The 57,671-nt window shown below is 54.4% G+C and carries 49 protein-coding genes and 6 pseudogenes; 26 read left to right on the top strand and 29 right to left on the bottom strand.

Going from position 1 to position 57,671, the window contains the following annotated elements:
• Positions 1-162: 162 nt before the first annotated feature.
• A pseudogene (locus AAGW23_RS00275) lies at positions 163-501 on the top strand (three-Cys-motif partner protein TcmP); the annotation flags it as partial.
• A gap of 90 nt (positions 502-591) precedes the next feature.
• Here AAGW23_RS00275 and AAGW23_RS00270 read toward each other — a convergent pair.
• The gene (locus AAGW23_RS00270) at positions 592-1,272 is read right to left on the bottom strand and encodes a heavy metal response regulator transcription factor (protein WP_003292635.1); all 681 of its coding nucleotides are present in this window, start codon (positions 1,270-1,272) and stop codon (positions 592-594) included.
• A gap of 424 nt (positions 1,273-1,696) precedes the next feature.
• Here AAGW23_RS00270 and AAGW23_RS00265 point away from each other — a divergent pair, with 424 nt between their 5' ends.
• The 7 genes from AAGW23_RS00265 (at position 1,697) to AAGW23_RS00235 (ending at position 8,099) form a co-directional block, all read left to right on the top strand.
• Positions 1,697-1,906, top strand: a complete 210-nt coding sequence (locus AAGW23_RS00265) for a co-regulatory protein PtrA N-terminal domain-containing protein (RefSeq protein WP_015275566.1) — start codon at positions 1,697-1,699, stop codon at positions 1,904-1,906.
• A 317-nt stretch (positions 1,907-2,223) separates the two neighbouring features.
• Complete coding sequence (locus AAGW23_RS00260) at positions 2,224-4,065, top strand: copper resistance system multicopper oxidase (protein WP_003292636.1); 1,842 nt, start codon at positions 2,224-2,226, stop codon at positions 4,063-4,065.
• 12 nt (positions 4,066-4,077) lie between these two features.
• Complete coding sequence (locus AAGW23_RS00255; RefSeq protein ID WP_003292637.1) at positions 4,078-4,380, top strand: hypothetical protein; 303 nt, start codon at positions 4,078-4,080, stop codon at positions 4,378-4,380.
• On the top strand, positions 4,370-5,368 hold the full coding sequence (locus AAGW23_RS00250; RefSeq protein ID WP_015275567.1) for a copper resistance protein B: 999 nt from the start codon (positions 4,370-4,372) through the stop codon (positions 5,366-5,368). Before AAGW23_RS00255 ends, AAGW23_RS00250 begins: the two co-directional genes overlap by 11 nt.
• A 9-nt stretch (positions 5,369-5,377) precedes the next feature.
• The gene (locus tag AAGW23_RS00245; RefSeq protein WP_003292639.1) at positions 5,378-6,187 is read left to right on the top strand and encodes a c-type cytochrome; all 810 of its coding nucleotides are present in this window, start codon (positions 5,378-5,380) and stop codon (positions 6,185-6,187) included.
• A 478-nt stretch (positions 6,188-6,665) separates the two neighbouring features.
• Entirely contained in the window at positions 6,666-6,995 is a 330-nt protein-coding gene (locus AAGW23_RS00240; protein WP_015275568.1) for a four-helix bundle copper-binding protein, read from the top strand.
• Between the two features lie 378 nt (positions 6,996-7,373).
• Entirely contained in the window at positions 7,374-8,099 is a 726-nt protein-coding gene (locus AAGW23_RS00235; RefSeq protein WP_003292641.1) for an SDR family NAD(P)-dependent oxidoreductase, read from the top strand.
• Here AAGW23_RS00235 and AAGW23_RS00230 read toward each other — a convergent pair.
• The 10 genes from AAGW23_RS00230 to AAGW23_RS00185 form a co-directional block, all read right to left on the bottom strand.
• Entirely contained in the window at positions 8,074-8,529 is a 456-nt protein-coding gene (locus tag AAGW23_RS00230; protein WP_003292642.1) for a DUF305 domain-containing protein, read from the bottom strand. The genes AAGW23_RS00235 and AAGW23_RS00230 overlap by 26 nt on opposite strands.
• A gap of 544 nt (positions 8,530-9,073) precedes the next feature.
• Positions 9,074-10,741: a hypothetical protein gene (locus AAGW23_RS00225; RefSeq protein ID WP_015275569.1), complete on the bottom strand. Its 1,668-nt coding sequence runs from the start codon at positions 10,739-10,741 to the stop codon at positions 9,074-9,076.
• Between the two features lie 105 nt (positions 10,742-10,846).
• Positions 10,847-12,220 carry a heavy metal sensor histidine kinase gene (locus AAGW23_RS00220; protein WP_003292645.1) on the bottom strand — a complete coding sequence of 458 codons (1,374 nt, stop codon included), beginning with the start codon at positions 12,218-12,220 and terminating at the stop codon, positions 10,847-10,849.
• Positions 12,221-12,310: 90 nt separating this feature from the next.
• Positions 12,311-12,541, bottom strand: coding sequence for a hypothetical protein (locus AAGW23_RS00215; RefSeq protein WP_003292646.1), 231 nt, complete (start codon positions 12,539-12,541; stop codon positions 12,311-12,313).
• Between the two features lie 23 nt (positions 12,542-12,564).
• Positions 12,565-12,822, bottom strand: coding sequence for a DUF2933 domain-containing protein (locus AAGW23_RS00210; RefSeq protein WP_003292647.1), 258 nt, complete (start codon positions 12,820-12,822; stop codon positions 12,565-12,567).
• Between the two features lie 32 nt (positions 12,823-12,854).
• Positions 12,855-13,172 (bottom strand): co-regulatory protein PtrA N-terminal domain-containing protein, encoded by a 318-nt coding sequence (locus tag AAGW23_RS00205; protein ID WP_003292648.1) that lies wholly within the window; start codon positions 13,170-13,172, stop codon positions 12,855-12,857.
• A 142-nt stretch (positions 13,173-13,314) separates the two neighbouring features.
• On the bottom strand, positions 13,315-13,671 hold the full coding sequence (locus AAGW23_RS00200; protein ID WP_003298789.1) for a copper-binding protein: 357 nt from the start codon (positions 13,669-13,671) through the stop codon (positions 13,315-13,317).
• A complete protein-coding gene (locus AAGW23_RS00195) occupies positions 13,668-16,832 on the bottom strand; it encodes an efflux RND transporter permease subunit (protein ID WP_003292650.1) in 3,165 nt (1,054 codons plus the stop codon). The genes AAGW23_RS00200 and AAGW23_RS00195 overlap by 4 nt, the downstream gene beginning before the upstream one ends.
• On the bottom strand, positions 16,829-18,280 hold the full coding sequence (locus AAGW23_RS00190; protein WP_015275570.1) for an efflux RND transporter periplasmic adaptor subunit: 1,452 nt from the start codon (positions 18,278-18,280) through the stop codon (positions 16,829-16,831). The genes AAGW23_RS00195 and AAGW23_RS00190 overlap by 4 nt, the downstream gene beginning before the upstream one ends.
• Positions 18,277-19,530: a TolC family protein gene (locus AAGW23_RS00185; RefSeq protein WP_003292652.1), complete on the bottom strand. Its 1,254-nt coding sequence runs from the start codon at positions 19,528-19,530 to the stop codon at positions 18,277-18,279. The genes AAGW23_RS00190 and AAGW23_RS00185 overlap by 4 nt, the downstream gene beginning before the upstream one ends.
• A gap of 263 nt (positions 19,531-19,793) precedes the next feature.
• Here AAGW23_RS00185 and AAGW23_RS00180 point away from each other — a divergent pair, with 263 nt between their 5' ends.
• Positions 19,794-19,967, top strand: coding sequence for a hypothetical protein (locus tag AAGW23_RS00180; RefSeq protein WP_157372369.1), 174 nt, complete (start codon positions 19,794-19,796; stop codon positions 19,965-19,967).
• A 122-nt stretch (positions 19,968-20,089) separates the two neighbouring features.
• Here the strand turns inward: AAGW23_RS00180 and AAGW23_RS00175 are convergent, their stop codons facing one another.
• Positions 20,090-22,453, bottom strand: a complete 2,364-nt coding sequence (locus AAGW23_RS00175) for a heavy metal translocating P-type ATPase (protein WP_015275571.1) — start codon at positions 22,451-22,453, stop codon at positions 20,090-20,092.
• A 494-nt stretch (positions 22,454-22,947) separates the two neighbouring features.
• Positions 22,948-23,052: pseudogene (locus tag AAGW23_RS00170) on the bottom strand (integrase); the annotation flags it as partial.
• 198 nt (positions 23,053-23,250) lie between these two features.
• On the opposite strand from AAGW23_RS00170, the gene AAGW23_RS00165 reads away from it, so the two are divergent.
• Complete coding sequence (locus AAGW23_RS00165; protein WP_015275572.1) at positions 23,251-24,297, top strand: hypothetical protein; 1,047 nt, start codon at positions 23,251-23,253, stop codon at positions 24,295-24,297.
• 613 nt (positions 24,298-24,910) lie between these two features.
• Here AAGW23_RS00165 and AAGW23_RS00160 read toward each other — a convergent pair.
• A pseudogene (locus AAGW23_RS00160) lies at positions 24,911-25,216 on the bottom strand (tyrosine-type recombinase/integrase); the annotation flags it as partial.
• Between AAGW23_RS00160 and tcmP the strand changes: the two are divergent.
• Positions 25,214-26,017 (top strand): annotated as a pseudogene (gene tcmP / locus AAGW23_RS00155) (three-Cys-motif partner protein TcmP); the annotation flags it as partial. The pseudogenes AAGW23_RS00160 and tcmP sit on opposite strands and share 3 nt — an antisense overlap.
• Positions 26,018-26,074: 57 nt before the next feature.
• Positions 26,075-26,707 (top strand): HAD family hydrolase, encoded by a 633-nt coding sequence (locus tag AAGW23_RS00150; RefSeq protein WP_003292660.1) that lies wholly within the window; start codon positions 26,075-26,077, stop codon positions 26,705-26,707.
• Positions 26,708-26,793: 86 nt separating this feature from the next.
• Here AAGW23_RS00150 and AAGW23_RS00145 read toward each other — a convergent pair whose 3' ends face one another.
• The gene (locus tag AAGW23_RS00145) at positions 26,794-27,684 is read right to left on the bottom strand and encodes a cation transporter (protein WP_003292661.1); all 891 of its coding nucleotides are present in this window, start codon (positions 27,682-27,684) and stop codon (positions 26,794-26,796) included.
• A 92-nt stretch (positions 27,685-27,776) separates the two neighbouring features.
• Here AAGW23_RS00145 and cadR point away from each other — a divergent pair, with 92 nt between their 5' ends.
• Positions 27,777-28,181 (top strand): Cd(II)/Pb(II)-responsive transcriptional regulator, encoded by a 405-nt coding sequence (cadR, locus tag AAGW23_RS00140; RefSeq protein WP_003292662.1) that lies wholly within the window; start codon positions 27,777-27,779, stop codon positions 28,179-28,181.
• Between the two features lie 122 nt (positions 28,182-28,303).
• Here the strand turns inward: cadR and AAGW23_RS00135 are convergent, their stop codons facing one another.
• From AAGW23_RS00135 to AAGW23_RS00125, 3 genes are all read right to left on the bottom strand, one after another.
• Positions 28,304-29,677, bottom strand: coding sequence for a heavy metal sensor histidine kinase (locus AAGW23_RS00135; RefSeq protein ID WP_342404325.1), 1,374 nt, complete (start codon positions 29,675-29,677; stop codon positions 28,304-28,306).
• Positions 29,674-30,348, bottom strand: coding sequence for a heavy metal response regulator transcription factor (locus tag AAGW23_RS00130; protein WP_021210270.1), 675 nt, complete (start codon positions 30,346-30,348; stop codon positions 29,674-29,676). Before AAGW23_RS00130 ends, AAGW23_RS00135 begins: the two co-directional genes overlap by 4 nt.
• A gap of 308 nt (positions 30,349-30,656) precedes the next feature.
• Positions 30,657-31,976: an OprD family porin gene (locus tag AAGW23_RS00125; RefSeq protein ID WP_021210271.1), complete on the bottom strand. Its 1,320-nt coding sequence runs from the start codon at positions 31,974-31,976 to the stop codon at positions 30,657-30,659.
• A gap of 388 nt (positions 31,977-32,364) precedes the next feature.
• Here AAGW23_RS00125 and AAGW23_RS00120 point away from each other — a divergent pair, with 388 nt between their 5' ends.
• The 5 genes and pseudogenes from AAGW23_RS00120 to AAGW23_RS00100 form a co-directional block, all read left to right on the top strand.
• Positions 32,365-32,754: a hypothetical protein gene (locus AAGW23_RS00120; protein WP_128119964.1), complete on the top strand. Its 390-nt coding sequence runs from the start codon at positions 32,365-32,367 to the stop codon at positions 32,752-32,754.
• Positions 32,755-32,812: 58 nt separating this feature from the next.
• Entirely contained in the window at positions 32,813-34,120 is a 1,308-nt protein-coding gene (locus AAGW23_RS00115) for a TolC family protein (RefSeq protein WP_014822256.1), read from the top strand.
• A gap of 9 nt (positions 34,121-34,129) precedes the next feature.
• Entirely contained in the window at positions 34,130-35,476 is a 1,347-nt protein-coding gene (locus AAGW23_RS00110) for an efflux RND transporter periplasmic adaptor subunit (RefSeq protein WP_021210272.1), read from the top strand.
• Between the two features lie 16 nt (positions 35,477-35,492).
• The gene (locus AAGW23_RS00105) at positions 35,493-38,663 is read left to right on the top strand and encodes an efflux RND transporter permease subunit (RefSeq protein ID WP_014822258.1); all 3,171 of its coding nucleotides are present in this window, start codon (positions 35,493-35,495) and stop codon (positions 38,661-38,663) included.
• Positions 38,664-38,932: 269 nt separating this feature from the next.
• Positions 38,933-39,138 (top strand): annotated as a pseudogene (locus tag AAGW23_RS00100) (IS3 family transposase); the annotation flags it as partial.
• 168 nt (positions 39,139-39,306) lie between these two features.
• Here AAGW23_RS00100 and AAGW23_RS00095 read toward each other — a convergent pair.
• Positions 39,307-39,636 (bottom strand): hypothetical protein, encoded by a 330-nt coding sequence (locus tag AAGW23_RS00095; protein ID WP_080583081.1) that lies wholly within the window; start codon positions 39,634-39,636, stop codon positions 39,307-39,309.
• 395 nt (positions 39,637-40,031) lie between these two features.
• Between AAGW23_RS00095 and AAGW23_RS00090 the strand changes: the two genes are divergently transcribed.
• On the top strand, positions 40,032-40,952 hold the full coding sequence (locus AAGW23_RS00090; protein WP_014822259.1) for a cation diffusion facilitator family transporter: 921 nt from the start codon (positions 40,032-40,034) through the stop codon (positions 40,950-40,952).
• Between the two features lie 212 nt (positions 40,953-41,164).
• Here the strand turns inward: AAGW23_RS00090 and AAGW23_RS00085 are convergent, their stop codons facing one another.
• Genes AAGW23_RS00085 through AAGW23_RS00075 form a run of 3 tightly spaced genes read right to left on the bottom strand, consistent with a single transcriptional unit; the run spans position 41,165 to position 42,742 of the window.
• Positions 41,165-41,626 (bottom strand): methyltransferase family protein, encoded by a 462-nt coding sequence (locus tag AAGW23_RS00085; RefSeq protein ID WP_014822260.1) that lies wholly within the window; start codon positions 41,624-41,626, stop codon positions 41,165-41,167.
• Between the two features lie 4 nt (positions 41,627-41,630).
• Positions 41,631-42,311, bottom strand: coding sequence for a DsbA family protein (locus tag AAGW23_RS00080; protein ID WP_074858845.1), 681 nt, complete (start codon positions 42,309-42,311; stop codon positions 41,631-41,633).
• On the bottom strand, positions 42,308-42,742 hold the full coding sequence (locus AAGW23_RS00075) for a disulfide bond formation protein B (RefSeq protein WP_181689983.1): 435 nt from the start codon (positions 42,740-42,742) through the stop codon (positions 42,308-42,310). The genes AAGW23_RS00080 and AAGW23_RS00075 overlap by 4 nt, the downstream gene beginning before the upstream one ends.
• A gap of 209 nt (positions 42,743-42,951) precedes the next feature.
• Between AAGW23_RS00075 and AAGW23_RS00070 the strand changes: the two genes are divergently transcribed.
• Positions 42,952-43,911, top strand: coding sequence for an arsenic resistance protein (locus AAGW23_RS00070; RefSeq protein WP_003292675.1), 960 nt, complete (start codon positions 42,952-42,954; stop codon positions 43,909-43,911).
• A 25-nt stretch (positions 43,912-43,936) separates the two neighbouring features.
• On the opposite strand, the gene tnpC is transcribed toward AAGW23_RS00070, so the two are convergent.
• Together tnpC and AAGW23_RS00060 are read right to left on the bottom strand one after the other, a co-directional pair.
• The gene (gene tnpC, locus AAGW23_RS00065; protein WP_003292676.1) at positions 43,937-44,299 is read right to left on the bottom strand and encodes a Tn3 family transposase post-transcriptional regulator TnpC; all 363 of its coding nucleotides are present in this window, start codon (positions 44,297-44,299) and stop codon (positions 43,937-43,939) included.
• Positions 44,296-44,472, bottom strand: a complete 177-nt coding sequence (locus AAGW23_RS00060; RefSeq protein ID WP_003292677.1) for a hypothetical protein — start codon at positions 44,470-44,472, stop codon at positions 44,296-44,298. The genes tnpC and AAGW23_RS00060 overlap by 4 nt, the downstream gene beginning before the upstream one ends.
• 63 nt (positions 44,473-44,535) lie before the next feature.
• Here AAGW23_RS00060 and AAGW23_RS00055 point away from each other — a divergent pair, with 63 nt between their 5' ends.
• The 6 genes and pseudogenes from AAGW23_RS00055 to AAGW23_RS00030 all read left to right on the top strand — a co-directional run.
• Positions 44,536-44,784, top strand: a complete 249-nt coding sequence (locus tag AAGW23_RS00055) for a hypothetical protein (RefSeq protein ID WP_101153433.1) — start codon at positions 44,536-44,538, stop codon at positions 44,782-44,784.
• A 478-nt stretch (positions 44,785-45,262) separates the two neighbouring features.
• Positions 45,263-46,921 carry an ATP-dependent nuclease gene (locus tag AAGW23_RS00050; protein ID WP_015275579.1) on the top strand — a complete coding sequence of 553 codons (1,659 nt, stop codon included), beginning with the start codon at positions 45,263-45,265 and terminating at the stop codon, positions 46,919-46,921.
• The gene (locus AAGW23_RS00045; protein ID WP_003292679.1) at positions 46,914-48,098 is read left to right on the top strand and encodes a UvrD-helicase domain-containing protein; all 1,185 of its coding nucleotides are present in this window, start codon (positions 46,914-46,916) and stop codon (positions 48,096-48,098) included. The genes AAGW23_RS00050 and AAGW23_RS00045 overlap by 8 nt, the downstream gene beginning before the upstream one ends.
• Before the next feature lie 73 nt (positions 48,099-48,171).
• On the top strand, positions 48,172-48,450 hold the full coding sequence (locus AAGW23_RS00040; RefSeq protein ID WP_015275580.1) for a BPSL0761 family protein: 279 nt from the start codon (positions 48,172-48,174) through the stop codon (positions 48,448-48,450).
• A 212-nt stretch (positions 48,451-48,662) separates the two neighbouring features.
• Positions 48,663-51,188: an ATP-dependent helicase HrpB gene (gene hrpB, locus AAGW23_RS00035; protein WP_003292681.1), complete on the top strand. Its 2,526-nt coding sequence runs from the start codon at positions 48,663-48,665 to the stop codon at positions 51,186-51,188.
• 224 nt (positions 51,189-51,412) lie between these two features.
• Positions 51,413-51,616 (top strand): annotated as a pseudogene (locus AAGW23_RS00030) (chemotaxis protein); the annotation flags it as partial.
• A gap of 78 nt (positions 51,617-51,694) precedes the next feature.
• Here AAGW23_RS00030 and AAGW23_RS00025 read toward each other — a convergent pair.
• The 5 genes from AAGW23_RS00025 to AAGW23_RS00005 all read right to left on the bottom strand — a co-directional run bounded on the left by AAGW23_RS00025 (position 51,695) and on the right by AAGW23_RS00005 (position 57,602).
• A complete protein-coding gene (locus AAGW23_RS00025; protein WP_063613243.1) occupies positions 51,695-53,164 on the bottom strand; it encodes a tyrosine-type recombinase/integrase in 1,470 nt (489 codons plus the stop codon).
• Positions 53,161-53,769, bottom strand: coding sequence for a hypothetical protein (locus tag AAGW23_RS00020; RefSeq protein ID WP_015275582.1), 609 nt, complete (start codon positions 53,767-53,769; stop codon positions 53,161-53,163). Before AAGW23_RS00020 ends, AAGW23_RS00025 begins: the two co-directional genes overlap by 4 nt.
• Entirely contained in the window at positions 53,770-55,866 is a 2,097-nt protein-coding gene (locus AAGW23_RS00015; protein ID WP_015275583.1) for a phage integrase, read from the bottom strand. It lies immediately after the preceding gene.
• The gene (locus AAGW23_RS00010) at positions 55,856-56,383 is read right to left on the bottom strand and encodes a hypothetical protein (protein ID WP_003292684.1); all 528 of its coding nucleotides are present in this window, start codon (positions 56,381-56,383) and stop codon (positions 55,856-55,858) included. The genes AAGW23_RS00015 and AAGW23_RS00010 overlap by 11 nt, the downstream gene beginning before the upstream one ends.
• A gap of 223 nt (positions 56,384-56,606) precedes the next feature.
• Positions 56,607-57,602 (bottom strand): IS5-like element ISPsp6 family transposase, encoded by a 996-nt coding sequence (locus tag AAGW23_RS00005; protein WP_003282265.1) that lies wholly within the window; start codon positions 57,600-57,602, stop codon positions 56,607-56,609.
• Between the last annotated feature and the right edge of the window lie 69 nt (positions 57,603-57,671).

The following is a 57,671-nucleotide window of genomic DNA, read 5'->3' as shown; positions in this document are numbered from 1 at the left end:
CAGAATTCGCTCCGCTGCACAAGGCCGAACTCATCGCCAGTCCTATCGGGATTCTCGTCGAACATGGTGTTGACCATACGCTCGCGGCGGAGACCACTCAGCGCTCGGAAAAAGCAGGCCTCACAGAGATGCACCTCATAACGCTCGCCATCATGCAAACACGATTTGCTGTTGGATGAGCATCACTTCGACGATGCCACCGATGACCGCGTCCGAGGAGAACTTTCAGAGCTCTTGCCCAACCAGGTCTACGAGGTAGAACGGCAACCTTTTTTGGGCCTGATGAGCGGATTGACCAACTACACCATGGCTGACGAGTTTCGCGTAAAGCAGGCGCTCGATATCGCTGTTGCGACCGGTGATTTGCTGGCGGTCGGTAAGGATGGCAAGACCAGGCGTCGCAAGGGCACTAGCATCAAATCCAGTGATATTCTGATAGCTCCCCCGCAGAGACCCATCTTCTTCGTGCCACAGCTGAAGAAATCCAGCTCGGAGAACTGAGGTTCGGCACCGCTCCTTGCTCGGTGGCTCGCCTTAACCGCATCGGTACCGGTAGCTTGGCCCATCGCGTGAAATGCCGAGCATTTCGCTCTAGGGGTCTGGCGCGTCGATCAAATAGCCCATCCCACGCGCGGTTTGTATGAGCTTAGGTTCGAACTCATCATCGATTTTTGCTCTCAGCCGTCGTACCGCCACCTCAATCACATTGGTATCGCTGTCGAAATTCATGTCCCATACTTGGGAGGCGATAAGGGACTTTGAGAGCACTTCCCCGCGACGCCGAAGTAATAGCTCAAGAAGTGCGAATTCCTTTGCAGTTAGGTCTATTCGTTTCCCCGATCGCGTAACTCGACGCCTGAGCAGATCGACCTCAAGGTCGAGGAGTTTGAGTATTGTTTGGTTGGGGACATTATTGCCGCGGCGAAGCAACGTACGGATCCTGGCTAGCAATTCGGAGAAGGCGAACGGCTTGATGAGATAATCATCAGCGCCCAACTCCAATCCCTTTACTCGATCCTGAACCCCGTCTCGGGCGGTGAGAAAGAGCACGGGAACCTCATTACCAGCAGCGCGGACTTTCTGTAAAACCTGCCACCCATCCAGGCCAGGCATCATCACGTCTAAGATGAGCAAGTCGTATGTGGTATGAAGCGCGTGCTGAGCAGCATCGGTCCCGTTTTCAACTCTATCGACTGTGAAGCCTGCCTCTGAAAGCCCCTGCTGTAGGTAGGTGCCTGTTTTCGGCTCGTCTTCAGCAACAAGAAGCTTCATGAAAGTATTCCCTCCGGCATTTGGAGCAGTGTGCCGATTGTCAGGGCGTGCAGCCAGTACCTTACAGAAACGTAATGCTCGCATCATCTGTCTGACAGCTTGTAGCGTTAACGTCTACATCAGCAGTTGCTCCCACACTCTGCTTTTTGGCCTTTTCCATGCTCCTTTGGCCTATCGGCGCCTAGATGGCGCCCTTTTTTTGCCCGCTGGAAACAAGACCTATTTGCCTGAACGAAAAGGCACCATGCACGCTACCTGCGCTTTCGCTTGGGCTCACTGCTTTTATGCATTACTGACGAAACCGTAATGTCTAAATCAGGCTTCTGACAGGAACGCTCGGTTAGCTTAGACACAGGACCAAGCCAAAGCCCCTATTTATGGAGCTGCGCTGGGTCTCCCATGTCTTCGAACGAGGTAACAAGTAATGAAATTCTTCAGATCCGTTTCTGTACTGCTCGCCATCGCAGCAAGCTCTTCCTATGCAATGGCAGAAGGTGGTGGTGATCGTACCTTTGCTCGTATGGAGCAGGCTCGCCAAATAGCGATCGCTAGTTATCAGGCTGACCAGAAGGACCAAGCCCAGGAGGTAGCCTCAAAAGCAACTTCAGCGAAGCACGCCCACGCTAATTGCTGAAGCGAAACCTTACGCAACTGTGACCATGCACCTTGAGTATCGTTGCAACCGGATCCTTGCACGGAAATCAAAAGCCATTGCGCAGCTTCCACCTGGAGATTGACATGCTCACAGGCGATTTTTTGGGCGATTTCTGAAGCGCTTTAAGCTTACAAAAATGTAATCCCGCGTCTTTCTTAGGCATGCCATATTTACGATTAAAGGCGAGTCGCTTGATAAGACAGACCGTGCGCGAGTTTCTAAGATCAATTAACGCTGGCAACACCAACCTTACGGCTGGTTTCGGCTTGGCTCCTTAGTTTGATTGGAACCTACACATGCAACGTAAAACCTCTAGGCGAACCTTTGTTAAAGGCTTGACTGCCGCAGGCATCCTTGGCGGTCTTGGCTTGTGGCGAGCTCCGGTCTGGGCAGTGACTAGCCCAGGCCAGCCCAGCGTACTAAGTGGCACGGAGTTCGATCTGCTGATTGGGGAGACGCCGGTCAATATCACCGGCGCGGCCCGGACAGCGATGACTATCAATGGGACCATCCCAGGGCCGCTTCTACGTTGGCGTGAAGGGGATACCGTCACGCTGCGAGTCAGAAATAAGTTGAGCGAAGATACATCGATTCACTGGCACGGCATGATCCTGCCGGCCAACATGGATGGCGTGCCTGGATTGAGCTTCCACGGCATCGCTCCCGATGGCATGTATGTCTACAAGTTTCAGGTTAAACAGAACGGTACCTATTGGTACCACAGTCATTCAGGCCTACAAGAGCAGCTTGGTGTCTATGGTCCCTTGGTCATCGATGCGAAGGATCCCGAACCGTTCAGCTATGACCGCGACTATGTGGTGATGTTGACTGATTGGTCCGATGAGGATCCCGCTCGAATCCTTTCTAAGCTCAAGAAGCAGTCCGATTATTACAACTTCCACAAGCGCACTGTCGGAGACTTCATTAACGATGTGAGCGAAGACGGCTGGGCCGCTACGATTGCGAATCGGAAAATGTGGGCTCAGATGAAAATGAGTCCCACCGACCTCGCCGACGTAAGCGGCTACACCTATACCTATCTAATGAACGGCCAAGCACCCGACGGGAACTGGACCGGCATCTTTAAGCCCGGCGAGAAGCTTCGTCTGCGGTTCATCAACGGCTCGGCCATGAGCTATTTCGATGTCCGCATTCCAGGGCTGAAGATGACTGTAGTCGCAGCCGATGGCCAATACGTCAACCCAGTTAGCGTCGACGAATTCCGCATTGCCGTGGCAGAAACCTACGATGTGATTGTCGAGCCTGCGACCGAGGAGGCTTACACGATCTTCGCCCAATCGATGGATCGCACAGGATACGCCCGTGGCACGCTAGCGGTTGCCGAAGGGCTGAGCGCTCCTGTTCCAGAAACCGATCCTCGACCACTAATCACCATGGACGACATGGGGATGGATCACGGCAGCATGGGCGGTATGGCGGGCATGGACCATGGCGGCGACATGGGCGCGATGGACCATAGCAACATGTCCGGCATGAACCACGGTGACATGCAAGGGATGGGCGACATGGGCGCAATGGCCGGCATGGATCACAGCAAAATGGGTGGGATGTCCGGGATGGACCACTCTGGAATGGCTGGGATGAGCGCAGGTATGCAATCGCACCCGCCCTCAGAGTCCAATAACCCACTGGTGGACATGCAGACCATGAGCCCAACTCATAGGCTGAACGATCCCGGTATTGGCTTACGAGACAACGGCCGCCGAGTCCTGACCTATAGCGACTTGAGAAGCACTTTCCCCGATCCGGACGGCCGTGAGCCCAGTCGGACGATCGAACTCCATCTCACCGGCCACATGGAGAAGTTCTCCTGGTCATTTGACGGTATAGAGTTCTCTGATTCGGAGCCCCTGCGGCTCAAATATGGCGAGCGGGTACGCATCACTTTGGTCAACGACACCATGATGACCCATCCGATTCATCTGCATGGTATGTGGAGCGATCTTGAAGATGAGAATGGAAAGTTCATGGTTCGCAAGCACACGATCGACATGCCTCCAGGTTCGAAGCGCAGCTACCGCGTGACAGCCGATGCGCTCGGGCGTTGGGCTTATCACTGTCACCTACTGCTTCACATGGAAATGGGCATGTTTCGTGAAGTCCGAGTGGACGAGTAAGAGGAACTTTATATGGGAAATTTTACGAAGCGTAAAACTCTTATCGGCAGCGCGTTAATGTTCAGTCTGCTGGGCGTAATGAATATGTCAGCTGCGTTTGCAGAGCAAAAGCATGATCAGCACAAGCAATCATCGGCTTCATCGCAGAATCCAGGCAACAAGCCGGCATCTCAGACACAAGGCACCTCTAACTCAAAAATGAACCACGACGACATGGATCATGGCTCGATGGACCATGGAGAAATGGAGCACGGCAAGATGGATCATGACCCCAAGGCCACTGATACTGAGGTGGATTCGCACCATGACCACTAGACCTTCTCGCTTTGCTCTGATTGCGCTCGGAGTTTCGTTGAGCGCAGCGGCTGGAGGGACAGCCAACGCTGCCGAGATGATGGATCATTCGATGCATCAAACCCCTCCTGCTGAGGCAGCTCAAGCCCCTGCATCTTCAGCGAAGCCCGCAGCTAAGAATCATGGCTCCGGTGGGCAAACGGACCATTCTGCGATGGGTCATGGTGCGATGGACCATAGCACGATGAACCATGGCCAAATGAAGCATGACGATACGCTCGAAATGCCCGGCATGGTTCATCCCTCGTTCATTCCAGTATTGACCGATGCGGATAGAGAAGCGGCTTTCCCTGGTCTTCAAGGTCATACAGTCCATGACAAGTATCTGGCCTGGTTCCTTCTGCTAGATCAACTTGAGTACCAGAACGCAAATGAAGGTAGCACCCTCAGTTGGGAAGCTACTGCCTGGGTTGGTGGCGATATCAATCGGTTCTGGTTTCGCTCGGAAGGTGAGCGAACGAATGGCGTTACTGAAGATGCGGAAATTCAGGCGCTCTACGGGCGTGCCATCAGCCCCTGGTGGGATGTGGTAGCAGGTGTTCGCCAGGACTTTAAGCCCGAGTCGCCGCAGACGTGGGCGGCTTTAGGCGTCCAGGGGATGGCTCTGTATAACTTTGAGGCGGAAGCCACCGCCTTCGTCGGTGAAGGTGGGCAGACAGCAGCACGTTTTGAAGGCGAGTACGACATTCTCCTCACTAACCGGCTGATCCTCCAACCGACTGCCGAGCTCAATTTCTATGGCAAGGACGATCCTGCGCGCGGAGTAGGCGCTGGTCTCGCAAACACAGAGGTGGGGCTCCGCCTCCGATACGAAATCGTTCGTGAGTTCGCACCGTACATCGGCGTCACGTGGAGCCGGGCATACGGTAATACCGCCGATATGGCGAGAGATGAAGGCGAAGACGTAGATGAGGCGCGGTTCGTTGCTGGCATCAGGCTTTGGTTTTAAGGACCCTAGATGAAAAGAATAATTATTAGCTTCGCTGCCTTCTGCGCACTAGGCCTGTTGGTGGTGGCCGGTGTTGTTTTCTCGGGACTAATAAACGTTGCCGCGGATGATCCTCATACGGGAGTCGTGCACGCATTCCTGGAAACTGCTCGCAATCGCTCGATTGAGGTTCGCTCCGAAGACATAGTCGTGCCATCTCTCGACGATGAAGACCAAATCCGCGCCGGGGCGGGGAACTACGACTCGATGTGTGTGGGTTGTCATTTGGCGCCAGGCATGGCTGAGACCGAGCTAAGCAATGGCCTTTATCCCGCTCCACCCAGCCTGGCTGAAGCGGGGCCATACGATGACCCAGCAAAAACATTTTGGGTCATCAAGCATGGCATTAAGGCCACTGGGATGCCCGCGTGGGGTAAAAGCATGGCTGACCCGTACATCTGGGGAATGGTGGCTTTTCTGCAGAAGCTTCCTGAGTTAGATGAAGGAGCGTATCGAGCACTCGTTGCGTCTAGCGGTGGTCACCAGCATGGTGGTGGGGAGACCCCAGCTGGGCATAGTGAGCAACACGGCGAGATGGCCTCGGGCGACCACCATCAGGGCGACAGTGGCGGCTCGGATCACCATGGCTCCAGCAGCACAGGTGGAGCATCCGGCCAATCAGGCTCCGGTCATCATGGTAATAACGAAAGCGATGACCATCATGCGTCCGAGGAGCCCCAGGCGGTTGAGCACAGCAATGGCAGTGACAGTGCCGATGCGGAAGGCAAATCCCCTTCAAAAAACCATGTGCACGCAGACGGGAAGCAACACGAGCACTAACATCCGGTATATGTGTGCCTATGCGGTTCTGATCGAGGCTCTAAGAAAGGCGGTTCAGCAAGCAGAGGATCGGCCCTAGGCCATCCTAGTCGACGCAACGGTACCGGAGGGCTTTGCAATTGCTTCCTTCCTAAAAGTTAGGCCGCAAGGCCAGTAACTTACCTAGTTAAGCGGCTTGCGCTCCGGCCGTTCCCCAACGAATGCTCCCAGTCGTGGCGACAGGGAGCTCCCTCATTTTCAACTCAATCATCTCGAACAGACTAGCGAAGCCGTACAGGCAATCTGACGGCCACATCGTCACCAACTGCGCCCGCAGATCCCCGGTGCGGTTGGACTTACCTTACAACATTGTAATGAGGTTTTTCGAAACGGGCTCGGTAGGAGCGTGTCGTAATTCAGTGTCTGCTAACAGGCTGATGAGCCATATCGGCCAGTAACCAAACGACGAAATACAACTATCGAACCCTGGAGAACGTAAATGACAAACTCAATGTTCGCATCCTGTATCCAAGCTTGTTCGAACTGTGCCCTAGTGTGCGAAATGTGCGCCTCTGCTTGCCTACGCGAGGATGATGTAAAAATGATGGCTCGCTGCATCGAGCTTGACCGCGACTGCGCGGACATTTGCAGGTTGGCTGCCACACTGATGAGCCGCGAAAGTGAATATGCTAAGAAGTTCTGCGCCCTTTGCGCCAAGATCTGCCGTGCATGCGGAGAGGAATGCGCGAAGCATGAAATGGATCATTGCCAAGAGTGTGCGAAGGCGTGCATGAACTGCGCTGAGGAATGTGAGCGTATGGCAGGATAACATCCGTAACTCACTGCTCTGGCACTACTAAATTGGGAGTGTCAGAGCCCCTCGAAGAATAAGAAAAGCCATGGTGCGCTTAATGTTCGCGCCTCCATGACATATCGAAAAAGTGCGTACGATACCCGCAACTGCCAAGAGCGAATCAATCCCTGTCCAGCAGCATTTCATTCCAAAGCGAAATACGATAGTTACGCGCTAGCAACTCTTACTTAGCCACCGATGATCGCCACCGTAACGGTCTATTCTCTTGCCACTGTCTCCCGATTGAGCGCTGAAAACTAATTGAGTGAATTAGCATGAAAGCTCCTGGCAAAAAGGCGGTCCAACAACAACCAAGCGGGCCATGCGACCTTATTTTGCTGGGAGAAAACGAAAATGGTTTTGCGAATATTCCCATCGCAGCGATTGGCTTTGCTGCTAGTACTGCTCGCCGTTCTGCAACTCAGTGGCTGCGCCGTTTCCCCGCGCCTGAAACCAAGCGACCAGCCAAGCGTTGCTCGCAAAACCTTTGTCATCACTGGTGCCTCCAGTGGCTTCGGCCGCGGCGTGGCGCTCAAGCTTGCCGCTCTGCAAGGCGACGTGGTGCTAGCGGCCCGCCGGACCGACGTGCTCGAAGAACTGGCCGCGCAGATACGCATGGCTGGAGGATCGGCACTGGTGGTGACCACCGACGTGAGCAACCCGAACGAGATGCAGGACTTGGCACGAGCCGCCATCGAGCGTTTCGGCAGGATCGACGTTTGGATTAACAACGCTGCGGTCGGAGCGCTGGGTCGTTTCGAGGACGTTCCCGTCGAGGACCATGCGCGGATCGTGGATGTCAATCTTAAGGGCATGATCTATGGCAGCCACGCAGCCATGCGCCAGTTCAGAGCTCAAGGCTTCGGCACGCTTGTCAACGTGGGCTCAGTCGAGAGCGAGATACCGCTGGCTTATCATGCCTCCTCCGCAGCGACCAAAGGTGGCGTCATAAATCTCGGCGCGGCAATCGCTGAGGAGATTCGCCTGAGCGGTAGCGAGACCATCAATGTCGCCACCGTCATGCCCTGGGCTGTGGACACACCGTTTCTGGGAATCAATTTGCCCTTTCTAGTTCATTGATCAGGGACTTCATTTCTGCGATTTCTCGGCGCTGAGCGTCGATGATTTCGTCAGCTAACTTGCGGACGCGAGGATCTGAAATCTGAGCTCGTTCACTTGTTAGGATTGCTATGGAATGGTGGGGGATCATGGCCTTCATGTAGTCCGTGTCGTCTACCGTCGCTTGCCCACGTACAAGCCATAGTGCAATGGTAAAAGCTACTGCACTTCCTGCCAATATCGCTAGGTTTACTGACTTACGCTTATACATGTTGAGCATGAATGCGAGCATGACTACTGCCATTACCGCGCCCATCACTAATGCCATCCAAGCGCGAGTCTCGCTCCAAAAAACATGCTCGAACGAGTAAGTATTTAAGTACATCACGCCATACATAATGATCGTAGACGTGGCTACCATCGCTGCAAAGCGCCAGTAAGACATTTGCATAGTTAGACCTCTTTAATGATTGCTGCTGGATCGGCGACTCAACGTGTTCGCGCAGCCCTGCTTAGAAGTGGCTTTCGAATGCTCTCCTAAAAACGGACAAGCCGAAGATGATGAGGTTTCGATTTTTTGAGAAGCTTACAAAAATGTAATCATCGACCGCTTTAAGACCGGCTTAAAGCGCTGCCAGCGCTGTACTACGCGTAATGTTCCCCTGAACTAATCAATCGCTAATAGCTTATAAGCAGACAATACCAACGTCGCGCTATGGACCACTGCGCGAAAGAGCGGGCCCACTAAGATGGCCTTCAAGCCTTGAGACCCGACTACTCGGCTTAGCAAGCCCAAAGAGTTATCGTGAGCAATAGAACACTCGGAGAGAACAATTCAGCACCCAGCATATGCCACGTTCTTGTCGAGTGTGACCGCAGGGTTAGTATTCGCACATTAGATGTGTGGCGGCTAAGACGGCTGGGTGTAGCTGGCTCCAAAACTGAGCGGCGAGGTTATTCTGTCCCAAGCCGCGCCTTTCGTGGCGCGCGGGACCTCACTCACTTTGAAACAACAGACCTTCGATTCGATCATGTTCTTCCGGTGTTGGCAGGGCAGATGAGTCAACATTGCCAATACTATTTGGCTGACCATTTTCTGGTGGGCCAACTTCAGGGTGGTAGGCGCCATCTGCGTCGAAAGCAACCCAGCCGTACAATTCTCGGATGACTTCGGAAGGATGGCCATCTTCCATTGCCACATACCAGTCCGCCAATCGGAAACGCTTACCGGCAAGCTTAGAAGTAGCCATTTCGGCTCGAACCAGCGCCAGATATAGCGGGTGCGGCAGTTCCTCTACGGCGCCGGTTTCGTCGAGCAAGAACATGAACGAGGCGTGCGACCGTTGCTCTGTAGAACCGGCTCGCTCCTCTTCCTCGCCTAAGGTAAAAACGGGAGCAAAACCGCCCCCCTCTGTTCTGAAGTTGGTCGTCTGGCCTTGGTAGACCCTGGCAGCGTTCCACTGCACCTCGCCAGCATAAGCGTAAGCGCGCAGATCAAACTTCATCGATCGTACCTGAGGGTCGGCGACGATTCTACGCTCGCCAGGAGCTACAAGGGACTGGGCCACGTAGTTTCCGCCAACGATTTCTTCCCAAACGCGCTTGGTGAGCTTGTCTCCTCGGTATGCACCGCGACTACCATACCCGCTGACAGGCTTGAAAAAGAGGCTACGGCGGTTTTGCCACAGGTGCTCTGCATTACCATGCCCGACAGGAACGGTAAGCGGGACGTATTGGGCCAATACGGTTCGGATTTGCTGATCAACGCCAATCTCTTCCAAAAAACGTGCGTTGGTTAGGTCAACCAACCTGCGTTTGTCGGCGTAAAGGGCATAGGCCTGAGGGTGTGGCGTTACCGTCACGACATCAGCCAAATAAGCGCTGCGCAGCGCGCTGCAATTGTCGCCTTCCAGATAGAAATCGGTGAGTCGGTTGTAGACGAGATCCACAGGCTTTCCGTCGACCAAGAGGGACTCGTTGTGAAAGGCCAGATCGGCTGGGTCTGCGATTAGGCAGTCGATTCCTGCTGACTCGAATAACCGCTGAAAAAGAAGGAACTCCGGATACAGGTATTGGGCTTGTGGGCTTTCATCCAAGATCACCACGCGCGTGAGCGGACGTGGCTCGCCGCTCGTAGACCATTCCTGGGCGAACATATCCAGAATCGAACGCTCGAAGCCGCCGGGTCCTTCCTGACCTGGCGAAAGCCCGACTACGCCGCTGCAACAACTACGCTGCGCGCGGGCGAGCAATACGTTTAGCATCGCTCCGCCCGCATTTGTGTTTATTTCGATGAGCCCAAGCTTGTCATCATCCAGATGGAAGTCGTAGCCAAAGAAGACGCCGCGCGCGCCCCGAGGATCGTGTCGGGCAATAGGAGGTGCAGAATCCAGAGCATGCTCACGCCAACCGGGCGAGCTCACGGTCTGCTCGATGGCCTGAATAACCTCATTAACCTGGCGCAGCCGCAAGGATGAAACAAAGACCGGTCGTGCTGCAAACACATGAGGGCAACGTGACTTCAATAGCTCCGACAGCTCTGAATTCCCAAGCTGTTCGGTCAATGAGTTTACGAGCGCAGCTTGATCTAGGCTTACGCAGAAGCACGCTTCGTTGAGCGCTGCGGCTGTCGTACCGCATTTTCTCGATGAGGACGCTTGCACGGGAACCTCCAGAACCAAACATACAGCTTCGAAAGTCTCGGCCTCTTTCGGTTCAGCCTGGCGTTTCTATGAGCGTAGGTCAGGGTCGTTGCTGGCACTCTGCCATTAACTAGACATAAGCTTTGGAAGCGTCATTGTGAAAGTCGTATGCCCCTCAGCTGATTCGCAAGCGATGCGCCCTTTGTGCGCTTCGACTATCGAACGAGTGATAGCCATGCCGAGGCCCGCATTCATGGTGGTTCCTTCGCGCCTTGCGGTGTCGACCCTATAGAATCGATCAAACACTCGGGCCTGAAGCTCGGCTGGAATCGTTGTGCCTCGGTTGGATATGGCTGTGCAAACCGAGCCACCGCTCTCGCTTATTTCAACGCTGATGGTGCTGCCTTCCTCTGCATATCGAACTGCGTTAGAGACTATGTTTGAGACGGCCCGTCTCAGCATCGATTTATCGCCATGTACCGATCCATCGCCTGAAAGCGCGATTTCTACCTTTTTGTCCTCGGCTGCAAGCTCGTAATATTCGATAACGCTCGCGGTAATCTCAGCCATGCTGGCATCTTCGGCATTGGGCGTAATCTTCCCGTTGTCCGCCTTGGCGAGGAATAGCATGTCATCGACCATCTTTGACATGCGCCTAAGTTCTTCGAGGGCGGAATACAAAATGTCTTTGTAGTCGGTATTCTCGCGGTCGCGCAAGAGCGCGACCTCCATTTGGGTAAGCATGCTGTTCAGCGGCGTTCTTAGCTCATGCGCGATATCCGCTGAGAAACCTGACAATCTGAGAAAAGAGTCGTCCAAGCGCGAAAGCATTTCGTTGAAGTTGTCTACGAGTTCATGCAGCTCGCCTGGCACCGACTCGGTTGGAATTCTGGTATCTAAGCAGTGGGCGGTTACTGTAGAAGAAGTCTTGGACAGTTCGTCTATTGGTTTTAAGCCTTTCCTGATCAGAACAACACCTAACGCGCCACTCAGAAGTGCACTAACGACAAGCGTATAAGCAAACCACTGCTGAATCATATCGAAGAAGTGGATTCGGTGCGTTACATCCAAAGCCAAATAGATAACAGTGTCCTGCCCTTCTACCCACCGATTTACTTTTCTGGTAATTCCGCTGTACTGGTGGCCACCGAAACTTACCGTCCAGCGTTCCTCTTGGATGTCTGTGACAAGAGGTAGCAAGCTCTCAGACAGATTGTGATGGGAGTAAACCGTCTTACCGTCTACTACAACCGCAGTCGCGAAGCCAAAGGAGTGCTCAATAACGGCATCGATCCTTGAAGCGGTCTCAGGCCCGAATGCTGAGCTGTTGAGTAGCGTACGCTCTACTGCAGCGGCCTTTTCATTAAGCACTTGTGCATCTTTGCGTTCGAAATGGAGCTGACAAAAATAATTAAAGCTGATTGCGGCCGCCAGCAGCACAACCGTAACCACGAGCATGAAAGCTATCGCCATTCTGCTCGTCAGTGACACTTTTCCCATCAGTACGGTCCTGGTTAGGCCATCAAGCACAAAAAAGCAGGTGGGGCACCCCCCACCTGCTTCGATCATTGTTACTCACACCCTCATATCCTATGCTGCGTCTGGATTTTCGCCATTTTGCGAGTGGTCGGCTTTGGCGGCCCCCATCATCTCACGACACTCTTTCATCATTCCACGCATGTCACCCATCATTTCCATATGCTTGTCGCCGCTCATCATGCCGGTTTCTGAATGGCTTTGGTCCGCTTTATCTGCCGCTGCGAAACTCAGTCCGCTCGCCAAGGTGATTGCGATTGCTGTAACGGTGATGGCCTTTCGCATGTTAAATCTCTAAGTTCAGTGGGTTATTCGCTTTTGCTTAACAAGGTGTTTTCGCCAACGTTGGGCTCCTTGGGCTTGTCGCACTTACCGCTAGACATATGCTTCATGCATACGACCATCATCAACAAGCAGGGCAAGAGAAAGAGCAGGCTTGGCAGCGTTGTTGCCAACGCCGCAGTGCTTTGGTTCAGTAGCATGTAGCCAACCACAGCTGCGGTTAACCCCGTTACGACCGGATTGCGCTGCAGTACGCTTTTAATCTTGGATATTATGCTGCTCATCTAACTATCCCTCGGATATTAAGCTTGGCAGATTAGCCATTGTTCACGCCAACTGGGGTGCTCAGGAACTCTACCGTATGGATCTTCCCGTCGGGGGTCTTGACCTTCATCTCATACGTCTGGACTTGGGCACTAGTTCTATAGTTTTGAATCATTCGAGTCGTGCCGGTCGCCCCTGCAGGTGCGATGCTCAGCACTTGACCCTCTTTGACAAGCTCCTTAAGGGTGGGCTTTGCTCCTGCCGAGTCATTTAAGCGATTCAGCGTACGTTCGCTTCCGCCTTCGGCCATTGCAAGCGAGGAAGCAACGGTCAGAATAAAAGGAACGATTACTTTGGTTATGCGGTTCATGGTTTGCACCTCTTGGTTAGTTGATGCCTGTAGATTAAAGGCTTGCTACTTACAAGAAGCTGTTGCCAAGGTTACAAAGCGGTAATCGCTTCATTCTCGTGTTGGTACGACCGCCGCGCCTGCGGCGGTCGCTTTCTGCTCTTTACTGCTTTTCGATGCGCGTAATGGTGGAATCCATACCTTTCGAGGAGAACTCGAATTCGACCTGGTCCCCTTCTTTCAGCGTTTGGAGCTGATCAGGCTTTGCTTTGAAGCCCATCGTCATCGACGGCCAGCCCAACGCTTCGACCGGGCCGTGGGCAATGGTGACGGTTCCGCTCTCGGTGTTTACTTTCTTGACCGTACCTGTGGCTGTAGCGGTCTGTCCCGCCGACTTCTGGTCCATTGGCATGTTCATGCCTTTGTGATCCATCGGCATGCCGTCCATTGGCTCCTTGTCGGCGGCATAGGCGACTGGCACCAGGAAGAGTGAGGCAAGGGTGATGTGCTTAATGTTCATGGATGTTCTCCAGTGGGGTTGGTTGCTTGCTGGGTGGTAACTCGCAATTGCCGGCGGCGCATCAGCAGGTAAGCTGCCGGCAGAACGAACAGGGAGAGCAAAGGGGCGGTGATCATCCCGCCCACCATGGGCGCGGCGATGCGGCTCATGATTTCGCTGCCGGTTCCGCTACCCCAGAGGATGGGCAGCAGACCGGCGATAATCACTGCTACGGTCATGGCCTTGGGGCGCACCCGCTGCACAGCGCCTTCGCGGATTGCGTCGAGCAGTACGCCTTCGCCATGGGCTCCAGCGTTAACCCGATCTGTCCATGCGTTCTTCAAATACAGCAGCATAATGACGCCGAACTCAGCAGAAACGCCTGCCAGTGCGATGAAACCGATTCCTGTCGCTACGGATAGGTTGTACCCGAGCAAATAGAGGAACCAGACGCCACCGGTTAGGGCGAATGGCAGCGTGGCCATGATCAGCAACGCCTCCCCAAAGCGCCCAAACGTGAGGTAGAGCAAGACAAAAATGATGAGCAAGGTAGCCGGCACGACGAGCTTCAGCTTCGCGTTAGCTCGCTCCATGAATTCGAATTGGCCGGAATAGCTGATGCTCATGCCGGATTCGAGCTGGACCCCTTTGCTGATCTTTTCCCTCAGATCGCCCACCACAGCCGCCATGTCGCGGCCACGAACATCGACGTAAACCCAGCCCGACAGCCTTGCGTTTTCGCTTTTAAGCATGGGCGGTCCGTCTGTCACCTGTACTTTGGCCACGGTCCCCAACGTGATCTGGCTGCCTTGCGGCGTGTAGATCGGTAGGTTGCGCAGATCGGATATCGAGTCGCGCCACTCGCGGCCATAGCGGAGGTTGATCGGATACCTGGCGAGCCCTTCCACGGTTTCACCAATGGTTTGACCACCGATGGCACCGGCCACGATCGATTGCACGTCCGCGATATTCAGGCCGTAGCGTGCGGCGGCGACACGATCGATATCCACATCGATATACCTGCCGCCGGTCAGTCTCTCAGCAAGTGCCGAACTGACCCCAGGCACCGTTTTGGCGATTTTTTCCACTGCCTGGGTGGCTTTGTCGATCTGTGCCAAGTCAGTGCCATACACTTTCACCCCGATCGGGCTCTTGATACCCGTCGCCAGCATATCGATACGGTTTCGAATCGGCGGGATCCACAGATTGGCTAATCCAGGTACCTGTACGGTGCGATCCAACTCCTCAACCAGCTTGTCAGGCGTCATCCCAGGGCGCCATTGATCCTTCGGCTTGAACTGAATGGTCGTCTCGAACATTTCCAGCGGGGCGGGATCTGTAGCGGTGTCGGCTCGACCAGCCTTACCGAACACGTGTGCAACTTCTGGAACCGTTTTTATGAGCCGGTCCGTCTGCTGCAGTAGCTCAGAAGCCTTCTGAGCGGAGAGGCCTGGAAGCGCAGTGGGCATATAAAGGAGGTCACCTTCATCCAGCGGGGGCAAGAACTCCCCACCAAGGCGAGAGGCCGGCCACAAGCCTGTCAGGAAGACCAGAACAGCCACCAGCAGAGTCATCTTGGGCCAGCGCAGTACCGCGTCCAGGGCCGGCTTGTAGATCCAGATGAGGCCACGGTTGAGTGGATTACGGTGTTCGTCAGGGATTTTGCCCCTGATCCAATACCCCATGAGCACCGGAACCAGCGTGACAGACAGGCCCGCGGCGGCTGCCATTGCATAGGTTTTGGTGAACGCCAGTGGACCGAACAGCCGGCCTTCCTGCGCCTCCAGGGTGAACACTGGTATGAACGACAGCGTGATGATCAGCAGGCTGAAGAACAGTGCCGGCCCCACTTCAACAGCCGCGTCAGTAATGACCTTCCAGTGCTCCTGGCCCTTCAAGGTGGAGTCAGGATGCCGCTTGTGCCAGGCCTCAATGTGCTTGTGGGCGTTTTCGATCATGACGATTGCTGCATCGACCATCGCTCCGATGGCGATCGCGATGCCACCCAACGACATGATGTTGGCGTTGATGCCTTGCCGCTGCATGATCACAAAAGCAATCAGGATGCCGATCGGCAACGACACGATGGCGACCAACGACGAGCGCAGATGCCACAGAAAAATCGCGCAAACCAACGCAACGACAATGAACTCCTCGATGAGCTTGTGCGTGAGGTTTTCAACGGCACTGTCGATCAGCTTGCTACGGTCGTACGTCGTGACGATTTCGACGCCTTGGGGCAGGCTCGCTTTCAGCTCATCCAGTTTGGTCTGAACGGCAGCGATGGTTTCCCGAGCGTTCTTGCCGCTCCGCAGGATCACCACGCCGCCGACTACCTCACCTTCACCGTCAAGCTCGCTGATGCCCCGGCGCATTTCCGGGCCGAGCTGGATATGCGCAACGTCCCCTAGCGTCACAGGCACGCCGCCGTCGAGACGCAAAGGAATGGCTCGAAAGTCTTTGAGTGTCTTGAGATACCCGGTCGCACGGACCATGAACTCGGTTTCTGCGAGTTCCAGAACACTCCCGCCGGTTTCACGGTTGGCTTCATCGATCGCCTTTGCAATCTGCTGCTGCGTCACGCCCCTGCTTGCCATGCGCACGGGATCCAGTACGACCTGATACTGCTTGACCATCCCGCCTATGGGCGCGACTTCCGCCACGTTGGGCAGTGTCTTGAGCTCATAGCGCAGGAACCAATCTTGCAAAGAGCGCAGCTGCGAGAGGTCATGTTTGCCCGTTCGGTCTACCAAAGCATATTGGTAGATCCAGCCGACACCTGTGGCGTCAGGGCCCAAAGCGGGTTTGGCGGCGGCGGGAAGCCGACTCTGCACCTGACTCAGGTACTCCAGCACCCGAGAACGGGCCCAATAGAGGTCGGTGCCGTCCTCAAACAGGACGTACACGTAGCTATCCCCGAAGAAGGAGTAGCCGCGGACCGTCTTTGCGCCGGGGACAGACAGCATGGTCGTCGTCAGTGGGTAGGTGACCTGATTCTCAACGATCCGGGGCGCCTGCCCGGGGTATGGCGTGCGGATGATGACCTGAACGTCGGAAAGGTCTGGCAATGCATCAACAGCGGTGTTTTTGACCGACCAGACACCCCAAGCCACCGCGAACACAGTAGCCAGCAGGATCAGAAAGCGGTTGGCCACTGACCAGCGAATTATGGCTGCGATCATCGCTGGCCCCCCAGCTTCTCGATGTGCTCAATGACCAGGCCCTCTTCGCTTTCACGCGCGCCGACACGGACGTGATCGCCGGTCTGCAACTTTGTTAGGAGCGATTGATCTGCAACCGGAAAGGACATTGTCATCCCAGGCATGTTCAGCGTCTTGAACGGCCCATGCGACAGGCCAACCATGCCATCTTCCAGGCTGACGATCGTACCTTCAGCCTCGTGCAGCGCAGGTTCTGTAGAAGTTGCAGGCTCCTCCAAACCCTGAGCGGTCAGCCCGCGTAGGCTCGCCTCTGAATCCAGGAGAAACTGACCGGACGCCACGACCTTCTGACCGGCTTCCAGCCCTTCAAGCACCTCTGTCTGGTCATCGAATTCCCGGCCTGTGCGAACCTCAATCGGGCGGTAACGGCCTTGATCCTCGGCCAGCATCACCAATGCGCGCCGACCGGTGCGAATGACCGCCTCGGACGGGATGACCAAGACATCTTCGACGTTGCGACTCAACGTCACCTCGGCCGTCATGCCGGGACGAAGCCGTTGTTGCGGATTAGGCAGTTCAACCCGGACGCGCACAGTACGGCTATCCAAGTTGGCTTGTGGTAGTACGGCCTGGATCGTCCCTTCCAGAACTTCACCTGCAAAGGCCGGGAGGCGCGCGTTGACCAGCTGCCCAGGCGCCACATTTGCAACCTGCGCCTCAGGCACCGCAACCTCTAACCATACCTTTTCCAGCCCATTAACACGTGCCAGAGACGCACCAGTGGATACGGTCATGCCCTCGCGAACGTCGAGGCTGTTCAGCACGCCGCCTATTGGACTCCTCACTGTCCAAACAGGGCGCGCTTTACCAGTTCGTTCTAGCTGCACTATGACTTCTGGCGGCATGCCAGCAAGGCGCAACCGCTGGCGAGCCGCTGCGAGCAGCTGGGGTTCGCCAATCCCTTTGAGCGCCAGGTACTCTTCCTGTGCGGCAACCCATTCGGGAACCAGCAGATCGGCTAACGGCGCGCCTTTTTCGATGACATCCTCCGGTGCTCGGTCGTAAACGCGCTCGACAAAGCCACCGGCACGCGCCTGCACAACCGCCACGTCTCGCTCGTCGAACATCAATGCGCCTGTCGCTTCGAGCGACTGGCTGATCGATTCACGCGTTACGGTTGCAAAGCGCACGCCGAGATTCTGCGTCACGCTCGGGTCGATACTGATCGATGCCCCGTCGCTTCCCTCATCTGCATAGCGTGGAATCAATTCCATATCCATGAATGGCGACTTGCCCGGCTTATCGAACTTTTGCTGGGGGACCATAGGGTCATACCAATAGAGCACTTCCTTGTCTTCTTCTGCAGGCGATTGTCCGAAGGCTGCGGTAGGCAGACCGATTAGCGCTGCAGCGCTAATCATCAGAGGCAGACTGAAGGCGAGTACCAGCCGCTTGTGTTGGAATGTCATGGTCGGGTATCTCCAAAGGCGAAATGCAGGCGGGCATTGCTCAACGATCGATCGCGGGCGACGTCAATACGCCGTAGCCGGGTCTCCACAAGCTGTCGTCGCGCTTCGATCACAGCGGTCAGCTCACCGCTTCCGGAGCGGTAATCGGCCATGGCAAGGCGGACCTTCTCTTCAGCGAGGGGTAGTAAGGTTTTGTCGAGGCGGATGAGTGCGCGGTCCAGACGCTGATACTCAGCGAGGTCAGTACTCAGCTCTTGGTTGTACAGGCGCAAGGTCGCTTGGCGCTGAGCCTCGATCTGGGCAAGGCGAGCTCGTTCGGCCGCGATCTTCGGATCCTGCCGAGAGCTGGTAAACAGCGGCAGGTCGAAGCTGACGCTGAGGTTCACCATGTCGCCGTACTCACGGCCACGTCGCAGGTAGTCGATCCCCCAACTCCAATCCGGTGTTTTCTCTGCGATGGCCTGGTGAACCTTTGCCTCCGCTTCACGAGTCATCGGGTCGAAGGCGAGTAACGCCGGGTGCCGGTTCAGGTTGTGCTGATAGTTATCAACGGCGGCAAGCCATTGCGGCCAGTCACCTGTAAGCGGCTGGCCTGCTAGCTCGCCTATCCAGCGCCGGAGGCCGGCCCGCGCAACAGCCTGGTTACGCAGCAGCTCATCCTCTTGTTCAGCCAGCAATGCTGCCTCTTGCCTCGGAAGTACGCTGTCTGCGGTTTGTCCGCTGCCGCCAGCAATGCGGGCCTGAACAGCCCGCGAAAGGAGCTGATTCTCGCTGTAAAGCTGCTTGAAAAGGCTTAGCTTCTGCTCGACCGCGAAGCTAGCGATCCATGCCTCGGCGGTTGCTTGGCGCACACCGAGACGTTCAACCGTTTGCTGGGCGTTTGCGAGCGCAACACTAGCCTGCGCGGCCTCGACACGAGCGCGCCTTTTCGCTCGGTTTGGCACATCTTGCATGACCCCAACCATTTGCATGGTCATGGCCTCTTGCTCCAACTGCCAGCGAGCGTCACCTTCGATGGGCACGCTTTGCAGTCCAAGCTTAAGTTTAGGGTCAGGAAGCTCGCCGGCAGGGATTGCAGCGCTGCGTGCGGCCACCAGGTTGGCGGCTTGCGCATGCAGCGAAGGCGCGTCTTGCTCGGCCACGCTCAGAGCTTGTTCTAAGGTCAAAGCGGACGCTAACCCTGGAAACGAGAGCGCGCCCATGATCAAGGCGGCCACGTACGGCGGCGCCCAATAAATACGGGGTTTCATTTGCGAAGGATTCCTGATCTTTCATGCGAGCCAAAGGCGCGCAGTAGCCGGCCCGAATGCTCACTCGGGCGGTTCCTATAATTTGATCGGAATTAGACGCGGGGTGGACGCCAGACGGCGTCTAAAAGGCTAGAGGGGATCAGGCCGTTATAGGGAGTGGTCACGGGTTTAGCAGCAGGCATCAGCTGGGCTTTTATTGAGACAAGCTGAAGGATACTTGCAGTTTTGCATTCTTGGCCCGTCTTGCAGACGGTCGCCGTTCCATGCTCATTCGCTTCACAGCACTCGTGTTCAGCACCGTCATCGGCGCCAACCATCGAAGCGTGGTCGGTCGTCATGGCGCCCACACCTTCCATATCGGACATCATGTGATGCCCGGACGATCCAACCGTCATGAGCATTTCCGCTATCCCATTGATCTGAAGCGCAAGCACTAGCAGCAGGATAAGGAAGGAGCGCATGTAGGACGTCATATTTCCAGCTTACGGGGCAATTCATGAGCAATCAATGAGGCAATCGGTCGCTTCGCAACCGAAGCCTAAGCCTAAGCCGACAGGCTTCAAACTACACGCGTTTGACGGAGCCGGAGTGCGTTGAACACAACCGATGCTGAGCTGAGGCTCATGGCCAGGGCAGCAATCATCGGAGACAGCAACAGTCCGAAGAACGGATAGAGCAGACCTGCGGCAATCGGGATGCTCAACCCGTTGTACATAAAGGCAAACAGAAGGTTCTGACGCATATTGCGAACCGTCGCCACCGAAAGCGTGCGCGCGCGCAGTATCCCCATCAGGTCACCTTTAACGAGCGTAACTTGGGCGCTGTTCATGGCGACGTCAGTGCCCGTGCCCATCGCTATGCCGACATCAGCCCTGGCGAGCGCCGGCGCATCATTTATTCCGTCGCCTGCCATGGCGACTACTTTACCTAGGGCTTGTAGCTTAACCACCAGCGCCTCCTTGTCCTGCGGCTTCACTTCGCCATGCACCTCATCGAGCGATAGCTCACGAGCCACCGCGCGGGCAGTGGTAAGCCCGTCGCCGGTGGCCATGATGACTTGCACGCCCTCCGCTTGGAGCCGCGCTACAGCTTCCTTGGAAGTCGGTTTGATTGGGTCCGATACGGCCAGCAAGCCGGCAAGTGCCCCATCAACAGCCAGGTACACAATGCTGGTACCGCTCTCGCGCATTTTTTCTGCCTGATATTTCAACGGCTCGACGCTCACACCCGCATCTTCCATAAGCGCGGTGTTGCCTAGCTGTAGCTGCTTGCCTTCCACCAGACCACGGACTCCGATCCCTGACCCTGACTCGAAGGTCTCTGGCTTCGCCAGCTGGAGACCTTCGCTTCTGGCATGGTCTACGATCGCGTGGGCTAGGGGATGCTCACTACCTTGATCCAAGCTGGCAGACAAACGGATGACTTCCTGCGAGTCAAACGGCGTGACGCCTATGGCCCGATCGAAGACAGGTCGGCCCTCGGTCAAGGTTCCTGTTTTATCGACAATCAGCGTGTCTACCTTACGGACATTTTCGATGGCGCCTGCGTCTCTGAAAAGCACTCCACTTCCAGCCGCTTTGCCTGTGGCAACCATGATCGACATAGGCGTTGCCAGGCCAAGTGCGCAAGGGCAAGCAATGATCAAAACCGCAACTGCATTGATCAGGCCGAATACCCAGCCCTGGTCAGGCCCGAACAGGCCCCATGCAAAGAATGTCAGCAAGGCGATACCGATGACCGTCAGCACGAAATAACCTGCAACCGTGTCTGCCATTCGCTGCATGGGTGCTTTGGAGCGTTGTGCATTCGCAACCATCTGGACGATTTGTGAAAGCATAGTCCCGGAGCCAACCCTGGTGGCTCGCATGACAAGCGAGCCGCTCGTGTTCATCGTCGCGCCGATAAGCGAATCGCCTGTCCGCTTCGTCACCGGAACCGGCTCGCCCGTTAGCATGGATTCATCGACGGCGCTCTCGCCCTCCAATACCTCTCCATCAACGGGTACCTTTTCACCAGGACGAACGCGCAGATGGTCGCCCTCATGAACATGTGTGAGCGGGATGTCCTCCTCTGAACCATCTTTGGCGATACGGCGAGCGGTTTTAGGTGATAAGCCAAGCAGGGACTTAATTGCCGAGGACGTCTGCGAGCGGGCCTTCAATTCCAGCAACTGGCCCAGCAGAGTCAATGAAATGATCACCGCGGCGGCTTCGTAATAAACGCCTATCCGGCCGCCTACTGTGAATGACTCTGGAAACATGCTCGGTAAGAGGGTTGCTACGACGCTGTAAATATAGGCAGCCCCCGTGCCAAGCCCGATCAAGGTCCACATGTTTGGGCTGCGATGTTTGACCGAGGCGAGACCGCGCGCGAAAAATGGCCAGCCTGCCCACAAGACAACCGGGGTCGTGAGGGCCAGTTCAACCCAGTTCTGGCTAGCCCCGTGAAACAGCGGTATCGCATGTCCCGCCATTGCCAACAGGGTTACTGCTACGGTCAGGGGCAGAGACCACCAGAATCGCTTCGAGAAGTCCTTGAGTTCGGGATTCTCCTCCTCGTCGAGTTCAGGGATCAGAGGTTCCAATGACATCCCACAGATAGGGCAATCACCTGGACCCATTTGGCGGATCTCAGGGTGCATCGGGCAGGTGTACTCTGTCGTTGCATCACCGGCGGGTGGTTTCTGTGCGGGTGGGGTAGATGCCCGAGAGGAGGTTCCATGAGCCTGCGGTGCAGCGAGATATCGAGCAGGGTCGGAACGAAACTTGGTCTGGCAACCCTGGCTGCAGAAGCGGTAAGTGCTTCCCTGATAATGCTCTTGATGCTCGCTATCCTCTTCCACCTTCATCCCGCAGACGGGGTCTGTGAGTGCTGCAGTACCTTTCGTTTGGTCGGGCTGGTGATGGCACTGCTGAGAGGACATACGGGGCACCTTATGGATTGGTTAGCGACGAACTTGGCCTATTGCAGGGACATTTGCGGTTTTTCAATGCTTGCAGCGTCTGACAGCCAATATATGCAAAGCGTCCTGACCAAAGGCTGAAGTAACCATTACATTTCTGTCAGGTTCTCTGGTATGTCAGGTCGTATGTATGTTGAAGCGAGCTGCTGGAAAAGTAGCTCGCGCAGATACCGCCTGCTGGCCTAGCCTATGCCTCCATTGTTCGATGCTCGGCCGCTTCATTTTGATGAATACCGAACCGTGCAAAAGCCTAAGCGCAGGTACTCTGCTTTTGAATACGCCTTTGGCAGAGTGGGATACGCCGTACGCTCTAATGAAGCCATAGGAACTCCTTTTCTGAGGAGTCAGAAAAGATAGTCCACGATCAGAGGCTGTGCGGTCGATTTGGTAAATTCTCTTGGCATCAACACGTTACGTGCGAAGTGAGTGAATTTTACTTATATCTCGGCATGACCCCTTACTCGGATCGCCCAGATATCTCTCAGTCGGAGCGGGATTTTCTGCCCGACCAATTTCCCTTTGTTCCAGGGCTGACGGCTCCAGGTAGCGATGATGTTCATGGCAAGTCCTCCACGTGTGGGAGGACAAGGATGGCTAGCCAGAGCAATGGTCGCTAACCGGCCAGAAGCTGACGTTCAAATTCGTCTAATAATTGCGTGTCAGTCATTACCGCCGGGCTGCGCCGGCAGATGGTTTGCGTGGCTAGGTGTTGTCAGGTAGGTTCGATCGAATCAGTGGGTCGAATAACAAGGGCAGCTATGGACTTCGCTAAGGCTTACAAGCAGTGCAGAAAATCGATGGCGCTGGGGCGAGGAATAAAAGCAGTAGAAGCTTGCTTACATCGAGGGAAGCATGAGTTTGATAGTTTGCAGGAAGCGAAGCTGAGCTGTTTTCGGGATATTCGCGGATATAAAATTGTTTCATCTGGTGAGTGTGCATTTTTTCCAAGAGATCTTTCGGAAATCAAAGTGGGCTCTGGGCTAGCTTGGTACAGAGATACGTTTGCGACTACTGAGATAGTACTCCCCCCATATCATAGCTTTGGATTTCTATCTGAATACGGCGGAAAAATCTCGAAAAGCAACAGTGAAGAGGAAAGGTACGCTCACGCGAATAATATGCTGTTGGAAATGTACACGCCCCCACGAATGGCCGACCTGATTTGTGGGGCATGGTCTCAGCGCATCACTTTTGCTCAGTATCAAGAACAGCTGATTGAGGCTGTAAAGGCATACTGTCTGGGTCTGTACGGCGTGGCAATTGTTGGAATTCTGCCTTGCATAGAAGGGTTCCTAAGAGAGCTTGGAAAGCACGTCTCTCTTCCAGTTAAGGATGCCGTGAATATAGAGACGCTTCTAAAGGTTTTTCATCGAATAAAGCAAGGTGAGTTGAAACGACTGGTCGCAGGTTATGATTGGTATCCAGACAAGGAATTAACGATAAACTATTTAAGTCGATATCATGAGCGAGTGCAGATGCTGGAGAGCATGGAAATGTACTTCCGTGGGTGTTTTTACGGTCATACAGAGTCGTTACCATCGCACTTTGTTTTAAATCGGCATGGGATTGCGCATGGATTCTTTAAAGGCTACGCAACACCGAGTAATTTCTTGCGGCTTTTTAATTTAATTAGCTTATTGTCGTTTGCAGCCATTCTTGTCGAAGGGCGCGGTAGCATGTTACAGCCGGGAGTTACCACTGATTCCGAAGCATTGGCATTGAATTTTACTAAATGCCTATTATCCCGACGATACGTTCAGCCGAATGCTCAATCGATTCTTCCATCCCCTATTATTTTGGGCTAGCCCTATACTCCACGGCACGCCCGCCGGCCGCGCATCGGGCAAGGATTCGGCCGGGCAAGGTGGTATTCAGATTTGCAGTCAGGTAGCGTCGCGCTCTTCCAAGGGAGGGGCGAGCGATGTGGACAAAGCATTACCGAGTGATGCGATCTGAGTTGGCCAAGTGCGAAAAAGCCAGGTCCGAACTGGAGAAGATGCACCCGCCCCACACCGTCCAACCGGAACAGGATGGACAGCTTCAGGACTATATTCAGAAGTCGGACAGTCTGTACGAATGGCGGCTGCTGATCTTGACCGAGTACTGGATGATAGAGGCAGACCGCCTCGGTGTCCCACTGCCTGATCGCGATGACAGGACTTTCTGGGGGCGAGTCGAATTTGATAGCGACCCGCGGGAGCCCAGGTATCTCACAGATGCTGGCATTCGCATTGTCAGGGCAGACATCCGCGAGGAGCGTAGGCAGCGCCGCGAGCCGGTAACCTTCTGGAGTAGCATCATGATTGGGGTAGTCGGCGCCCTGACCGGCCTAGCATCTGTCATACCGAACTGGTGGGCAGACTAGGGCGGCTATTGGCCGGTTAGCGACGGCCTGGCTTCGACCGTCGCTATGCATGGTCAAACCTCGGTCTGTTCCGCCATCTCTAGGGCATCATCGACCTCAATCCCCAGATATCGAACGGTGCTCTCCAGCTTCGTATGGCCGAGCAACAGTTGAACTGCCCGCAGGTTCTTCGTCCTGCGATAGATCAGCGATGCCTTCGTACGTCTTATTGTGTGAATGCCATACAGGGCTGGATCAGGGCCAATGGCTTTCACCCAACCTTTGACGATACGAGCGTATTGACGAGTGGATAGATGGTCTGAGATATGCAGCCGGCTCGGAAAAAGGCAATCCTCGCTGCGGGGCTGGGCATGATGTATGGCGATGTGCCGTTCCCTAAGATCAAATGGATTTTCCAGAATCTCAACAAAGCCGAGGTCCTGCTGACCTTCAATGTCGATTTTTTGGTTACGTATCTAGCCGACCGCCAAGCGAACCGGAAAGCCATTGCAAATATCGGCTTGGATCAGCATGTGCCATGGGACATGCTTAAACAGCTGAAGGCGCATCAGCCACGGAGCTGGCAATACCTGATCCAGCGCTATCTGTCCGAGGGGATCAAGCAGGAAAGCGGTGCCCAGTACATGACCGTCTTCTTCATTCGTCCGGCCGGCAGCAACCCGATGGCCTATTGGTTTATCCATCTGGCGAACAACTACCGCGCTAACGATGTGATGAAGAAGATCCACTGGAAATACGGCAACAACTTTTCCCATATGCTGTCGCCTTCCAGCTTTTTCAGCTACGACGCCAATCGGGATATCGCCGTGACAGGTCAGCACGATTTGCTGTTGGATGAGCATTATTTCGACGATGCTACCAATGACCGCATCCGAGGAGAACTTTCGGAGCTCTTGCCCAAACAGGTCTACGAGGTAGAACGGCAACCTTTTTTGGGCCTGATGAGCGGATTGACCAACTACACCATGGCTGACGAGCTTCGCGTAAAGCAGGCACTCGACATTGCTGTCGCGACCGGTGATCTGCTGGCGGTCGACAAGAACGGCAAAACAAGGCGTCGAAAAGGCACAAGCATCAAGTCGACAGATATCCTGATAGCGCCCCCGCAAAGACCCATCTTCTTCGTGCCACCTCTGAAGAAATCCAGTTCAGAAAACTGAGAGGGGCGGCATCGCTCTTCGGGTGGGCGGTTCGCCTCCAACGGTAGAGGTACCGGCATGATACAAGCAGTAGTTTTCGATGTGTTTGGCACGCTTCTCCAGATAGGTGAGCGCCGCCATCCTTTCCGCCAACTGATGCAGAACCTGCGGCTTCAGGGCAAAACACCAAGGCCGGATGACGCACGGACTCTGATGACTCGAAATCTGGGCTTGGCTGGAGCTGCCGATTATTTCGGTGCGCAGTTGAGCAACTCTGAGTTAGCTAGCCTTGAAAGCGACCTTTTCACCGAGCTGGCCAGCGTTCGCCTTTTCGATGATGCGTTGGAGTCGCTAAATCAGCTAAAGGACGCCGGCCTGAATCTCGCGTTGTGCTCCAATCTCGCAGCCCCATATGCGATTCCGGCCAAACTGTTACTGCCGTCGTTCGATGTTTACGGATGGAGCTTTGAGGTTGGGACAATAAAGCCTGAGCCCGCAATCTATCGTCAGATGATCGAACAGCTTGGCTGCGAAGCCTCCGCTATCGCAATGATCGGTGACACGTTGCAAGCCGATATGCTTGGTCCAATTGGGCAAGGCATGCGGGGCTACCACCTACAGCGTGAAGGAAAAGCCGATCAGTGCGGCTTCGTCTCGCTGATGGACTTTGCAGCCCACGTTCTGCAATACCCACCATCCGCCAACGGCTAAAGCGGCGTCGCCAGTTTTAGCTGACGCCGCTAGACCCGGATGGCTTACAGGCATGAAGACACCCTTTTTCTGTAACGGGAGCTCCTTCAACCCTTGAGCGCCAGAATACGCCGAGCGCCGTTGAGAACGATGAATCCCACGACGGTACCGATAATCAGGTCTGGGTAGTTGGACCCAGTCCAAGCGACGAGCGCTCCGGCGACTATGACGCCCATGTTGATGACCACATCATTGGCGGAGAATATCCAGCTCGCTTTCATGTGAGCACCACCTTCCCGGTGTTTGGAAATCAGCAGCAAACAACCCGTGTTGGCGAGCAATGCCAGGAACGCGACGGCCATCATTATCAGCGACTCGGGCTCGCTGCCGAATATAAAGCGTCTGATCACCTCTACGAGCACGCCGAGGGCCAAAATCAGCTGGAGCACACCAGCAAGGTGTGCAGCACGCACCTGCAGATTGACGCTGCGCCCAACCGCATAAAGGGCCAGGCCGTACACTGCCGCGTCAGCGAACATGTCGAGCGAATCGGCAATCAGACCCGCGGACCTGGCAATCAGGCCAGCAGTCATCTCTACCACGAACATGAAGGCGTTGATGCCTAACAGTAAACGTAGGGAGCGGGATTCCTGTGTAGAGTTCGCCGGATTCTCGGCGGCTTTGATCATCTCAGGGTCTGCCGCGACAGTTTTCTGAAGAGTGGCGCCTAGCCCTAACGTCGCCAGCTTTTTGGTTATGGGCTCAACGGCACTGTCATGCATGACATCTAACCGACGGTCCGACAGATCAAAAGTCAGCTTCCGAACTCCGTCCAAACCATTCAGCGCCAAGCGGATCATTCGCTCTTCTGATGGACAATCCATCTTGGGCACGGCGTAAACACTGACCCATTGCCCCGTCGTATCGGAAGGGTTTTGCATATCGGCATCAGCGGCTGGTGTCGCATCGCAGCCGCAGGGACCATCGGACTTGCTCATGATACGGCTCCACTTGAAATCGAAGATGGGATCATTAAAAGCCTTATAGCTACTATAAGGTCAATAACGCAGAGCCGATGAGGATTCACACGATGCGCATTGGTCAGTTAGCAAGGCTAATAGGGATTGATACACAGACGATCCGCTTCTATGAGCAGCAGGGCTTGTTGCCACCGCCTGATCGCCAGGCGAACGGCTATCGTGTCTACACCGAGAAGCATGGCGAGCGGCTAGCTTTCATCCGGCGCTGCCGAATCTTGAATCTGTCACTTCCAGAGATTCACGCACTCCAAAGCTACCAGGATGACCCTCGCCAGCCTTGTACGGCCGTCAATGCCTTACTCGATGATCACATTTCTCAAGTCAGATCCCAGATAACCGCTCTGCAATCACTCGAACGACAACTCGTTTCACTGCGGGCTAATTGCAACGATGGGCGGGAAGTTGAGGCTTGCGGCATTCTCGCCGGAATTAGCGAGGACGCATGCATTAAATGAACGGCGTTGGGGCTTGCGGGCCTGGTTACCCGGCCAACGCGCATGCCCTCGAAATGGTTGTTTGTCCCTGTGGTTTTTGCCCCTTCGTAGTGATGGCTGTCTCCGTGCGGTATCACTTTGAGTCAGGCCTGCCGAGGAAACGTGAGTTCAAACGTGGTCCGGCCGTCTTTGCTGTCGACGGCCACGTGGCCTTTGTGGAGGTGCATTACTGAACGGACAATCGCTAGCCCCAATCCTGCCCCGCGAGTTTGTATGCCGTTAACGCGATAAAAGCGGTCGAACAGGTGTGGGAGATGATCCGATTCGATAGTCGCGCCATGATTGGTGACAGCCAGCGAGACGATGTCTGCGTCCCCCTCAAGGATCTTAAGCTCGACCGTGCTGCCAGTATTCGAATGCCGCAATGCGTTGGATAACAGGTTGGAAATGGCCCGTTGAACCATAAGTCGATTTCCCAAAATCATGGCATCGCCCGTTACTGTCGTAGCGACTCCCGCTTCTTCGGCTAGGACTTCGAAGTATTCACATACGCGCCTCGCCTCGCTTCCCAAGGATAATGGTTCGAGCTTCAGTGCTGGGCTGGCGTGGCTGGCCTGGGCAAGAAACAGCATGTCTGACACGATTCGATCCATGCGTTCGAGTTCTTCAACCGACGACTCGATCACTTCACGATACTGCTCCTTGCTTCGCTCACGCACCAAAGTCACCTGCGCCTTGCCTATCAGGTTGTTCAGCGGAGTTTTCAACTCATGAGCGACATCGTCCGAGAATTGAGACAGTTGCTGAACGCCGTCATCGAGTCTACGAAGCATTACGTTGAGGCTGTGCGCCAATGCTTGGAGCTCTTGCGGAAGCCGATCGGGGCGGATTCGAGGTGATAGATCCTGTGTCGATACCTTAGTCGCCAAGGCCCGGAACTTGCGAAGCGGTCGCAAGCCATTATTTGCAACCAGCCATCCAGCCAACCCGATCAATATCAGCAGCATCGGCACGGTCACTAAGGCCGAGCGCAGAAATGCAGCCACCAGCCGTTGATCGGCACTGCGATCTTGCGAAAGTAAAAGCGTCATTGGGCCCAGTCCCGGAACCTGGATCTGCTTGCGCCCGGTTAGCATCTGCACGCCATTTCTCGTTGTCCAGCCAAGGTATTCACCGTCTCTGTTCACGAGACCCAGCTGCTCCGGGGCATTGGCGAACCGGCCGATACTGAAAATCGGTGATTTCTCCGTATCGCCGATGACGGTTATCGAAAGGTTGTCATGGCCCAGCACCGTATCGCTCAGCGCATGTTGCCACGATCGGCCCATGCGGGCTTCGGTATCCTCTGCAAGTCCATGATCAATCTGTGCGAGTTTGTCCGTCACTTCCTCCTCGGCGCGCGACTCTAGTTGGCTTACCAGTACCCAGTAACTCATCCCTATCAACAGCGCAACCAAAGCGGCGCCGGTCAGCGTGATCTGTAACGCGAGACGCGATGCTAGACTAAGTGGTTTCAAGGCCGCGCCTCCAGCACGTAGCCCACACCCCGGATAGTGTGTATCAGGCGATCGCCAAAGGGTTCGTCCACCTTCATCCGCAGGCGGCGAATCGCGACATCTACCACGTTGGTATCGCAGTCGAAATTTATATCCCAGACCAAGGTAGTGATTTCGGTGCGTGTCAGAACCTCGCCAGTTCGGCGCATGAGCAGATGCAGTAGAGCGAACTCTTTGCTAGTGAGATCGATACGTTGGCCGTTCCGATAGGCGCGATGCCGGCTCGGGTCCAGTTCGAGGTTGGCAACACACAGGTTACTCGGAAGTGAGATCGGCTCGCCTCGCCGCAGCAATGTTCGAATACGAGCGAGCAACTCGGGGAACTGGAACGGCTTAACCATATAGTCGTCAGCGCCAAGTTCCAGACCGCGGACCTTTTCGTCCAAGCGGCCATTCGCTGTCAGCATGATCACGCGAGTCTGCTTACGCCGTCTGATGAGCTCGAGCACCTCCCACCCATCCATGGTTGGCAAATTCACATCAAGTAGCACGAGGTCATAATCGTTCTGCAGCGCCAGATGAAACCCATCGAGACCATCATCCGCTCGATCTATGTGGTAACCAGATTCGGCAAGACCCTGCTGCAGATATTCCGCAGTTTTTACTTCGTCCTCTACAACCAAAATGCGCATATTTTGAGGTAACTCTAGTTGACGGGGCGCCAAAAAAACATCCATCAAGTGGCTACAAAGTCAAGACGGAGCGACTTGGTCGGAACTGTTCTAAAGAATCTGACATATGCCGCCGTAGGCCGGGGTGGGAACAGTCTAGCGCGGCAGGAGCGCTGGGAAGCTGCCTTACAAATTTTGTAACCTGCCAGTCATCTGGCTCGCTGCGTAAGCAGTACTTACGCAAAAAAAGGCGCCCTGATGGGCGCCTGAAACACATCTTCAAACCAAGGGAGCAAAACTAAAGAAGATGTGGTGTTGCTCATGGTGTTTCACAAGATCGAGAGCGGGTACTCGGCTATGAATCGGACCTCATCGAGGTCGGACTCGAAAGCAGTCGCCCGCGTGGTAGCCTGGCGCACCCGCAGAGACAAATCCTTGAGAGAGCCAGTCTGTACAACGTAGCGGGCTTCGACGTCGCGTTCCCAGCGGTTCTGTCCCGTCAGCGGCGCACCGTTATCGTCTTGGCGCATGTACACCTCGTTCGCATTGCTGTAATCGGCGCCCCAACCGCGGGCGTAGCGGGTCATGAAAGTAAGCCCGGGTATGCCGTATTCCGCCATGTTCAGGTCGTAGCGCAGCATCCAGGACTGCTCTTTAGGTGAGTTGAAATCACTGTACTGGATGGAATTGTTCAGGTAGATCGAGTCCGCCTGGCGCAAGTAGTCAAAGTCGTTGTTACCGTTGTTTCGCTGATACGACGCCGTGACAGTGTGCGCGCCGAAGGCGACACCCAGGCTTGAGCTCCAGATGTTGTTGTCGAACTCGCCCAGTAATTCGCGGCCTTCGTCGGTTGCCTTGTAGTAGTTGAAACTGCCCAGCAACGCGACGACATCGGAAAGCGGATAGGTGGCCGATAGACCGAAGTAATGTTGGTTCCAGGCATCCTTGAGGCGGCTGGTATACAGGCTAAAACTGAGATTTTCGTTTACGCTATAGTCACCGCCTGCGTAGCCGAGCCAAGGGGCGTCGACGGCACCGCCATAAAACGTGACGAAGTCATCGTTCGTGTTGCTGGTATTGGGCTGGCTCATCGCGTGCAGGCGGCCGCCCTGGAGGGTGAGGTCGTCCAGCGAGTTGTTCACAACGGTGACACCCTTGAAAGACTCCGGCAGCAGCCGTGCGTCACCAAAGTGCACGACGGGAGTAGCGGGAAATACATCGCCTGCCTTGATCTCGGTGTCCAGCAAGCGTGCTTTCACCGCGCCCCCCACCCGTGTGAAGTCATCCTCAGGATCGCCGGCGCTGTCGTGGGGAAGCAGGTCGATGCTGCCGCCCGCACCGGAGCGCCCCGAACCGGAGTCGAGTTTGAGTCCGAGCATGGCGAAGGCGTCGACGCCAATCCCTACCGAGCCTTGGGTATATCCGGACTCGAAGAAGGCCATCAATCCGTGGGCCCATTCCTCGGAGTAGCCATTGCCGGTGGCACTCTCACCGTCGCGAAAATCTCGATTGAAATAATAGTTGCGATTTATCAGCGATAGCGTGCTGCCTTCGATGAAGCCGTCCGCTGTTTCCGATTGGGCTAAGACCGGGGCGCTGCCCAATGCCAGTGAAAGGGCTGTCAGTGAAAAAACGGCCTTTTTGCTCATGATGATGCTCCTTGTGTACGGCAGATCAGTGCTTGAATGACGCCTTTCGCCTTTTTGTTTTTTAGCGCTTGGCCATGTTCTCCCCCCCCGGATGACAGCAGGATTAGCGGTAAATGACTATTTTGTAATCTGAGGAATGGCATCGCTCACTCTCTCGATTACAGATTTGTAATGTTTCGGTCACTCGATCGTTATCCACTCTTCTATAAAGTCACCACCCCATAGCGTCAGCTATCTTGCCGGCTTGGCAAGGCTGATAAAAAACGCTTATGTGTATTTGTTTAAACCTAAGGCGAATCACTATCGGAGTAGAGGCGCATGTGTTTAGCGTCTTGGCGGGGGTAGTTCTTATGATGGGATTCGACATCTAAACCAGGAAGTCATCGTTTTGTCTTGGATGAGAAAAATAGTTTTGCTGATGTTGCTAGCCTTGTTTCCATTGCAATCATCATGGGCAGTTGTTAGCACGAGCTGCAGTCATGAGGATGGTTCGGCAGCAAATCATTTTGGACATCACGAACATCCGCACGAGTCTCTGGGTACTGACGAGGAAGGATCGTCAAAAGCCGCAAAAAAAATCAGTTTGGATGGAGACTGTGTCTTTCATGGCGACCATATCAAGCCGCTTATAACGAAAGGGATTTCTCCTGGTTCGGTATTATCAATAAGCTTGAAACCGTTTTTTTCTGCTAGCTACGCATCGGCTGAAGCCGGGCGTCCTGAAAAACCTAATTGGCGCATCGGTGCAAAGCCGGTGAGACGCCAGATTAACCAGTAGGACGCCATTTATCTGTATCTGAGGTCTCACCGAACCTTCCCTTTTCTAGGAGATTTCGGTGCGAAAAGTTATTTTACCGCTGGGGTTGACGATGTTGTCGTGCAACCTCGCCTTTGCGCAGCCTTTAGAGTTGCCGACCTTCACACAGACCTTACCTGCCAGTGTGGCAAATACCTTCCCCGTTGAGTCTGTCGACTCCATAAGCTTTCTACGCGCCTTGGAGCTCGCTAGCTCTGCAAGCCCTGAATTGGCTGCTGCAAGACGTGAGCTGGCTGCTTCTCGCGCATTGATTAGCCAAGCCGGAGCGCGTCCGAATCCAATATTGTCCGCTAGCCAGGAGGGAATCCGAGGTGATGCCCCCGAGACGACGCTTGAGCTGAGCCAAGAAATAGAGCTGGGTGGTAAACGTTCGGCTCGTATTGAGGCAGCGCAACGCGCCATGGACGTAGCGGCCGCCGACCTACAGGACGCTCAAGCTCGACTGAGGGGGGCAGTGATGGGCGCATACTACGATGTGCTTACTGCTCAAGAACGGCTGGAGCTCGCTCAGGCTGCTTCAAAGCTTGCGAAGCAAGCAGTGAACGTGGCCAATCGGCGTGTGAGGGCCGGCATGGTTTCTCCCGTAGAGGAAACCCGGGCGCGGGTTGCGGCTACTGGAGTGCAAGTGGAGCTTGCCCAGGCCACAGCTGAACTCGAAGCTGCGCGCACTCGTCTGGCGGCCAACTGGGGAAACCCACAGCCACGCTTTGAGCGAGTACTAGAGCCGGCAGAGGCAGTACCTCCGCTTCCCGAACTAGCTGAGCTTTATAGCCGCTTGAGCGATTCCGCTCAACTAACCCGCGCGCGTCGGGAAGCAGAAAGACGTCGGGCTGCGTTGGAGCTGGAAAGGACGAATCGCTTTTCTAACGTGACGGTTAGCGTAGGTGCCCAACGCTCAGATGAATATAACGGCACGCTGGGACTGGTGAGTATCTCGATGCCCCTGCCGTTGTTTGATCGAAACCAAGGCAACATCGGAGCAGCGCAGGAACGGGCCTACCAGGCGCAGGACGAGCTCAACGCCGTCCATATACGCCTGAAAAGCGAACTTTCCCAAGCGCACATGCGGCTGCGCACTGCCCGCCAGCAGTTTGAACTGTTGCGCAACGACATGCTCCCCAGTGCCCAAAGCGCTTATGAAGCTGCCAGCAAGGGGTTCGAACTTGGAAAGTTCACGTTCCTTGACGTACTGGATGCTCAACGCACGCTTTTCCAAGCCCGATCTCAGTATCTGTCTGCGCTATCACAAGCTAACCAGGCGGCGGCAGAAATCTCGCGAATTGTCGGCGATGGGTCGGCCGTTATCACCTCGGCCACTCAGCCATAAGGAATCCATATGACAAGTAAATCGAACACATCTTCCTTGGCTGTTCACAAAAAACAGATTTTTTGGATCGTCGTCATATTAGGCGTGGCACTGGTGCTTGGTGGATTACTTCTTAGCAGTAGTCCTGCCGTGCCCAATGCGAGCGACGCGCATGGCGAGCATGGTGGCGCTTCGGAGCATGAAGATGAAGGGCATTCGGATGAGAATACCGAAGCCGAAGGAGGTCATGGCCATGATGAAGAAGGCGCCGATAGCGATCACGAGGTCGGTGCGGCAGAGAAAGATGAGCATGACGATGGCCCTGAGGGAGCGGCGCACGCTGAAGCAGCAGAGGTTGAACTCTCTGAGACCCAAATCCTAGCCGCGGGCATCTCGCTAGCAACCGCTCAGCCTGCGCAGATAAAAAGCGCAATCGAGCTGCCTGGCGAAATTACATTCAACCAAGACCGCACAGCGCAAGTTGTGCCTCGTCTCTCAGGTGTCGTTGAAGCGGTCAAAGTCGATTTGGGCGAACAGGTGAAACAGGGGCAAGTGCTTGCTGTGATCGCGAGTACCGACCTGTCGGAACGTAGAAGCGAGTTCTACGCGGCACAAAAACGTCTTGCATTGGCTCAGAAAACCTATCGACGCGAAAAGGAGCTGTGGGAAGAGCGTATTTCTGCAGAACAGGATTATTTACAGGCACAACAGGCTCTACGGGAAGCAGAGCTGACGGTTGCGAATGCAAAAGCACAGCTACAAGCGCTTGGTAGTGATGCTGGCAAGCCAGACGCATTGAGCCGCTACGAACTCAGGGCGCCGTTCGATGGGATGATCGTTGAGAAGGACATCACGCTCGGTGAGTCAGTCAATACCGACGACCAGATATTCATCATTTCCGATCTCTCTACCGTTTGGGCAGATATCAGCGTTCCTGCCAATGCACTCAGCGCGGTACGAGTCGGCAGCAACGCGGTTATCGAAGCCACAGCATTCGAGTCCAGTGCCAATGGCACCGTTTCTTATGTCGGCTCACTTGTTGGTCAGCAAAGCCGCGCCGCTACCGCCCGGGTCACGCTTCCGAACCCGGAAGGTGTTTGGCGTCCCGGCCTGTTCGTCAAAGTGCGGGTAGGCTCTGGCGGAGTGTCCGTGCCGGTTGCAGTCAAGCCCGATGCGATCCACACGTTGGAAGATAATCCGGTGGTGTTTGTACGGACCGACCATGGCTTTGCTGCTCAGCCAATCGTGACTGGTCGCGGCGATAGTGAAGCGGTTGAAATCAAGGAAGGTCTTCAGGCCGGAGTGCGCTATGCCTTGGCCAACAGTTTCATCATTAAGTCCGAGCTTGGCAAAGCCAGCGCCTCGCATGCTCACTGATACGGAGTTATAGACTGTGTTCGAACGTATCATTCGCTTTTCTATAGAGCATCGCTGGCTGGTTTTGCTAGCCGTGCTTGGCATGGCAGCGTTAGGAGCTTACAGCTACCAAAAGCTGCCTATCGATGCTGTCCCTGATATCACCAACGTACAGGTGCAAATCAACACTGCGGCCCCAGGTTATTCCCCGCTGGAAGTGGAGCAGCGCATTACCTACCCGCTCGAGACGGTAATGGCCGGGTTGCCCAAGCTCGAGCAGACCCGTTCCTTGTCTCGATATGGACTTTCTCAGATCACAGTTATTTTTGAGGAAGGCACTGACATCTATTTTGCCCGCCAACTTGTGAATGAGCGCTTGGGAGGGGCCAAAGATCAGCTTCCGGAAGGCGTCACTCCAACACTTGGCCCTATTTCCACTGGGCTTGGCGAAATCTATTTTTGGACGGTTGAAGCTGAGGACGGTGCCACCAAATCGGACGGTACGCCTTATACCTCTGCTGACTTGCGTGAGATTCAAGATTGGATCATCAAACCGCAAGTCCGCAATGTACCAGGCGTAACTGAGATCAATACGATCGGAGGATATGCAAAGGAATATCAGATCGCCCCCAATCCAGACACTTTGCGGTCGTTTGGACTGACATTACAAGATCTGATCGAAGCGGTTGAGCAAAACAATAACAATCTAGGTGCCGGATATATTGAAAAACGCGGCGAGCAGTATCTTGTTCGTGCTCCAGGACAAATGCAATCAGTAGAGGACATCCGCAATACCCTTATTAGCAACGTTGACGGTACCCCAGTACGTATCCGCGACGTTGCGACGGTAGAGGTTGGAAAGGAGCTCCGTACTGGCGCAGCCACCGAGAATGGCCGCGAAGTGGTTCTAGGTACGGCTTTCATGCTTATCGGTGAAAATAGCCGGGTAGTTTCTAGGGCTGTCGATGACAAGATGAAAGAGATAAACCTTTCGCTTCCAGAGGGCGTAAAGGCGATTACTGTCTACGATCGAACTGTACTCGTAGACAAAGCTATATCCACCGTTAAGAAGAACCTCACTGAGGGTGCCATTCTTGTTGTGGTTATACTTTTTCTCTTCTTGGGCAATATCCGTGCGGCGATCCTAACCGCACTTGTTATACCGCTGGCGATGCTCTTTACGTTCACCGGCATGGTAGCCAACGAGGTCAGCGCCAACCTGATGAGCTTAGGCGCATTGGATTTCGGCATCATTATCGATGGTGCCGTGGTGATTGTTGAGAACTGCGTGCGTCGACTTGCTCACGCTCAGTCCCATCACGGGCGGGCATTAACGCTGTCCGAACGGCTTCATGAAGTGTTCGCTGCGGCAAAGGAAGTGCGTCGGCCTCTACTCTATGGGCAGCTGATCATTATGATCGTATATCTGCCGATATTCGCCCTTACAGGGGTAGAAGGTAAGATGTTCACGCCCATGGCGTTTACCGTAGTGACAGCGCTATTCGGGGCGATGATTCTCTCGGTGACGTTCGTCCCGGCAGCCGTTGCGCTCTTTATCGGCAAGCGTGTTACAGAGAAGGAAAACTTTCTAATCCGCAATGCTAAACGGGCCTACGCACCTGCATTCGATGCGGTGATGTCCAACAAGCCAGTAGTGCTCACCTTTGCCGTTGTTGCAGTTGTACTTTCCGGCCTCGTAGGGGCACGTATGGGCAGTGAATTCGTGCCTAGCCTCAACGAGGGGGACTTCGCTATCCAAGCCCTTCGTGTACCGGCTACCAGCCTTAGTCAGTCTGTCGAGATGCAGCAGCAGCTGGAGCGAAAGCTCATGGATGAGTTTCCGGAGATCGAGCGGATTTTTGCGCGCACAGGCACTGCGGAGGTGGCATCCGATGCCATGCCTCCAAACATCTCTGACGGGTACGTCATGCTGAAGCCACAAGAGCAGTGGCCGGATCCAGGCAAGTCGCGCGACGAACTCTTAAGCGAGGTCCAAGCATCCGCCGCTGAGTTACCGGGCAATAACTACGAGTTTTCCCAGCCTATTCAGCTGCGTTTCAACGAGTTGATTTCCGGTGTTCGTGCCGCTGTAGCCGTGAAAATCTATGGTGATGACATGGAGGTTCTTAACAGCACGGCGGCGGAAGTGTCCGAGGTGCTAGGACAAGTACCAGGCGCCTCCGAGGTTACGGTCGAGCAAACGACTGGCCTTCCTATGCTCACGATTGATATCGATCGCGATCAAATCGCACGATACGGCCTGAGTTTAGATACCGTCCAGCAAGCGGTTGCAGTAGCCATCGGGGGCCGAGAGGCAGGCACCTTGTTTCAAGGAGACCGGCGTTTCGATATCGTAGTTCGTTTACCGGACGAGATACGAAGCGATCTCGCCGCAATTGAGAGGCTCCCAATTGCCCTTCCAAGGGAATTAAACAGCGCCATAAGTTATATCCCCCTCGGCGAGGTGGCCACTCTGGATTTGGCCCCCGGTCCGAATCAGATCAGTAGAGAGGAAGGGAAACGGCGAATTGTCGTTAGTGCAAACGTCCGTGGTCGGGACATTGGATCATTCGTATCTGAGGCAGAACAGAAAATCCAGGCCCAAGTAGATATCCCGGCAGGTTATTGGATCGACTGGGGCGGTACCTTCGAGCAGCTTGAATCGGCAACGAAGCGGCTGCAGATCGTCGTCCCCGTGGCGCTGCTCCTGGTGTTCATTCTGCTTTTCATGATGTTCAACAATGTCAAAGACGGCTTATTGGTCTTTACAGGGATTCCATTTGCGCTCACCGGAGGCATTGTTGCGCTGTGGCTGAGAGATATCCCGTTGTCCATTTCAGCAGGAGTTGGCTTTATTGCTCTGTCAGGCGTCGCCGTTCTAAATGGCCTGGTAATGATCTCCTTCATCCGTAGCCTACGGGAGCAAGGTTTACCTCTGGACACCGCGATCCGCGAGGGAGCTCTGACCCGGCTACGGCCGGTATTGATGACAGCCTTGGTGGCTTCACTCGGGTTCGTTCCGATGGCCTTGAATGTGGGTACCGGTGCAGAGGTACAACGTCCCCTTGCGACAGTGGTAATCGGAGGGATTCTCTCCTCAACGGTGCTAACGCTATTAGTGCTACCGTTGCTCTACCAGCTGGCTCATCGGCGCGAAGACGAATTGGAGGAGCAAGAAATTGCGCTAGCCGCTGACAGAACTAGCTAGAAAATCGAGTGGCGGCACACAACGCCCCGTTCTTGCTAGCTAGCGAGAACGGGGCGTGTTGGTTTCGGAGTGCTAAGATTCAGCTGCGGCGCAGCGGGCAGCAAAGCCTTTATAGCGTAGGTCTAATGCATCTAAGCGGTGAATAGAAAGGGTGCTCAGCGCTTAGTGCGTATGACTCCGCGCTACATACGCCTCCTCGGCTGATGGCTTTCACCCACGGTGAGCTGACGAAAAAAGATTATGCAAGCAGCGGCTGAGCTGCCCCGGGCGGCAGCACGGGCGATAGCTACGAAAACGCCCTGGCTGGACCGATCAGCGGGCTTTACAAGGCCGAGCTGACACCTTCAATCATGGACGAACCGCGAGGCCGTTGAGAGGGCGACCCTGACATGGATGCGTTGTACGCCACCAGCGTCTGTTCAGCCCAATCGGATATGCTCTTGCGAACGCTAATAACAAACAGATCAGGCGATAGCGGCCTGACTTAACGAAACGGCCTATAAAGGCCAGGGCGATTCGCTGGTAGCGATTTTGCGTGCAAGTGATGGACACAAAAAAGCGCCCCGAAGGGCGCTTAGAGTACAACTGCTACCAACGGAGCTTGGAAGCTGGCGGCGGCGGATATCGTTCGGATATTAAGTGGTTAGTCAGCTTTGGTTTCTTTTTTGATTTCCATGTTGTTCTGATCCTGGCGAATATCATTAACCTTCAACTCGCCTGCTTTTTTTTCGGCGGATTCGGTTCCGTGAATTCGCTTTTGATCTGCTCGGAATTTTTCATTAAATTTAATCGAGCGGTCGTAGCCATCTTCTGCATAAGACAATGCGGAGCCGAATATTACCGATCCAACAACAATAGCTTTCAACAGATTCATAGGGCAGTCCTCGCTAAATTCAAAGGTGTCTTGCTGAGCTTTATCGGTGAGCTCTACAGGTTCGAATGAATTTTGCGTGACTGAAGCTAACAGCAGCATGAGCGAAGCATTACATTATTGAAATGTAATGCTCCCATTGTGCAGTGACATGATCGCCTTGCTTCGTCATTTCAGCACCGAGGCGCACCAATCTGCAAGGGGCTTGAGCCTACGGCAAGAATGGTCGGAAGATTACATTATTGTCATCTTCAGGGCATGGCACCGCATAATCCATATCATTAGCGAGCAACGTCGTTTAGCGTCTGAGAGAGATCGACCTGTTATCGGCAAGTTAAAGACGATAACGCACGAACTTGCTCGAGAGTGGTCGCATTTTCTGTCAGTGTGGCTTGGAGGGCCCGATGGTATAGGCGCTAGTATTTTTATTATCTCTTATGGGCGGTCGTTTGGCTCCCCTATTTTTCTTACGCTAGTTTTTAAGGAGCGGTAAAAATATGGCTCACGAACATAACCATAACACCGAAGCCATGGGTGATAAGCGTTTAATCGCAGCTATTGGCGTTAATACTGCATTAACTCTGGCACAAGTTGTTGGCGGAATACTTTCTGGAAGTTTATCGCTCATAGCTGATGCGCTACATAACTTGAGCGATGCCGCATCACTGGTTATTGCGCTCATCGCACGTAAGATCGGCCGCAAACCGCCAGATGCTTTTAAAACCTTTGGCTACCGACGCAGTGAAACCATAGCGGCTTTGATTAACTTGGTCACGCTGATTATCGTTGGTCTCTACCTCATCTACGAAGCTATAGGTCGGTTTTTTGCCCCGCAGCCCATTGAAGGATGGACAGTGGTCGTGGTGGCGGGAATAGCCTTGATTGTAGATATCGCTACGGCTTTGCTGACCTACACAATGTCTAAGGACAGCATGAATATAAAGGCGGCATTCTTGCACAACGTGTCGGATGCGCTGGCCTCCGTCGGCGTCATTATTGCCGGAACATTAATCCTCCTGTATGGCTGGTATTGGACAGATACTCTCCTGACACTGATGATTGCTGGGTACGTGCTCTGGCAGGGCTTTAGCATGCTGCCTAAAACCATTCACTTGTTAATGGAGGGCGCACCAGAAGGAGTTTCCATCGCCGATATAATCAACGTCATGGAACAAGTAGACGATGTTGAAAGTGTGCACCACGTGCATGTTTGGGAAATCGCGGAACACACAACTGCATTGGAAGCCCACGTTGTCATAAATAAGGCTAATCTGCCTGATATCGAACGGGTGAAGACCGATTTAAAACGAGTACTCCATGAGCAATTCAAAGTCAGCCACTCGACACTTGAAATGGAGCTAGACGGCAGTGTTTGTATCGACACCAGGCAGGCCGACAGTCATCGCAGCGAAGCATAAGCCTGCTTTGCGCTCAACGCTGTTGCTAGGTAGTTAGCTCGATATCAACGGAGTGAACTTGCGACATCACTATTGGCGCTATGTCCTCTACCAGAGACATGTTAGCGGCATGTGGCCAAATCAGCTCTCACGAGGAGATTAGGCTAGGTCGTGGCTCCTTCGGCGGGCTGCAGCGACGAGCAAGCCCCGCCAGTCGCTACCGCCGCGGACGCTCAGAGCCAGCGGCGAACTCGTGCACGGTAGCGGGCAAATGATTCGCCGAACAATGCTTCCAGCGCCCACTCTTCAGCTGCGATCTGGAAACGGTTCATGTACAGCACGAAAGCAACCACGCCCAGCAGTGTTAGAGGTGAGGCCAAGGCCAGCGCCCAAGCCGCCAGAATAATGGCGAAGCCTAAGTACATGGGGTTGCGGCTGTAATGGTAGATGCCAGCCTCCACCAATGCCGAAGCCTGCTGCGGCTGCAATGGATTGACAGTAGTACGTGCGCGGCGAAACGACAGTACGCCGGCGAAACACACGCCGAGCCCCAGGAACAGTACCGGCAAAGCGAAGGTCAGACACGCGGTCCATGCCAGTTCGATGCTCGGCAATCTGGATCCCGACAACCCCATCAGCAGAGCGATCAGGCCCGCTACGAGCAGCGGTGGCACGCGGTTCTCCAGCGCGCTCATAGTGTCATTCCCGTGCCTTGGCCACTTCGCTGCTCACTAATCGGCGCAGCGGCTCCGGGCCGAACTCGCTGAGCGCACGACCATTTACAAAAAAGGTCGGGGTGCCACGAATCCCAACGGCCTTGACGTCCTGCATGTCCGTTTCAAGCACGGCGTTGACGCTAGGCGTATGCATGTCCTGGCGGGCCTGCTCCAAGTTCAAACCGACGCGCTCGGCAGCAGCCCATGCCTGCGTGACTTTGGGGTCGTCGTGCCAACCGGGCTGGGCCTCCAGCACGGCCTCCAGCACTTTTTCATGAAGATTTTGCTTACGCGCCGCCTCCAGCATCCGTGATACCTCTTCGGAGCCCTGATGGAATAGCACATAGCGCAGCACCAAACGCACATCTTCCGGGTTCTCGGCGAGTATCTGCTTCACATAGGGATGGAATGCGCGGCATGCTTCGCAGGAAGGATCGAAGAATTCGACGATGGTCACTGGAGCCTGCGCCGGACCAAATACTGGTGAGTGGAAGCGAACCAGTTGGCCGCCGTTCTGTTTGGGTTGTGTCCCGGTCTCTTGGGCGGTCGAACCGGGAGCCTGGGCCTGTTGAGGCGACTGCGACGGGGAATAGAAGAATGCGGCGGCAGCAAACACGGCCAGGACCACGACACTGGTGATCAAGACCACGGAACGGCGATTCATGAGGTGGTTCTCCGACGGATGAGAATGAGCAGGATGGCGATAAGGATAAAAGCGAACAAGGCAAGTGCCGGCAGGGGCACCACGCCGAAGAGGGTCATTCCGGCGCCTGAGCAGGATGGACCAGTGGCCGTGCAGGGCTGGATCGGCTGTGGAATCAGCCCTGCATAGAGCAGCGTGTGAACAAATGCCAGTGCCGCACCGATAGCGGTCAGCGGCAGGGCATAGCGCCAGACAGTAAAATCCGAGCGGTAGCAGGCGATGGCCAGGATCACCGCCAGCGGAAACATAAAGGCGCGCTGGAACCAGCACAAAACACAGGGTGGCTGGCCCATCACCTCGCCAATGAACAGCGCGGATAGGGTCGATACCAGTGCGACCAGCCAGGTTAGCAGTAGTAGATTCCAGGCCATGCCTGACGGTTGAGGCTTCATTGCGGTTAACTCCAGGCGATGGCGAACACTTGCCTCAGACCCGCCATCCAGTTATTTCGAAACATCATGCATCCTCTTATCGGCAGGACTTGTTAGGACCGTTGCGGACTTCGCCCAACGGCAAAGCGAAAAGCAACCAGCCTCAACGCTGGGTTAAATCCGATGCCAGTGGGAGAATGTCGCCCTTGCGCAACAAGGGAAGATATCAGATGTCGCGGGACTGGCTGGAAGAACACCAGATAGCATTTTATTTCGCGGCGGTGGTGGCCGCTGCCATTGCAGGCCTGAGCTCTGCGCAATTCACCGGACTGACGGCCATGGCCATCACACCGGCGATTGCCGTGCTGATGTATGCCATGTTTCTGCAGATTCCTTTTTTGGAGCTGCGAGAAGCTTTTGCCAACCGCCGCTTCGTCGGTGCCTTGTTGCTGGCCAACTTCCTATTGGTGCCATTGATGGTGTGGCTGGTGACGTGGCCGCTCTCATCGAACAAGGCCTTGTTGGTCGGCGCGCTGCTTGTCCTGCTGACGCCTTGTATCGATTACGTGGTGGTCTTCACCCACCTGGGCAAAGGGGACTCTCGTCTGGTGCTCGCGGCGACGCCATTGCTGCTGTTGCTCCAGCTTCTGCTGCTGCCCCTCTACTTGCGGCTAATCCTTGGCCCCGAAGCCGGCACAGTGATCGAGCTGTGGCCCTTCGCAGAAGCCTTCCTGTTACTGATCGTCCTACCCTTGGTAGCGGCTGTGCTCACCGAATTTGGCGGACGCCGATCTCTGCTGCTTCGCGCATGGAGCGCAGGTTGGGCCTGGCTGCCAGTGCCTGCAATGGCCCTGGTTCTAATCGTGGTGGTGGGTTCGCAGATCGCGGCTGTCGTGTACCAACTCGACATCCTGGCGCCGTTGCTTCCGGTATACGGAGCGTTTCTACTACTCGCTCCGGCCCTCGGCGTACTCAGCTCCCGGCTATTTGGCTTGGAGGCTTCTGCCGCACGGGCAGTGGCCTTTAGCTCAGGCACTCGCAACTCGCTTGTAGTGCTTCCCCTGGCCCTAGCGCTCCCGGAGTCCATTCGCGCGCTGGCCGCGGCGGCTGTGATTACTCAGACACTCGTAGAACTGATTGGTGAATTGATCTACTTACGGGCGATTCCAGCCATGGTCAGAAACAGTTGAGCCTCGTCGAAATCGGCGAGAGCGCTCATGCCTCGTGCTGTGGAGCAAGATTGATCAGCGGCGCAATGATGAGCTGAGCGGAGCGCGCCCAAGAAACCAGTGCCTCAAGATCCATCTGTAGAGATTGGGCTTCTGTCCAGATACAAGCACTCTCGGCAGGCACCGTAAGAGCGATGCCCTCAACTATCGTCAGAGCCATCGCATGCAATCTCAGTAGCTCGTCGCGAATGGAGGTGATTCCACCCAGTTCCACCAAGCAGACGTCCAAGCGATCAACCAGCCGGAGCAGTTGAGAGGTGTCGAAGCTGTCGCGCAGGTTTTCCAACGCCACGGCGTCCACTTCGCCGTACGGTGTAAGGCGGAAGGATGCGGGAGGAATGTTGATCATGGCGTTTTCTCGGTATCTAGCTGGCTAGGTCTGATCACCCGCAGCGAGCCGGCAGCTTGTTGGAACACCGAGTCCTTGATCCAGGGCTCCGGTGGCCGGTTTAGCTTGAGGTTGAATTCGCCGAAGCGCTTGAGGTTGCTGGTCAGGTAGAGTGGTTGGGCCCCCTTCAGCATACATAGCGGAACTGGTGTAGACGACTAGCCCTGAGCTAGGCCTTGGGCTTTCAAGCAGCTCCAATGATCGGCACTGAAGTGCTAGGGAGCGGATTACTTCTAAAATTCTGGCTAACACGCTCACACTTAAAAACGCTTCTGGATATGCTGGAAAAAGGCAAGCCAAGCAGGCGAAAAATTGACACTAACTACTTTCAATACAATGGTTATTTCTTGGGATATAACTCTTCTAAAGATAATGCCGGTAAATACGGATTTGAAGAAAGCCCTGCTGAAATCAAGCAAAAAGTGAAAGAGCTTTTACTAATCTAGCTCGGTCGAACAAACTAGGTCTATTGCTCGTTGAGTGATCGTCTCTGAGCATTTTAACTGCTGCCGTTGCTGGCAGCCATGAGTCAAAAATTGCACTCAACGACAGGCAGCTTTTGGCCGACAGGTGCCTGTCGTCACCGGCTGCAATCGGCCGAGGCTGTGTAAAAACGTTTTCGAGCGCGACAGGTACTCAAAACCGGACTGGAAATCGCGCATCTGGGCGAAATCCACATCTGCTGAGGTGCCGAAAAATTTCAGATTTCACGTAGACGCGCGCACTTCAATTTTGACGAAGCGTTTTTACACACTCTGGGCCAAAAGCAGGCATTAGATGTGACCACGGCACTCGAGGTGATTCAAAACTGCTCTAGACGTTCGTCTTCAGCTGATAGCCATATGGACAGCACACACCACCCAAGGTACGGTTCATTTGCCATGGTAATACGCCATTATCAAGCGATGCCTAGAGGGATTTAGAGTGCACGTTAAAGCCATCAAGCTGATCAACTTCAAAAAATTTCGCGACGAACTTCTAGAATTCAACGACGACGTCAATATTTTCGTCGGCGACAACAATGCTGGTAAAAGCACAATCTTGGAAGCGTTAGAAATTGTGCTCAATTACAATCATCGTGGACGGCCCTTCAACGGCGAGTTCTCCCCTGATCTTTTCAATCAGGATGCCGTCACGCGGTTTCTCGCCTCTGACTTGAGCTCCAAGCACCTGCCCAGCCTTATCATCGAAGCCTACATTGACGGTGTGCCTGAGTACCGAGGCTCGAACAACAGCCTCAAGGCTGACGCCCAGGGCGTCTTGGTACAAGCCTGTTTCGACCCGTCGCTGGAGGCCGTATACGAGAGCCACCTGCTGACCAAGCCGAACATCACCAGCATTCCGATCGAATTCTATAAGGTGGAATGGCTCGATTTCGGTTGGAATCCGATAAAACCGATCGCTAAGAAGTTTAAGGCGCTGTACATCGACCCCACACGTATCCACCCAACCATGGGGAAGAACCAGTACATTTCGAGCATTCTCAACACCGCATTGGCGAAGGAAGAGCTCGTCAAGCTGACCCTCAATTATCGTGAAAACCTGCAGGTGTTTAACAACTCCGGGGAGGTCAGGACGGTCAATGCCAGCCTTGATGCGGGTCACCTTATCACCGATAGCAAGCTCACCATTGCAGCAAGTACGTTACCTGCGGGCTCCATCCAGACCGGCCTACAGCTTGAGGTCGATGATGTGCCTTTTCACCTCATCGGCAAGGGTGAACAGAGCAATGTGCAGATTAAACTGGCCATTCAGAACAAATCCCACGACATCGATCTGGTGATGATGGAAGAGCCCGAAAATCATCTATCTCACACCAATCTGAACAAGCTTGTGCACTACATCGAAACCCAGCGAGGAGACAAGCAGCTGTTCCTGACCACCCACAGCTCGTATGTGTTGAACAAGCTGAGTATCGACAAAATTTGCCTTGTGCAGTCAGGGTACAAAAGGCTGCACACGCTAGACGCTAAAGTGGTGAAGACCCTCAAGCGTCTTCCTGGCTACGACACCTTGCGGGTGGCACTGTCGGGCAAGGTCATCCTGGTCGAGGGGCCGTCGGACGAACTGGTGCTCAAGAAAATCTACCAACGAAAACACAACCGACTGCCTGAGCAGGACGGGATAGATATCATCGTGGTACGCGGTGTAGGTTTCAAGACGTTCATCGAAGTCGGTAAAGAGATCGGCACCAAGATCCATGTGCTCAGGGATAATGACGGCGACTATAACGGTAACGTTGTACAAGGACGTCTGGAATACGCTGCGTTTCCTAACATCAAGCTGTACTCGTCGATGAACGACGCCGAATTTTCGCTTGAGCCAGCGATGATTTATGCCAACGCAGTTGACATTAAAACCCTTGACGCTTTCGCAAAGGAAGTCTTGTCGACGGAAACCTTCAATATCTACAACGCAGAGGTCTCTCTGGAGGATCGAAGGGAAAATTTGATCCGTTGGTTCAAGAGCGTAAAGGGCAACGGTAAAGGCGCTCGCAAGGTCGACTCTGCGGTCAAACTGTTCGATGGCGCACTGGACTTCAAGTACCCAGCCTTTCTAGACGAGGTGCTCGATTTTGCCTAACGAACTCTGGGTCGCAGGCGCCGGATCAGGGAAAACGCACAAGATCATTACTGAAGCCATTGAGACCATCAAGGCTGGTGGACGTGTGCTTGTAGTCACCTATACAACCAATAATCAGGCAGAGTTGCGCTCTCGTTTTGTTGAGTTGTACGGTGCTAGCAGTGAGCACTTCGTCGTCAAGGGGCTGTTCTCTTTTTACCTGGAAGATATGGTGCGTCCCTATCAGAGCGAGGTATTTCCAGATCGGATCACGACTATCTCGTTCACTGAGAACAACCCTCACTTAATATCAGGTACAACCTACTACATTGAAGGCAGAGCTGAAAAATCGGAAGATGGCACGATCAATCCACTGCATTACCTGACGCCCTGCAAAACAAAGGCGTACTCCGGGTTTTTGGCAAAGCTTGCGACCCTCATTGCGAAACTATCCAAAAATGCCCCTGCCAAGCGGTTGAAGGAGATTTATCAAAGGGTCTATTTTGATGAAGTGCAGGATTTGGTCGGTTGGGACTACGACGTGATCAAATCACTCAACAAGGTCATGGTCGACTCGATCTGTTGTGTGGGCGACTTTCGACAGACAATCTACACAACGACGTTCGGCCATAAGGCTCCGCAGACGCCTCAACAGAAGGTCGATTACTTCGTCGGGAAAATGAAGTTCGAAAAGCATTCGATGCCGAAGAATCGCAGGTGCATACAAGAAATCTGCGACCTCTCCGACACGATCCACCTGGGGCTGTATGACAAGACGGTAACAGGTGTCGAGAAAGTGCCAGACGAAATATCGCATCACCATGGCACCTTCATAGTGAAACAATCTCAGGTGAGCGATTACTTGGCAGCGTTTCAGCCTCAAGTACTGCGCTGGTCGTCCACCACCGGCACTGGATACCTACCGGGTAACCTTATCTGTTATACGTTCGGTTCCTGCAAAGGCTTAGGCTTTGATCGAGTGCTTGTGATCCCGTCAGATAAACATCTGAAGTTCATTGGCGGAAATGCCAAAGTGTTCGACAAGGATAAGACGGAGGAGTCGCGAAACAAGCTATACGTCGCGATTACCCGCGCGCGCTATAGCCTGGCCTTCCTCGTCGAGGATAAGAAGGTGAAAGGGCTCCCTTACCCCATATGGGATGGCTCTGGCGCGCTCAATGCAGTGATCGAAAAGTGAGGCGGAGAGGCTGACGACTCATGTTGAGTGACGAGAAGCCGCCTCTCCCCGCGGACATTTCAGGAGCAATACCATGACGATGGCCCATGAGCGCACCCGTAGCGTTGTTCAAACACGGGACTTCCTACAGGAGCTGGCTAGGGACACGAGCCTTCCTGAAAACGTACGGTACCAAGCAAATAATCTACTTCGGCATTACCCGACAGCAGAAGCCGTCTGGTTGGCTGGTCGAGTGGAAGAGCGATCCAAGCAAGAGCTTTCCCTATTGGCCGACAAGCATGGACCTCTACATCCGGTGTTAGTCAGCTGGCTGTTAAATGATCCGATGTTTTCGGATCACGGAGCCAGCTGAGCCGGGGCGCAACACTGGCAAGAGGATCCCCCTCGTCAGGTGTTCAAGGGGCAGATGCTGGCTGTGGCCTTGATGTCCATCATGCCGTTTAAATAGGCCCCGTTTATCTCTGATCGGCCCGAAGGGAGCCGTGCACTGGGCGTGATTGACATACCGCCGTGCCGTAACAGCTTCCCTCGTATCTATAATTGGTGGCTCAGCTAGGAGCCATCATGAGTTTGTTGCCGATTGAATCTGTTTTGCCCGCTTTAAGAGATGCCTTGTCTGCACGTAATGAAGTTGTACTTGAGGCAGCGCCGGGGGCAGGCAAAACAACGCGAGTACCAATAGCGCTGCTGGAAGAGCCTTGGCTGGCCGACCAGACTATTGTCATGCTCGAACCACGTCGACTAGCTGCCAGAGCCGCAGCTGAGCGACTGGCGAGCGAGCTGGGAGAAAGCGTTGGGCAAACAGTCGGCTATCGAATTCGCTTGGAGAGTAAGGTCGGACCACAGACTCGAATTGAAGTAGTGACTGAAGGCATTCTTACTCGTCGGCTTCAAGACGATCCTGCCCTAGATGGCGTTGGGCTGCTCATATTTGATGAGTATCATCTGCGTAGTCTCGATGCCGATCTGGCGTTGGCCTTGTGTCTCAACGGCCGTGAGTTGTTGCGCGACGAACCGCCGCTGAAGGTGCTGCTGATGTCCGCCACGCTGGAAGGCGAGCGCCTGTCGCGCCTGCTGGACGAGGCGCCTGTGGTACGCAGCGAAGGTCGCATGTATCCGGTGGAGCAGCGTTGGGGGCGGCCGAGTCAGATCGGCGAGGCGCTCGAACCCCGGGTGGTACAGACCATGCTCCAGGCCCTGGCCGATGAACCTGGCAGCCTGCTGGTGTTCCTCCCCGGCCAGGCGGAGATTCGCCGCGTCGCCGAGCAGTTGGCCGAGCGCCTCGCTGGCCGGTCAGAGATCCTGCTCTGCCCGCTCCACGGTGAACTGGACCTCGCTGCCCAGCGCGCGGCCATCGAGCCGGCACCGGCGGGCAAGCGCAAGGTGGTGCTGGCCACCAACATCGCCGAGACCAGCCTGACCATCGATGGCGTGCGCGTGGTGGTGGACGCGGGCCTGGAGCGTGTACCGCGCTTCGACCCGGCCAGTGGCATGACTCGCCTGGACACCCAGCGTATTTCCCGCTCCTCCGCGACCCAGCGTGCCGGCCGTGCCGGCCGTCTGCAGCCGGGTGCCTGCTACCGGCTCTGGTCTGAGGCCCAGCATGAGCAACTGGCCGCCCACGGGAGCGCGGAAATCCTCCAGGCCGACCTTGCCGGACTGGCGTTGCAACTGGCGCGCTGGGGGATTGGTGATCCCAATGAACTGGCCTGGCTCGATCCGCCGCCCACGGCTGCCTACGCCCAGGGCCGTGACCTGCTGCAACGCCTCGGCGCACTGGCCGACGATGGCAACTTGACCCGCCATGGCCAGGCCATGGCCGAACTGCCCGCCCATCCGCGCATTGCCCACCTGCTGTTACGTGGCCACGCCCTGGGACTCGGCGGCCTGGCCTGTGACCTCGCCGCCCTACTGGGCGAGCGCGACATCCTGCGTGGTGGCGGTGCCGACCTGCACAGCCGCCTCGCCTTGCTGGCCGGTAACGACAAGGCAGCGCGTGGCGCTCGTGGCGGCGTGCAGCGTGCTCGCCAGCTGGCGCGGCAGTTCCGTTCCTACCTGCGTGGCCCGGCCAGCGAGCCGGTGGCCGATCCGGATCACCCGCGCTGGCTCGGCTGCCTGCTGGCGTTCGCCTACCCGGACCGCATTGCCCAGCAACGTCGTGCCGGAGGGGCCGATTATCGGCTGGCCAATGGCCGTGCAGCCACCTTTGGCGAGCCGGATGCGCTGATGAAGGAGCCCTGGTTGGTGATCGCCGATCTCGGTAGCCGCCAGGGCCAGCGTGAAGAGCGCATCTATCTCGCGGCCGACCTTGATCCCGCACTGTTCGACGGCCCTCTGGCCGAACAGGTAAGGTGCCAGGACCTGCTCGACTGGGAAGAGCGCGAAGGTGTGCTGCGCGCCGAACGTCAGGTGAAAGTGGGTGAGTTGGTGCTGGCCCGCGAAGCCCTTGCCGAACTGGATGACGAGGCCCGCTCGCGTGCGCTGCTCGGTCTGGTGCGACGCAAGGGGCTGGAGCTGCTGCCGTGGAGTGCGGAGCTGCGCCAGTGGCAGGCGCGGGTGGCGCTGCTGCGCCGACTGGACCTGGCCGACACGGGCAGCAGCGAATGGCCAGACCTCTCCGACGCGGCGCTTCTGGCCAGCCTGGAGGAGTGGCTGCAGCCCTGGCTGGGCAAGGTCAGCCGCCTCAGCCATTTCGCCAACCTCGACCTCGCCGGCATCCTCCATGGCCTGCTGCCCTGGCCGCTGCCGCAACGCCTCGACGAGCTGGCGCCGCGTACGCTGGAAGTGCCCTCCGGCTCGCGCATCCGCCTCGACTACAGCGACGAGATGCCGGTTCTCGCGGTGCGCCTCCAAGAGCTGTTCGGCCTCGCCGACACTCCGCGCATCGCCGGTGGCCGTCAGGGCGTCAAGCTGCACCTGCTGTCCCCGGCCCAGCGCCCGGTGCAGGTCACCCAGGACCTGGCGAGTTTCTGGCGCAATACCTACGCGGAAGTGAAGAAAGATTTACGAGGTAGGTACCCTAAGCATTACTGGCCTGAGGACCCGCTTGTGGCCCAGGCTACAGCTAGAGCTAAGCCGCGAAAATCGTAGGCTGTTGCTCAATGCGGGCGTGTGAACCGGAACCCAGTGTTGCCTCGAGAGCAACGCAGGTTGGCTCTCTGTTGAGTGTGCCAGTCAACCGGCGTACTAGGGCCGTGCGAGTTTTACCGTATTGCCATTCGTAGAGTCGACGTGCCCGTTTTTTGCAGATTTCGGCCCTTTGTAAATGTGTGCTCCGGAACTTAAGCGACGGTTCACCCTTGACACCCTAGTGGAGGATCATAGATGTCGTGGACTTTGGCGGCATCGACCATGCATTCCTGGTTGATCACAACGGCCAAGTGATCTTCAGCCTTGACAAGGGTCAGGTGATGACGAACCTCAAGGACATCTATCCGGACAGAGCCCTACGGATTGAGTCGGGCATTCAGGATGCCACCTTGCACGGGCAGGAGCGGATTGTCTCTTTCGCCCCAGTGAACGACCGGTAAACGTCGTCGTCATTAGACACGCGCTTTATGGACGCTTCGGCAGTGAAGCGAGTTGTATCGCAACATTCAAAGGTGGTTATGCCAATGCTCCCAGCTTTTGACTGACTCCGTATTCTCTTCCTCTTCCTCTTCCTTTGTCTCTTTCTTGAGATCTTCTTGCCGAAGTTGCTTTAGCTTCTCCAGTTCACGCACGTACTCGTCAACTGGCATACCATTTTTTAATGCGTTCAGAAGTAGCTCCTCGGCCTGGTCATATATACGGTTAGTCCTGATTATATGGGCAGATGAAACGATGTCTTCGTATCCATCAAGTTTGGCGAATGCAAGATGAATATACCGTTCTACCGAGAGGGGATCTTTGTGGCCAGTCCACAGCATGACGTCGTAAAGAAACTTTTTGCTATTAAGCAGGGCGCTTCTGAAGTCGTCCTTTTGCTTGAACTTGTGTCTTTTGATTAGGAGTACGAAAAGATTGGTGATGAAAGCATGGCGGAACATGTGTGCACAGACTTTTTCTTCGATGCCGGCGTGACTTCTAAGTTGAATCATTTCATTCGTAATACTGCAGGCACCGAGCGGCTTACCAGTCTTTTCTTGAACAAAGAGTCTGTCGTGATCCGTGTCCTTGAAGTTGCGAAGAGATATTCTGCGGGCAAACTGAATATATTTCTTAGCTTCGCTTAGTACCACTCTTGAAATCGGGATAAAACGCTCGGAATAGGTTCCACGTTTCAAGGTTCGCAGACGTAGCAATGGGAACGACATGTTCATGGCATTACGTATGTCCGAAACGGTAATTTCAATTATCTCGCTGCGTCGAGCGCCCGTATGCTCAAGCAAGGAAATCACCAGATTCCGTCGAAGTTGAAGGTGTCTCGATGGGTGGATTTTGTTTGCTGAATCTCGCAAAAGCTTTATATGTTCGCTCGGGATCGGATCGCGCGTGTGGTAGCGCGTTCCAGATACATGAAGAGAGTGGTGATGCAGATAACTCCGCTTTATCGTTCTTCCTGAGCGCGTTGTGATAGTAAATGTTTTCATTACGGCGCGGATGGTTCCATTCTCTGATACAAATGCATCGTCGCCATAAAGACGTCCTACGAATTGCAAAAAATCTAGACAGATCCTACCAATTGCTAGGAGTGTAGTTTCGGTGCGCCTATTTACAGTGGGATCGTTGACAGATCGCTCCTTTCTTAATTCGTCAATGAAGTCTGAGAACTGTTGGTCAGACAGTCCTATAAAGTCAGTTCGGTATCTGAAGCAGTAGCGAACTAGTGGGCTTATTTTGGATGCATACTCCCCAATGCTTCCGCCTTTACCGCCGTGCCTTGATAGGCCTTTTCCACCTCGGCCAGGGCGGTCACGTAGTGCGAGCATGTAGAGATTTGCGACGTTATTGGGCGTGCCATCAGGCCAACAGCAAAACGGCAGGCCAGAACCATCTTTTGTTATAGTACTTCCATGCGCATGGTAGCTAAAGAGTGTTAGCTCTTTAAGTGGTTTAAATAGTTGTTGGCGAAGGTGGTTTGTCACTTGCGATACTCCTCCAGTCGCGTAACTCGCCCGTCTCCGGAAGAAGGGGAGGGGGGGGGTGGCTGTTCTGGAGGGAGGCTCAGTAGAGCAGTAAGTGCCTGAACGGCATCGCTTGCCCGCTTTTCAAGTAGAGCGGGATCTAGATTGCTACGTATATTTCTTAACTCGTTAATTGCCAGGCTTAATCCCTGGAGGAGGACCATGTTGGCGCAGCGCTGCTTATCAAGTCTCTCCTCTAGTTCAGTTACTAGTCGCGAAAGTCCGGACTTAGTGCGTTTTGTTGAAGTGGCCTCTTTGCTGCCATTGACCTTCTCAATGGCCCTCAATGCCGCTAGGCGGAGGGTATCAAGTTCCTTAAATCCTCCCTTGAACTGTAAGTTGGCGTGAGATTTTAAAGTGTTGATGCTCATTGGGGATTTTGACTTTATAGCCCCTGAGTCCTCGAAATTGAATTCGAGCTTGGCTAGCGCTCCTTGGCTTCTGAGAGCCTTTAGAATGTTCTCGTTTTTGGAAAAATAGTCAGGATTACGGTAGATTAGCTTTAAAAGTTCACTGGTTATTAATGTGGCGCTAGCATGTGGCTCTAGGTCGGAGATTTTTTTCATTTAGTCTGTGCTCTGAATTTTTACTACCACGCGCATATGTTGGCCGGTTTCGTCTGTGAAAAACTCTGGCTCAATCTGGACTTTCCCTGTCTTTATCATGTCGGTGATTGCGTCTTCAAGTTCAGCAGTGTCTACTAGAGCAAAATTATCTGTGTTGTAACGAATTTTTAGTATTTCGGCTAGATCTTCGTAAGCAGTGATATCGCCATTATGCAAGCTTTCTGCTATGAACTGAGCCTTAGCGCTACGCAAAACTGCACCATCAGTGGACTCAGTAATGTAATTCCAAACATGCTGCATGTCGGTGTGCCCGAGCATCCACTGCAGTGTCTCCAGTCCTCCAAAACTGCTCGAGTGGAAGAATACCATGGAGAAAAAGCGTCGAAGTTGATGTTGTCGGATATAGTACCTTTCTCCTTTTGAATTTAGTGGTAGTTCGAAATAATCGCACAACAAGTCTAGGTTTCTATTGTAGGCATACATTGTTTGCTGACTAAGCCCGGCATTTCCGAGGAGTCCGGGGGGGGCAAAGAGGCTAGTCATTTCAGTTATGAATCCGCTTTTTAAAAGTCTCTGCTGCATGGAAATTAAGTTTTTAATCATTTTTACGGCAATGGGTTCGATTGGGCGTGCTTGGCGTTGTCTTATGCCGAACAGGTTGGATGTGCTTTTTCTATTTAAGAAGATCAACCATCTTTCGCTTTTATCTAGGCAGTCAGTCGAGTGCAAATCGAGCATTTCTCCTATTCGGCGAGCCATGATTGTTCCAACTACCATCTGGACACATCCAATATAGATGCGTAAGCACTCAATCAGTCCCACATTATTTCTGAGTTCTATGAAGTAATTTGACTGCTTTCTCAGTGCGCCGTGCCTAATAGACACCGTTTGACATACAAGCCCAAGCTTCCTAATTCCCATGTCGATAAGCTCAGGGGGCATAATGTCTTGTAACTCTCCATTGGTAAGTTGCGTAGGGGCAATTCCATTGAGGTTGCAATGCTCTGCCATGCGGCAGAAACCTTCTATTAGAAGTTCTCCATACTTGAAATGGTACTCGATTGATTTTCTGAAGGCGTCTCTCACTATTGGGTACGGCAGCGTCCGAAACCGAGCAGCTTCAGAGAGTGATGGTTCATAATCAAGTATCTGCTTCAGCTCTGATACTTCGGGAGCTGGAAGCCCAATTTCATGAAGAATTCCAAGGTTGTATGTTAAAAATCTGTAGGCGCGAAATGGACCGGATGTCATTGCTTCATGGTCACCTGTCCTGACCGATGAACCGGGATACTCTCTCGATATTATTTCTCTCTCATTATCAGTATAGAATTCTAATGAGCTTAATGTTTTTAGTTTTAGATGCCCGCCTTTCAGTGTGTTGGCATAAAGCGATTTCGCTAGCTGCAAGGTGTTAGGGGTGCGGACTCCAGCAGTTGATCTTTTTTTATAATATCCATGCAAATGCAAGGCAGCTCTTGCATAAGGTATTAAATCAAAAGGTATTTCCAGGTGATGCTCATCTAGTTGTTCGTCAGTCACAATGCGCATTCGTGGATATTGATCTAGAATGCTATCGAGTTCGATAGAACTGGAAGTGTTTATTAAGCTTAAACAAAATTTGCTGATAGTCTTGGTCCACTCGTAAACCGACTCTTCCGAACCGTTGACGCTTGAGAAGACGTCTAGCATTCTCTTCATGTGATGGCTGTTGATTCCAGCCAATCCGAATCTGGATAGCTGATATTCTTTTGCATTCAGAAGAATGTAATCGGCAACGTGAATGGCCCTGTTAAACATCGTCATCTGTGCGGCTAGTGAACCTAATTCGATCGCCGATCCTCGAACAGAACGTGTAGATGTTGTTAAAAAATACTTTAGCCCGTCTAGTAATGGCTTGTTTTTTTGGGCAAGCAGAGAAGTTTCGTCGTCTAATGTAATGTCCCAGTTGATCGTGTTGGGGGTCGCAAAATTGAAATCATATTTCCATATGTGCAAGTCGAAATCACTCAGCAACCAACTTGATTTTTTGTATTCTGTCCTAGGGTCGGTGTAGAACGCTTTTAGGAAGTCTAGCTCTGCTGGTAATTCAACATTCATATATCAACTTCTCCATTCTGCGGGGGTTACACCTCTGCTCGGCGACATAAAGGTGGTCTTTCAGTAGTGCGTCATTATCCCTTCTGATCTCGGCAACAACGGCCTTCGTTAGATCTGCCCAGTATCGTGCTACTCCTGTCACTTCTTCGGGTCGTTCCGCTGTAGCCACTGCTTTCTCTAATGATACGAGGGCGGTCATTATCCCTGGATCCACTGAGATGTAGACCTCTGAGTACTGATTCGCTGAATAGGGTTCAGTTGTTTGAGTGTTCTCCGGGTTGACCAGGTGGTCAGGGATGTCTTTTAGTGCATGGTTCTTAAGAAATAGATTTAACTCTTCCATTGTCTCGAAGTCTGCGGCCTCTATGAGGAAGCTGCTATCTTTCATCGCGTCACAGATTAAGCCGCGCTGAAAAATTCTTATCCAGCGGGCTTGGAAGAAGGCTAGTATTGACTCCGGCAGGTAGTGAGAAAGTTGCAGGCAGTCGTGGTTTGCGTGGCCGAGCGCTTTGGACATGGCTTCGACGCTTTGGGTTTTTAAATATACCTCTACCCCACATGAGGCTCGAAGACTAGAAAGGGTGACTCGAGATAAGGAGACGCTGAACAATTAGCCAATTCTCACCGTCCCCCTTTTTCAACCCGGTTTTTTCAACCTACCGGCCTTATTCTGCGTTTCTTGGGCCGATTTCTACCCTGATTTTGCTGATTAGCGGGCCAGCCCCGCCTTTCGGACGGACTTATCCCGCCGTCCGTTGCAAATACCGCTTGGCCAGTACCAGATTGGCCAACCCAAACAGACTGAACAACTGCGCCGTATTCTTTTCCAGTCCACGGTAGCGAACCTTACGATGATTGAAGCGCACCTTGATCACCTGGAAGGGATGCTCGACCTTGGCACGCAGCTGCGCCTTGGCGTATTCGACTTTGCGCTTGACTCGGTACAGCACGCTGTCTTTGCCGTGATGTTTGTAACTGCTTGGCCGTGCTGCAATCGACCAGACAACGTCCCGTTCAGCATGCTCCGGTCGCTTGGCCGCACCAGTGTATCCAGCGTCACCCGAAACATAGGTTTCGGCGCCGTGCAGCAACTGATCGACCTGGGTGACATCCGCCACGTTGGCGGCAGTCCCTACCACGCTGTGCACGAGTCCCGATGTGGCGTCGACACCAACGTGGGCCTTCATCCCGAAGTGCCATTGATTGCCTTTCTTGGCCTGATGCATCTCAGGATCACGCTTACCTTCTCGGTTCTTGACCGAGGGCGGCGCGGCGATCAGGGTAGCGTCGACGATAGTGCCTTCCTTGAGCAGCAGACCCCGGCTGGCCAGATGCTGGTTAATCGTTTCAAACAGCACCCGCGTTAGCTGATGGGTTTCCAGCAAGCGGCGAAATCGCAACAAGGTAGTGGCATCCGGTGCCGACTCACGGCCCAGGTCGATGCCGATGAAACCACGAATGGCCTGGCTGTCGTAGACGGCATCTTCGGTACCTTCATCGGAGAGACCGAAACACTGCTGCACGACATACATGCGCAGCATGCGCGACAACCCAATCGCAGGGCGTCCACGCTTGCCTGTGGTGTCGCTATAGAACGGCGCCACTTGCGCCTCCACTTGTGCCCAGGGCACCAGCTGTTCAAGGTCAGCCAGGAAGCGATCTCGGCGAGTCTGCTTTTTCTTGCCGGTATATTCGAGTTCGGAGAAGGTCTTCTGCACGCGCGTAACAAAGCTCATGGAGGGGGCTGGTTGAGGGGGCTCAGTGTGCCAAGGGTGGGGGCGGCTGGCTATTTATGCAGTGTCTCC

The sequence above is a fragment of the Stutzerimonas chloritidismutans genome (assembly GCF_038562055.1).
GTDB classification, from domain to species: Bacteria; Pseudomonadota; Gammaproteobacteria; order Pseudomonadales; family Pseudomonadaceae; genus Stutzerimonas; species Stutzerimonas chloritidismutans_A.
This window is presented reverse-complemented; position numbering and strand designations above follow the sequence as displayed.

Excerpts from the sequence above, each read along its gene's own strand:
- AAGW23_RS00270 (WP_003292635.1), bottom strand. The coding sequence starts at position 1,272 with ATGAAGCTTCTTGTTGCTGAAGACGAGCCGAAAACAGGCACCTACCTA.
- AAGW23_RS00265 (WP_015275566.1), top strand. The coding sequence starts at position 1,697 with ATGAAATTCTTCAGATCCGTTTCTGTACTGCTCGCCATCGCAGCAAGC.
- AAGW23_RS00260 (WP_003292636.1), top strand. The coding sequence starts at position 2,224 with ATGCAACGTAAAACCTCTAGGCGAACCTTTGTTAAAGGCTTGACTGCC.
- AAGW23_RS00255 (WP_003292637.1), top strand. The coding sequence starts at position 4,078 with ATGGGAAATTTTACGAAGCGTAAAACTCTTATCGGCAGCGCGTTAATG.
- AAGW23_RS00250 (WP_015275567.1), top strand. The coding sequence starts at position 4,370 with ATGACCACTAGACCTTCTCGCTTTGCTCTGATTGCGCTCGGAGTTTCG.
- AAGW23_RS00245 (WP_003292639.1), top strand. The coding sequence starts at position 5,378 with ATGAAAAGAATAATTATTAGCTTCGCTGCCTTCTGCGCACTAGGCCTG.
- AAGW23_RS00240 (WP_015275568.1), top strand. The coding sequence starts at position 6,666 with ATGACAAACTCAATGTTCGCATCCTGTATCCAAGCTTGTTCGAACTGT.
- AAGW23_RS00235 (WP_003292641.1), top strand. The coding sequence starts at position 7,374 with ATGGTTTTGCGAATATTCCCATCGCAGCGATTGGCTTTGCTGCTAGTA.
- AAGW23_RS00230 (WP_003292642.1), bottom strand. The coding sequence starts at position 8,529 with ATGCAAATGTCTTACTGGCGCTTTGCAGCGATGGTAGCCACGTCTACG.
- AAGW23_RS00220 (WP_003292645.1), bottom strand. The coding sequence starts at position 12,220 with ATGGGAAAAGTGTCACTGACGAGCAGAATGGCGATAGCTTTCATGCTC.
- AAGW23_RS00215 (WP_003292646.1), bottom strand. The coding sequence starts at position 12,541 with ATGCGAAAGGCCATCACCGTTACAGCAATCGCAATCACCTTGGCGAGC.
- AAGW23_RS00210 (WP_003292647.1), bottom strand. The coding sequence starts at position 12,822 with ATGAGCAGCATAATATCCAAGATTAAAAGCGTACTGCAGCGCAATCCG.
- AAGW23_RS00205 (WP_003292648.1), bottom strand. The coding sequence starts at position 13,172 with ATGAACCGCATAACCAAAGTAATCGTTCCTTTTATTCTGACCGTTGCT.
- AAGW23_RS00200 (WP_003298789.1), bottom strand. The coding sequence starts at position 13,671 with ATGAACATTAAGCACATCACCCTTGCCTCACTCTTCCTGGTGCCAGTC.
- AAGW23_RS00195 (WP_003292650.1), bottom strand. The coding sequence starts at position 16,832 with ATGATCGCAGCCATAATTCGCTGGTCAGTGGCCAACCGCTTTCTGATC.
- AAGW23_RS00190 (WP_015275570.1), bottom strand. The coding sequence starts at position 18,280 with ATGACATTCCAACACAAGCGGCTGGTACTCGCCTTCAGTCTGCCTCTG.
- AAGW23_RS00185 (WP_003292652.1), bottom strand. The coding sequence starts at position 19,530 with ATGAAACCCCGTATTTATTGGGCGCCGCCGTACGTGGCCGCCTTGATC.
- AAGW23_RS00180 (WP_157372369.1), top strand. The coding sequence starts at position 19,794 with ATGCTCATTCGCTTCACAGCACTCGTGTTCAGCACCGTCATCGGCGCC.
- AAGW23_RS00175 (WP_015275571.1), bottom strand. The coding sequence starts at position 22,453 with ATGTCCTCTCAGCAGTGCCATCACCAGCCCGACCAAACGAAAGGTACT.
- AAGW23_RS00165 (WP_015275572.1), top strand. The coding sequence starts at position 23,251 with ATGGACTTCGCTAAGGCTTACAAGCAGTGCAGAAAATCGATGGCGCTG.
- AAGW23_RS00150 (WP_003292660.1), top strand. The coding sequence starts at position 26,075 with ATGATACAAGCAGTAGTTTTCGATGTGTTTGGCACGCTTCTCCAGATA.
- AAGW23_RS00145 (WP_003292661.1), bottom strand. The coding sequence starts at position 27,684 with ATGAGCAAGTCCGATGGTCCCTGCGGCTGCGATGCGACACCAGCCGCT.
- cadR (WP_003292662.1), top strand. The coding sequence starts at position 27,777 with ATGCGCATTGGTCAGTTAGCAAGGCTAATAGGGATTGATACACAGACG.
- AAGW23_RS00130 (WP_021210270.1), bottom strand. The coding sequence starts at position 30,348 with ATGCGCATTTTGGTTGTAGAGGACGAAGTAAAAACTGCGGAATATCTG.
- AAGW23_RS00125 (WP_021210271.1), bottom strand. The coding sequence starts at position 31,976 with ATGAGCAAAAAGGCCGTTTTTTCACTGACAGCCCTTTCACTGGCATTG.
- AAGW23_RS00110 (WP_021210272.1), top strand. The coding sequence starts at position 34,130 with ATGACAAGTAAATCGAACACATCTTCCTTGGCTGTTCACAAAAAACAG.
- AAGW23_RS00095 (WP_080583081.1), bottom strand. The coding sequence starts at position 39,636 with ATGCTGCTGTTAGCTTCAGTCACGCAAAATTCATTCGAACCTGTAGAG.
- AAGW23_RS00090 (WP_014822259.1), top strand. The coding sequence starts at position 40,032 with ATGGCTCACGAACATAACCATAACACCGAAGCCATGGGTGATAAGCGT.
- AAGW23_RS00085 (WP_014822260.1), bottom strand. The coding sequence starts at position 41,626 with ATGAGCGCGCTGGAGAACCGCGTGCCACCGCTGCTCGTAGCGGGCCTG.
- AAGW23_RS00080 (WP_074858845.1), bottom strand. The coding sequence starts at position 42,311 with ATGAATCGCCGTTCCGTGGTCTTGATCACCAGTGTCGTGGTCCTGGCC.
- AAGW23_RS00075 (WP_181689983.1), bottom strand. The coding sequence starts at position 42,742 with ATGAAGCCTCAACCGTCAGGCATGGCCTGGAATCTACTACTGCTAACC.
- AAGW23_RS00070 (WP_003292675.1), top strand. The coding sequence starts at position 42,952 with ATGTCGCGGGACTGGCTGGAAGAACACCAGATAGCATTTTATTTCGCG.
- tnpC (WP_003292676.1), bottom strand. The coding sequence starts at position 44,299 with ATGATCAACATTCCTCCCGCATCCTTCCGCCTTACACCGTACGGCGAA.
- AAGW23_RS00060 (WP_003292677.1), bottom strand. The coding sequence starts at position 44,472 with ATGCTGAAGGGGGCCCAACCACTCTACCTGACCAGCAACCTCAAGCGC.
- AAGW23_RS00055 (WP_101153433.1), top strand. The coding sequence starts at position 44,536 with ATGATCGGCACTGAAGTGCTAGGGAGCGGATTACTTCTAAAATTCTGG.
- AAGW23_RS00040 (WP_015275580.1), top strand. The coding sequence starts at position 48,172 with ATGACGATGGCCCATGAGCGCACCCGTAGCGTTGTTCAAACACGGGAC.
- hrpB (WP_003292681.1), top strand. The coding sequence starts at position 48,663 with ATGAGTTTGTTGCCGATTGAATCTGTTTTGCCCGCTTTAAGAGATGCC.
- AAGW23_RS00020 (WP_015275582.1), bottom strand. The coding sequence starts at position 53,769 with ATGAAAAAAATCTCCGACCTAGAGCCACATGCTAGCGCCACATTAATA.
- AAGW23_RS00015 (WP_015275583.1), bottom strand. The coding sequence starts at position 55,866 with ATGAATGTTGAATTACCAGCAGAGCTAGACTTCCTAAAAGCGTTCTAC.
- AAGW23_RS00010 (WP_003292684.1), bottom strand. The coding sequence starts at position 56,383 with ATGTCCAAAGCGCTCGGCCACGCAAACCACGACTGCCTGCAACTTTCT.
- AAGW23_RS00005 (WP_003282265.1), bottom strand. The coding sequence starts at position 57,602 with ATGAGCTTTGTTACGCGCGTGCAGAAGACCTTCTCCGAACTCGAATAT.